Origin of the sequence: Enterococcus sp. C57 (assembly GCF_040887305.1) — a bacterium.
Lineage (GTDB): Bacteria > Bacillota > Bacilli > Lactobacillales > Enterococcaceae > Enterococcus_B > Enterococcus_B hirae.
The window spans coordinates 1-57,671 of the sequence record NZ_JBFOFP010000012.1; the positions used below are offsets into that span (position 1 = coordinate 1).

The window sequence follows — 57,671 nt, forward strand, 5'->3', positions numbered from 1 at the left end:
CTAAGAACAATTTAGACTATGGTTCCTTTAGTTCTTGGATAAAGGAACATAAAAAGGGGAATTTAACTCGTAAATCAATCTCTACTATCGAAGAATTGATCAGTAGGGAACGAAATGGGAGAAATCTGGATTGTACCGCTAAGGTTAAGGAAGCCTGTGTACTTTTATGGAGAGGTTGCTCAATGACTAAGACTGAATTAAGTAACAAATTGAACATCAATGATATGGTTGTAAGATCTTGGGAAGATAGGTACAACCGGGCACATGGAAATGAGCAGAAGAAAATAATAACAACTCTCTCAGAATTAGAAAATAGGGATTTAAAGTTCAGGTATTTGAGTTGTACGGAGAAAGTCAAAAAAGAATGTATTCTTTTATTAAATGATACAAAAAATACCAAGGGACGAATATGTCAAAAGTATCATTTGAACGTTAAAACATTTTATAATTGGTACAATAAATATAAACCACTACTTAATGGTGCAGAAAAAGATTCAAAAGAACGCCAAACTTTTTCAACGAATGTCGAAAATGCTAAAATTACAGCAGCAGACAATAATGCGAGGTTAGCCAATGAGCAAAATAAGAGTCCAAATTTATTCTTGGGTAATCAAAAGATCCAATAAAATTCTAATAAGTTAATTATAGGTAAAGTGGAATGAACGTTAAATATAATTGAAATAAATTAAACAATTACTTTGAAAAAAAACAATAGTTGGATCTTGATCGAACATTTTTTTCTAAAAAGGAGAAAGAATAAACTATTTGCTAGAAAATTTGATATTAAAATAGATAAATAATTAGAAAAGGAGATTACTATGGAAAATGAATGGACGGAACAACGATACATAACAAAGAATGTAATAGGTTCCAATGGAAATGGGCAACAGTCATATGGTGAGCTAGGACAAGATAATCATCTGGTTAATGAGTCCAGTCCGGAGGAGGAGCTAGTAAGTCACATAATCAACCAAGGTCCTCCAACTATTCAAGAATTAGAAGCGGCGTATACTCTTTTTTCTAATCTTGAACCAAAGGAGCAAAGGATAGGGCAAATAGAGGAACAAGGAATAAAAGATGTCAATATGTTTGATTCAGGAAATAAGCGAGTGCACCCTAGATCAGACGAAAACGTGGGATATCCAAAAAGGCTAAAAGGCGCAAATAACCATTTATTTAATGAGCTAGACACCATAAATGATTCACAATTCCCACCTCAAACGACAAGAGAATCGGTCAATAAGCCCAGTCCAGAAGAAGACCTAGTACGCTACGTGTTCGAACTGGGTCCTCTGACTCGTCAAGAATTAGAATTAGCCGATACTCTTTTTTCTAATCATGAAACAAAAGAGCAAAGGATAGCCGAGGAGAGGAAAGGACAAACAGAGGGACAAGAAATAGAAACTGGAAATATGTTTGATCTGGAAAATAATCGAATGAACTCTGTAGTGGGTCAAAATTCGGAATCTTCGATTGATGAAGAAAAACATCTCCAGAATCCGCATAGCGTACATAATGACAGGGACACAAGTGACTTTACACAAAAGAACATACAAGACAAGAGTACGAAAAATTCAGAAAGCACCCCAGTGAATCAGAATCAGGAAACGGTGCTTGACAAAGAAAGACATCCAAAAAGAGCTACTGCTCATTTATCTGAGGGTCTACATAGTATACAGCACTTAGAAAGTCAAACAACCAAACAAACCGATAAGCAGCCTATTCCTCAAACGGGGCATACTCTTTCTATTCTTCCACAAAATGTCACTAAGAATGATTATTTAAAATATATTCAACTATATCGATCCATTCAATCAGTTATCACAAGAGAGACATTTTGTAACCTATTGAAATTGTCAAATGATAAATTTCAAAAGTTGCTTAAAGATGAAGATGTTGTTCCCGATCAGTCAACAAATGGTGAATCAGAATATCTAGAGAATAATAGGAATACGTACTCGAAAGACTATAAATTAGAAATGGTCCTGTTGTATCTCAATTCTCAACATCCTTACGAATCTCTAGCGCAATTTTGTGGGGAGAAAGAAATATACCCTGCTCTCTTTAAATCATGGCTAAGAGATTATAAAAATGAGAAGTTAACTCGCAAAACAATATCGACTATCGAAGAGTTGATGGGTAGAGAACAAACTGGAGAAAATCTGGATTGTACTGATGAAGTGAAGGTAGCCTGTGTACTTTTAAGTAGAGTTTGCTCAATGAAGAAGAGAGAATTATGTAACAAATTGAATATCAGTGATGGGGGGTTAAGACATTGGGAATCTAAATACAACCGGACACATAGAAATGAGCAGAGGAAAAAAATAACAACTCTCCAAGAATTAGAAAATAGGGATCTAAATTTAGGGAAACTGAATTGTACTGAGGAAGTCAAAAGAAAATGTGTTCTTTTATTAAATAAAAAAACCAAGGAGGGAATATGTAAAAAGTATCATTTGAACATTCAAACATTTTATGGTTGGTGCATTAAATATAAACAACTACTTAATGGTACAGAAAAAGATTCAAAAGAACGCCAAACTTTTTCAACGAATGTCGAAAATGCTAAAATTACAGCAAAAGAAAATAATGAGTCAATAGTACATCAACAAGATACGAGTCAACATTTATTTTTTGTCGGAAGGACGTAATCAAATTCTAGCAAGTTAAACATAAGTAAAAGCGTATAAACCTTGGTAATAAGTAAAACAAATAAAAAATTATTCGGAAAAAGACCAAGGATTTGATTTTGGTCGAACATTTTTTTCTAAAAAGAAGAAAAAGTAAACTATTTGTTAGAACATTCGATGTTAAAATAGATAAATAATAAATGAATAAAATAGGAAATGATTATGGAAAAGAAGTCAAGTTCCTTAGATTGCATTATATGAACGTTTGTAAGTCCCTGATAGTATTTTAGCGGCTGGAAAAAAGCTATGGTTAAGTTGTTATTAAACAGAATCTCACAAAAACGGTAAACTTGTTTTATAAATATTGAATATAACAAAGATTTAGCAGCAAAAATAATAAATGGAGCTCTATTGTCAACGGGAATGACTTAATTTTATTTTTTGGAAAAAATCTATATACAATGAATCAAGTCAGATACGTTAGAAAGAAAGGTCGGGAATGATGAGTAAAAGAGAAGAAGGGGTTTATGTTGACCCTCATACAAAAGATGTCAGGTGCCATTCTCAATGGGACGATATTAGAAAAATCATCAACAAGAATCAAATGAACTATTTCAATCATCTATCAAAACTCTTTGAAAAAAAGCCGTTAATTTATTTTGAAATTGAAAAAAAAATGATGGATAAACAGGATATTAAAGGTATCTCTTTATTGGTTTTGTTAAAAAGGGAAGGAAAAGGTCTGGCATCCAGCGAATTATTTTATCCACCATTGAAAAATATTCGAGAGATTATGATAAAAGGATTGATGAAGGAATGTAGACAACAGGCATTCATTCAATTGAATGAAAAATACCAACAAAATGGGCATAGAATTGTTGAAATCACAGACCCATACTTTATATCATCTGACAATAAAGAAGAAAAACGTGATCTAGTGGGGATAAGAGAACATCTGAAGAAGGAGTTCGCAAAATATCCTAAAGAAGAACAAAGTGTAAAAATAGAGGAGAATCGAGATAATCGCTTTTAGCTCTTTGTCCAGCCGGATAAGGTTAGTTAATAAATATCAAAATTAGGCTTTTTACAACTAATGTTGGTAAAGAGAAATCTTAGAATAATTAGGACAGAAAGAAGAAAAATTCCTTTTTGTCCTTTTTATTAGCTATAGATTGTTAGGTCTAGTGTATTTAAGGTATCTTTGATAAGTTGAGTATAAGACAGCTTGAATCCTTTTATGACTTGGTCAGTCAAATTCATTCTAAATGGTTTCGAGGTGTCTTTTCTTATTTTTACCTTTTTTTCTGAAAAATAAAAAAGCAATTGGATCGACACATTTCGATATCAATTATTTGATTTTTTAGCGGAAGTAGTTATTTACTAACTTAATGTTAAATTACTCTAAAGGAGAGTGCCCCTATGAAAAATGAAACGATTAAAATTCCTCAAGAGGGCTGTCATGTAGGTGATGAGAATGAGGAAATAAAAGGTTCGAATGATTTAAACGAGGCAGTGGAAGTGTCAGACAATACAGTTCACACAAAAAGAAAACAAATGTTTGATGAGCAGGAATCAGTTAATCTTCAAGGATGGGACGAATTATATAATCCGCTGTTAAATGGCAATTATACGATAGAGCAAGCAGTGAAAGTGTTAGGTGATATATATGAACCAAAAAGAATACGAATATCTGATGAGGCGAAATCAAATGAACATCAAGAACAATCTGATCCTCATAATCGAAATATAAGTGACTTTACAGAAAAGGAAATACAAGATAAGCGTACGAAAAGTTCCAAAAACATCCCAGTGGCTCAGGCAATCAAACAAATTGATAAGCAGCCTATTTCTCAAACGGCGCACTCTCTTGAGCTTGCTCTACCAAAAAAAGTCAATAAAACATATCCTAAAGTGGATTACGTTCAACTATATCAATCCATTCAATCAGTTATCACAAGAGAGACATTTTGTGACATATTGGAATTATCAATTGATACATTTCAAAAGTTGCTTGAATATGAAGAGGTTGTCCCCGATCAGTCAGCCAATAGTGAATCAGAACATATAGATAAAAAAGAGAAGTTAACTCATAAAATAATATCGACTATCGAAGAGTTGAGGAGTAGGGAAAAAGCTGAGGAGAATCTGAATTGTACTAATAAGGTTAAGGAAGCTTGTGTACTCTTATGGAGAAGTGAACGATTAACACAGAAAGAATTGTGTGACAAATTGAACATTTCTGATGGGAATTTAAGAAGATGGAATTATAGATACGATCAGGCGCTTGGAAATAAAAACACAATAACAACTCTCGAAGATTTAAAAAATAGGGAGCTAGGGCCAGGGAATTTGTCTTGTCCAGCTGAAGTTAAAGCAGCGTGCGTTCGTTTACTTAAGAATAAAGAAATGACTAAAAAGCAAATATGTGAATATTATCATTTGGTTCCGAAAACGTTGCATAATTGGAATAAAAATTATGATCTATTACTAAAAGAAATAGAAAGAAAATCACACGGACTTCAAACTTTTTCAACGAGTGTTGGAAATGCTAAAATTACGGCTACAGAAAGTAATATAAGGATAGAACATAAACAAGATACGAGTCCAAATTTAATTTTTGGCGGAAGGACGTAATAAAATTCTAACAGGATAATCATTAGTAAAATCGAATAAACCTTAGAAAAAAAGAAAACAAAAAATTATTCAGAAAAAGACCAAGAATTTGATTTTGATCGAACATTTTTTTCTAAAAAGAAAAAAAGTGAATTATTTGTTAGAACATTCGATGTTAAAATAGAGAAACAATAAATGTATTAAAAAGGAATTGATTATGGAAAATAAGTGAAATGCCTGAGAGTGGATGTATAGACGTTTGTACATAAGTGGTAGTGTTTCTGATAATTGAATAAAATGATCTGAGCAAGTGCTGTTGAACAGAATCTTACAAAAACAGTAAACTTATTTATTAACGGAACATACTAAAGATACAGCAGCCAAAATAATGAATGGAGATTTATTGCCAATAATAATGACTTGAATTTATTCGTTAGAAAAAGATTCAATAAAAATGAATCAAGTCAAATATAATAAAAAGAAAGGTCGGAAATGATGAGTCAAAGAGAAGATGGCACTCAGGTACCTCCTAATATAGACGATATCAATCGTCTTCCACAACGGAACGATATTATGAAAATTATCAAAAAGAATCAAATGAACTATTTCAACCATCTATCAGCTCTCTTTGAAAAAAATCCGTTAGCGTATTTTGAAATTGAAAAGACCATTATGGATAAATACGAAATTAAAGGTATTTCTTTATTGCTTTTGTTAAAGCGAGAAGGAAAAGGGCTTGCTTTCAGCGAATTATTTTATCCGCCATTGAAAAATATTCGAGATTTTATGATCGCAAGATTAATGAAGGAATGTAGACAACAGGCGTTCATTCAATTGAATGAGAAATACCATCAAAATGGGCATAAAAATGCTGAAATTACTGGTCAATATATTAGTCAAACACTTTGTGATAAAGAAGAAAAACATGATTTAATGGCAATAAGAGAACGTTTGCAGAAGGGTTTCGTAGCATCTCATACAGAAGAACAACGTGTAAAAACAGAAGAGAAATCGAGATAATTATAGCTCTTAGTTCTTTATCAAATCTAATAAGATTTCTAATAAACATCAAAATTAGTAACTTCAACTAGTTTTGATGTTTTTTGCTTCACATTAAAGTATGTTCTTTCATCATTTCTTGTAGTAACTAGGAAAAAGTAGCGTTTTCTCAATCATAGTTAGTTGGTATCTCTTTGTGGTAACAATAAGCTGAAATTCATGGGGAAAGTAAATGATCCACGACTTCATTTGCTGTTGAATAGTGCTATAAAAAATTCCGCATAATAACCTACAACACTCCATTATACTAAAAATTTTTCATATACAGTGTTGTAATATGAACATAATTTTCAAAAAAAAAAATAAAAGGGTCCTCCTTGTAATCGATTTCATGATAAGCTTTTTTTATAAAAAAGTTAATGAACTTATCTAGCTTAATTGGCAATAATTTTAGACTACGGTGATAGAATATGAAAATTGGAGAAAAAAGAGAAAATATCAAAACAATTTGCACACGCACTTATCTAGTTTGAATGATAAGATCTCGGTTACAACACAGAAAATTCAAATCAATCAGATGAGCGATGCTCTACAAACCACAAATAAAAAATGATATAAAAGTAAAAAGTATTGAGAGGGAAGTTAGAGAGTTATGTAAAAAAAGAAATGGGGTAAAAAGATGAAGTTTACTCAAATACAAAAAATTCATGTAAATCCAAATGTTGGCAATGTGAATCGACATAATGACTATCGAACAATCCAACGTATATTTGAGAAAAGTGCATACAATTATTATGTTCATTTAACAGATTTATTTGAGAGAGAACCATTGAGGTATGCTGAAATTGAAAATATTATATATGAAAAATATAAAATCGAAGGTCCTTCTTTATTAGATGCGCTAAAAAGAGAAGGAAAAGGGTTCCAACGCAGTGAATTATTATGTGCAAATGAAGGTTTTAGAAAAAGTGTCATCAGTGCGTTGTTTATAGAATGCCAAAAAGAATCTAGAATGGAAATTATTGCCAATTATTATAAAAATGGGAATGATATTGTAGAAACGACATTCCCTGATTTTAGTCGTCTAATAGGCGAAAATAATCGCAGAGAAAAAGAAGCATTCGAACAAAGAGAAAAAAAAAGAATAGAAGTAAAGCGATTGAACGCGATACATAAAGGTTTATCTCATAATAAGAAAATAAATGTAATTGATACTCGGAGCATCTCTCAGTCTATACTTAATGTAGAACTAAATAGATAGCAATTATTAATATTTTGTAGGAGGTAGTCAACAGATGAATAAAGAAGATAATAAACTAACAAAATCTTTTTTACTTAGGACAGACAAAGATCTTCAAACTTTTGCACATTCAAATAAGATTAGTACCAAAAGTATGAAACAAATATTAGAAGAAAAGCTAAAATTTCCATGGGAAAAATTAAACGATTATTTACCAGAGCTATTAGAAAAATCAAGCTATCATTGTATCGTTGAAAAAATTTTGAGTGAACATTCAGAGTTTGGTAAAGTTGTTCCTCTCAGTGAAGAGGCCAATAGGGAAATAAGCATTATTATGAATAAAATAGGAATTTCTGAACAATCTCAGTTCAGTGAAATTTTACCCAAAGCAATTTTAGAAAATCCAATAAGTTTGGAGAGTTTTTCTGAAAATTTAGAAAAATATGTTTCTTCGTCTGAATTTACGATGTATATTAATGCAGCAGAGATTCCAAGTACTATATCATCAGAAGAGATACTTAGCGATAATATAATAAATTTTGAACTAAACAAAACGATTCAAAAATACAATGAACTAGCTGTTAATGGAGGAAATATCATTACTAAACGAGATGTTAAAAGCACCTTACTTCATTATTTAAGTAGAAAGGATAATGAATCATATAGGCCTAAGGTCGATACAGAAGTACTTATTGAAGTTGTTGTCAAAGCATTGCCACATTGTCATTATATTAAAAATTCGTCTTTATCCTCTCAAAATTGGTTCTATAAGATTTTTTTAGAAAATGAAGGGAATTCTAAATTTGCTGAGCTACAGAAGGGGATGTTTAAATTAATTTCAAAAGATGAAACATACACTGCCACTAAAATAAATGAACAATATCGGATAAATCATAGTTTTGCTAATGAAGCGTCTATGAGCTCGTTAAACATACCTGAACATGAAGGACGTTAGTTTCATATGAAATCCCTTAGGAAAAGTAAAAATGTTAGATCTTTTCCTCTTATCTTAATAAATAAACCTACGTCACCGACAGAATTTATTTTCTCTATTTTGTTAGTGACGGTTCTTTGTATGAATGTGTGAATTTTTATAGACTATTACTTATTTTTCTTAGCTAGCGATATAAAATAGTTATTCAACTATAAATTAATTATGTAAACTATAAAATCGAAACTATTTGGTTATGTACTTATTCTTATGATACACTGATTTTGACTATAGGAAATAGGAGAATGAAGTATGCAAGATTATCAATACCCGCTTGATTTAGATTGGACCACCGAAGAAATGGTCATTGTGATGAAGATGTGGGAGGATTTAGAGTTAGCGAATGAAAAGGGCATCGATAATGCTCGGTTTTTAAAATCATACAAACAATTCAAAACAGTTATTCCATCTATTGGAGAAGAAAAAAAATTAGGAAAAGAATTTGAAAAAGTATCAGGTTATTCATTGTATCGAACAGTTCAAGCAGCAAAAAAGAATCAGAAAAAAATCCTAAAAATGAATGGGTGAGAACATGAATAAACAAGAACTGATCCATCAGATCAAAATTTGGCTTAAAGAAGCAGCTGAGAAAATTCGTGCGGTACAAATCAAGACGCTTAAAGTTGATCAAAAAACCAATCGAAAAGATCTGGTTACCAATATGGATCGTGAAGTCCAAGCTTTTTTGATTGAAAAGATTCAGGCGTATAATCCAGAAGCAAAGATTCTCGCAGAAGAAGAAGGTTACAGTGAGTTAGAAAGCTTTGAAGGGCAAGTATTTGTTATTGATCCAATTGATGGAACCATGAACTTCGTACTTGAACAAGAGAATTTTTGTATTATGTTAGGCGTTTATCAAGATGGTGTTGGACAACTTGGTTTTATTTATGACGTGATGAAAGAAGCGCTGTATTGGGGTGGAAAAGATTTAGGTGTTTATATGAATGACCATCCGTTAACTAAGCCAGAAGACCTTCGTTTAAAAGATGGACTTATTGGTTTGAACGGTTATCTTTTTAGTCATAACCGGTGGAATGTTCGAACGATTGGTGAACAAAGTATGGGTGTTCGTATTTATGGATGTGCAGGACTAGAAATGATTGCACTTTTAAAAGGGAAACATATTGGTTATATTGCAAATTTGAGCCCGTGGGACTATGGCGCAGGGAATGTTTTACTCGCTGAATTTGGAATGAAATATAGCGGTATCTCAGGAGAAAAGCTAAAATTTCGAGGAAGAGAATATTATATTGCGGCTACACCTCAAGCCTATGATGAAATTCGGGCACTTATTGCTGCGGCTGATTCGCTAAATAAGTAAAAAAACCGCATAATTAAGAAAAATATGGCTAAAATATTAATTTTCTCGAAAAAATGAAAACATTTTACTATATTTCATGAAAAAAGTTTGCTATAATAAACAGTCGAGTAAAATTGCACTGTCATAAAGAACCTAGAAGGAGTTAGTTACATTGAACTATAGAAATGATATCCGTAACGTAGCGATCATCGCCCACGTTGACCACGGAAAAACCACATTGGTTGATGAATTATTGAAACAATCAGATACATTAGACGCACACACACAATTACAAGAACGTGCGATGGATTCAAATGCTTTAGAAAAAGAACGTGGAATCACGATTTTAGCAAAAAATACCGCAGTTGATTATAAAGGGATTCGTGTCAATATCATGGATACACCTGGGCATGCGGACTTTGGTGGCGAAGTTGAACGAATCATGAAAATGGTTGACGGCGTTGTCTTAGTAGTTGATGCTTATGAAGGAACGATGCCACAAACTCGTTTTGTTTTGAAAAAAGCGCTAGAACAACATATTACACCGATCGTAGTTGTGAATAAAATTGATAAACCTTCTGCACGACCTGAGTTTGTTGTTGATGAAGTATTAGAATTATTTATTGAACTAGGTGCAGATGATGATCAATTAGATTTCCCAGTTATCTATGCTTCAGCATTAAACGGAACATCTAGCTTGTCTGATGATCCAGCTGATCAAGAACCAACAATGGCACCGATCTTTGATACAATTGTTGAAAAAATCCCTGCGCCAGTAGACAATAGCGATGAACCATTACAATTCCAAGTATCATTGCTTGATTATAACGACTATGTTGGACGTATCGGGATTGGTCGTGTCTTCCGTGGAACGATCAAAGTAGGGGACCAAGTTGCCTTACTAAAATTAGACGGTTCAGTTAAAAAATTCCGTGTAACTAAATTATTTGGGTTCTTCGGCTTGAAACGTTTAGAAATTGACGAAGCAAAAGCTGGAGATCTAATTGCCGTATCAGGAATGGAAGATATTTTCGTTGGGGAAACAGTGACACCTGTGGACCACCAAGATGCTCTGCCAATTCTACACATTGACGAACCAACACTGCAAATGACTTTCTTAGTGAATAATTCACCATTTGCCGGCCGTGAAGGAAAATATGTCACTGCTCGTAAAATTGAAGAACGCTTGATGGCTGAGTTGCAAACGGATGTTTCATTACGTGTTGAACCAACAAATTCTCCAGATGCTTGGACTGTTTCTGGTCGTGGAGAACTTCATTTGTCAATCTTGATCGAAAACATGCGTCGTGAAGGTTATGAACTACAAGTATCGCGTCCTGAAGTTATCGAAAAAGAAATTGATGGCGTGAAATGTGAACCTTTTGAACGTGTTCAAATCGATACACCTGAAGAATATATGGGTAGCGTAATCGAATCATTAAGCTTACGTAAAGGTGAAATGCAAGACATGATCCATACTGGTAATGGACAAATCCGTCTAACATTTTTAACACCAGCTCGTGGCTTGATCGGTTATTCAACTGAATTTCTTTCAATGACTCGCGGCTACGGCATCATGAACCACACATTTGATCAATACCTACCAATGTTACCAGGTCAAATCGGTGGACGACACCAAGGTGCGTTAGTATCGATTGATACTGGAAAAGCAACAACTTATTCAATCATGAGTATCGAAGAACGTGGAACTGTTTTTGTTGAACCAGGTACAGAAGTTTATGAAGGTATGATCATTGGTGAAAATAGTCGTGACAATGACTTGACTGTTAACATCACGAAGGCAAAACAAATGACTAACGTTCGTTCTGCTACCAAGGACCAAACATCTGTTATCAAAAAACCAAAACAATTGACGTTAGAAGAATCGTTAGAATTCTTGAATGACGATGAATATTGTGAAGTAACACCGGAAAGTATCCGTTTAAGAAAACAAATCTTAAACAAAAATGCACGTGAAAAAGCTTCTAAAAAGAAAAAATAATCATTTGTTCACCTTGTTGATACAGTGATGTTTAGCTTTGAGAAATAAACCGAAGAAGTCCAAAAATAGGAGTAACTATTTTCGGGCATCTTCGGTTTATTTTTGTTCAGACGACTGGTAAATCAGCATTAATGTAGATGAAAAGAAAAATACTGTCGGCAAATTTTGCTTCTCAATTTTTTAGAACGTATTCAATTGTTTGAAATTAAAAGGAGAGAATTGTTTTTCCTTTTTCTAAAATTTTTATCTGTGGAGAAGTTAATAAAAACTATAAGAAAAATTCAATAAGTACGCTAAAAGTTTATTAAAAGTCTTTTTAAAATCTTTGATTACCTCGTTTTTTGTTTCACAAAAAGCGAAAGTTTCACAAAAAGCATGTTGTACTTGATTGCTTGGAGAAGTAAAATATAATTGACGTATTATAGTTATAGAGGGGCGATAGAAGGGTCAATAATAAAAGGTTGCTCTAGGCTTTTTATAAATAAAAAACAACTAAACCGTGGACGAGCGGCAGTTTTTTGACATAAAGCTGAATTTCGTAAATCATGGGGAGCTGTTTCGAGATTATCATCCTTAATGCTCCTGCGATTACTCGTCGCAGTTTTTACTTGGTGAGCGCTCAGGTCAAAGCGCTCTTTTCACAACCTCTTATTCACGGTGTTCAAGCATCAGCTCCTTGAAATAAGCCTGAATTTTTCAAAACATGAGAAGCTGTTTTAAAAAATTCTTTCTTATTGTCATCGGAGCTTCCCGATGCTTTCACAACCTCTAATTCACGGTGTTCAAGAAGCAACTCCTCAGCAATAAGCGATGATTTTCTAAAATATAAGAAGCTATTTTAAAAAATCCTCTCTTATTCGCTCGGAGCTGATCGCTTCTTTCACAACCTCTTATTCACGGTGTTCAAAGAGCTGACCCTCGGCGATAAGTCAAAAAATCTCAAAACATGGGGTACTGTTTCAAGATTTTCATCCTTAATGCTCCTGCGATTACTCGTCGCAGTTTTTACCTGGTGAGCGCTCAGGTCAAAGCGCTCTTTTCACAACCTCTTAAATCAACTAAAAAGTAGGGATAAAATGAATGATATATTAAAACAATACTTTGGTTATGAAGTATTTCGCCCTGGACAAAAAGAAATTATCCAAAAGGTCCTTGATCATGAAGACGTCCTAGGGATCATGCCTACAGGAAGTGGGAAGTCCATTTGTTATCAATTGCCAGCATTGATGCTGGATGGCTTGACTGTAGTCATTTCTCCTTTGATCTCTCTGATGAAAGATCAAGTAGATGCTGCCAATCAGTTAGGCATTTCAGCGACATTTATCAATAGTTCATTGGATAGTTATGAGACTGCTTCTCGGTTTCGATTACTCGAACAGCAACAAATCCAATTATTATATGTTGCGCCAGAACGGTTTATCATGCCAGATTTTATCCAATCAATGAAACGTTGGCACGTGCAACTGATAGCGATTGATGAAGCGCATTGTATCTCACAATGGGGACATGATTTTCGTCCAAGCTATCTTCATATGGCAGAAACATTAAACACGTTTAATCAACGACCGATCATTGTGGCATTGACTGCTACTGCAACAAAGCAAGTAGCAGAAGATATTAAAAGACTTTTAAAGATACCAATGGATAATCATATTCAAACGGGTTTTGCACGAGAAAATCTACGTTTACAAGTAGTAAAAGATCAAAAAAAAGAGCAGTACTTAATTGAGTATCTACGTATAAATAAAAAGCAATCAGGGATCATTTATGCCGCTACCCGCAAAGAAGTTGATCGAATCTATCATTTGTTAAAGAAATTTGATTTCAGTGTTGGCAGATATCATGGTGGGATGAGTGAAAGCCAACGAACAGAAATCCAAGAAGACTTTTTATATGACCGTACAGAATTATTAGTTGCAACGAATGCTTTTGGCATGGGGATCAATAAGAGTAACATCCGCTTCGTCATTCACTATCAGATTCCTGGTTCTTTAGAAGCTTACTATCAGGAGGCGGGACGAGCAGGTCGTGATGGGCTCTTAAGTGAGGCTGTCTTGTTGTTTGCTCCCCAAGATATACAGGTCCAAAAATTTTTTATCCAACAATCCCAACGAGAAGAGTCACAAAAACAAAAAGAATACGAAAAATTAAAAGCAATGACGGAATACGTCTACATCGAATCCTGTCTGCAACAATATATTCTTACTTATTTTGGCGAAAAAAGTATCCCATGTGGAAGATGTGGTAACTGTTTAGATGAACGTGAACTAGTCGATGTAACGACTGAAACACAGATGGTGTTGTCTTGCTTGAAACGCATGGGTGAAAATTATGGGAAACAATTGTTGATGAAGGTATTAGCTGGTTCGAAAGAACAAAAAGTCAAGATGCTAGGTTTTCAAGCGTTATCAACTTACGGCTTATTAAAAAAATGGGCACAAAAAGATATTCTTCAGTTGATCGAGTATCTTATTTCTGGTGGTTATCTGTATTCAATGAACGGTGAATACCCCACGTTGAAAGTAACGGAACTAGGAATCGAAGTGTTAAAAGGGAAACAAAAAGTATTTAAAAAAGAAGCTGAAAAAGTCCAACAACTTTCTGATGAAGAAGCTGACACCTTATTTGAAACGCTAAGAGAGTTACGAACTGACTTAGCTTCTGAAGCAGGCGTGCCGCCTTATGTGGTTTTTTCAGATGCGACTTTAAAAGAAATGAGTCGACAACGTCCAAAAGATCGACTTTCTTTATTGCAGATAAAAGGGGTAGGACAAAGCAAGTTAGACAAATACGGGGACGCTTTTTTAGCACTGATACTTTCTAGTTAAGTAGTGTATCGTTTGTAAAATTAGTGCATCTATTGCTTTTGCTCATGATAGGCTAGCAAATAGTAAAAAAAGAAGAAAATCCCTGAGCGAAAACTGGGATTTTTCCCCGTTAGAATTTTAAGTATGTTATAATAAATAAACTTAGAATGGGGGTAGGCTTAGATGGATTCTCTATCAAATGAATTTGCAGTTCAAGTGCTTAAAGATGAATCAGAACGAATCAAACGCTTGATCAAAAATCAAAAAAATAGCCTGTGTATCTCACAATGTAAGGCATTTGAAGAAGTAGTAGATACGCAAATGTATGGCTTCTCACAACAAGTCGGATTTGCCGTTCGTGTAGGCATCATCGATAAAACGGAAGGACAATTGTTGCTGAGTGAGCTAGAGCGTGAACTGAACCGATTATATAGTGAGGTTTACCAAGAAAATTACGATAAAAAAGAAATTGGCAAGGAGGAGTAAACTTGCCTAAGAAAGTAAAAAAAAGGCATTTATTAAACTATAGTATTTTGATTCCTTACTTGATTCTATGTATTTTAGGTTTAATCATGGTCTATAGTTCATCATCTTATTTATTGCTAGAAAATGGAAGCAGTCCTTCCGCCTCTTTTTTAAACCAAAGTTTGTTTTGGGGCGTTAGCTTAGTAGCTATTGGACTTTTATATAAAATGAAAACATCCGTATTAAAAAATCAACGACTGATTATGGCAGCTATTGCTGTACTGACGATCTTGCTGTTGATCGTTTTATTCTTCGGGAAAGAAATCAATGGAGCGAAAGGATGGCTTCAAATCGCTGGATTCTCTCTCCAGCCAGCTGAATACTTAAAGATCATTGTGATTTGGTACTTAGCATTAACGTTATCTAAAAGACAAAGAAGCGTTCAAAAAGATTTTGTTTCTACTGTTAAAAGACCGTTACTGTTAGTGTTGGCACTAACAGCGCTAGTTGCTATTTTACCCGATTTTGGTAATGCAACTGTCATTTTTTTAATTATCTTAGTCTTACTTTTGGCTAGTGGTATCAACTACGTTTATACGTTGATCGTTGGGGTCGGTGGGGTTGGCTTGAGTGCTTTAGCAATCTGGTTGATCAATATCACCCACGGGAAAATATTTCCCGGACGTTTACAATATATCTATAACCGATTTGCCATTTATCAAAATCCTTTTTCTGATGAGTTGAACAAAGGTCATCAATTAGCTAATGGTTATTATGCGATGTTCAATGGAGGGCTTTTTGGTCGAGGTCTTGGAAATAGTATCCAGAAAAAAGGTTTTTTAAATGAAGCGCAGACGGACTTTATTTATGCCATTGTGGTAGAAGAGTTAGGCGTGATCATGGGGATCTTGATTCTTGCTTTACTGTTTTTCATGATTGTTCGGATCTTTTTGGTGGGGATTCGCTCAAAAGATCCATTTAATTCTCTATTATGTATTGGGATTGGTGCCATGTTCATGATCCAAATATTTATCAATTTGGGAGGGATAACCGGCGTTATTCCGTTAACTGGGATCACTTTCCCATTTTTGAGTCAGGGAGGATCTAGTTTATTGATGTTATCCATTTGTGTTGGCTTCGTCTTGAATATCAGTGCAGATGAAAAACGAAAAAGTTTAGGTTTATACTAAAAAGATGTAGGAGTGGTTTGATGGAAAAAGTTTTAGTTGCTAACAGAGGAGAAATTGCTGTACGAGTGTTTCGAGCATGTACAGAATTAGGAATTAAAACTGTAGGTATCTACGCAAAAGAAGATGAGTATTCCGTGCACCGGTTTAAAGCAGATGAAGCATATCTAGTTGGCGAAGGGAAAAAACCGATTGATGCTTACTTAGATATTGAAGGGATTATTGCCATTGCGAAAGCCTGTGGAGCGGATGCGATCCATCCAGGCTATGGGTTGTTATCTGAAAATCTAAGTTTTGCAAAACGATGCAAGGAAGAAGGCATCACTTTTGTAGGACCTGACTTACATCATTTGGATATCTTTGGTGACAAGATCAAAGCAAAAGCAGCAGCTATCGCAGCTGGAATTGCTTCGATTCCTGGGACTGATGGACCGATTGAAAAGGTCGAAGATGCTTTGTCTTTTGCTGAAACGTACGGTTATCCGATCATGATTAAAGCCGCTCTAGGTGGTGGGGGACGAGGAATGCGTGTCGCCCATGATGAAAAAAGCGCTCGAGAAGGCTATGATCGTGCGAAAAGTGAAGCAAAAGCGGCTTTTGGCAGCGATGAAGTGTATGTTGAAAAATATATTGCAAATCCTAAACACATCGAAGTCCAAATTTTGGGCGATAAACATGGAAATGTGATCCATTTATTTGAAAGAGACTGCTCTGTACAAAGACGTCACCAAAAGGTAGTAGAGGTAGCACCTTGTGTCTCCATGTCGACTGAACAACGCGAACGCATCTGTCAAGCAGCCGTTCAATTAATGAAACACGTTGGTTATGTCAATGCTGGGACGGTTGAATTTTTAGTTGAAGGAAATGACTTTTATTTTATCGAAGTCAACCCTCGAGTCCAAGTGGAACATACGATTACAGAGATGATTACCGATGTGGACATCGTGACTACTCAATTATTGATTGCCCAAGGGAAAGATTTACACAGTGAAATTGGTCTGCCGCAACAAGCAGATATCAAACTAAATGGTTCTGCGATTCAATGTCGGATCACTACAGAAGACCCGTTGAATCATTTTCTTCCTGATACAGGGAAAATCGATACTTACCGTTCACCTGGTGGTTTCGGAGTGCGTTTAGATGTCGGTAATGCTTATGCAGGATATGTGGTTACCCCATACTTTGATTCACTTTTAGTCAAAGTTTGTACACATGCAGCAGATTTTGATACGGCAATCCAAAAAATGGAACGTTGCTTAAAAGAATTTCGGATTCGTGGAGTCAAAACCAACATTCCATTTATGTTGAATGTGATTTCCCATCCTGAATTTCAATCAGGAAACGCTAAAACGACATTTATCGATAATACAAAAGAATTGTTTGAGTTCCCTCGTTTACGCGACCGTGGAAATAAAACAATGAAATACATCGGTGAAATTACCGTGAATGGCTTCCCGGGAATCAAAAATGGTGAAAAACCATTTTATGAATCTCCTCGGGTACCGAAAGATTTGATTAAACGCCCAGATTATCTGACAGCAAAAAATGTTTTAGATTCTGATGGTTCGGATGCGTTAGTCCAATGGATCAAATCGCAAGAAAACTTGTTATTGACTGATACGACATTTAGAGATGCTCATCAAAGTTTATTAGCTACTCGTGTTCGTACGAAAGACTTTAAAGAAATTGCTCAATTGACCGGTGAAGGATTACCTGAACTATTCTCAAGTGAGATGTGGGGAGGAGCAACCTTTGACGTCGCTTATCGCTTCTTGAATGAAGATCCTTGGCAAAGATTAAGAAAGATCCGAGCGTTGATGCCAAATACGCTGTTACAAATGTTGTTCAGAGGTTCAAATGCAGTCGGTTATTCCAATTATCCGGATAACGTCTTAGTAGAATTTGTGAAAGAAGCAGCGGCTCAAGGAATTGATGTGTTTCGAATCTTTGACAGTTTGAACTGGGTACCGCAAATGGAAAAAAGTATCCAAGCGGTTCGAGACACAGGTAAGATTGCAGAAGCTGCGATCTGCTATACCGGAGATATCAATGATCCTAGTCGTGCAAAATATAATGTCCAATATTACAAGGACATGGCGAAAGAACTAGAACAACTTGGGGCGCATATCATTGCGATCAAAGATATGGCTGGCTTGCTGAAACCACAAGCTGCTTATCGCTTGATCAGTGAATTAAAAGAGACTACTGATCTGCCAATCCACCTTCATACACATGATACGAGTGGAAATGGAATCATTACCTATTCTGCAGCTTCGAAGGCTGGGGTAGATATCGTTGATGTGGCGATGAGTGCGATGAGTGGGAATACAAGTCAACCAAGTATGAGCAGTTTGTATTATGCTTTGGTCAACGGTCCACGGTTGCCAGAGATCAATATTCAAAATGCACAACAATTGAATCATTACTGGGAAGATGTCCGTATGTATTACAAACCATTTGAGAACGGTTTGAATGCGCCAGAAACAGAAGTATATATGCATGAAATGCCTGGTGGACAATACTCTAATCTTCAACAACAAGCCAAAGCAGTTGGTTTAGGAAATAAATGGGATGACATCAAACAGATGTATCATACAGTGAACCTGATGTTTGGTGATATCGTGAAAGTTACCCCTTCATCAAAAGTTGTAGGAGACATGGCTTTGTTCATGGTTCAAAATGATTTAACGGAGGAAGATATCTATGAAAAAGGTGAAACATTGAGTTTCCCAGAGTCTGTGATTACTTTCTTCCAAGGAGAGCTAGGACAACCGGTTGGAGGATTCCCGGAAAAATTACAAAAGATCATCCTTAAAGGACGAGAAGCGATTACTGAACGTCCTGGAGCTTTAGCTAAACCAGTTGATTTCCAACAAGTCAAAGCAGAATTAGCTGAAAAAATCGGCTATGAACCTAAACAAGAAGAAGTGCTGAGCTATTTGATGTATCCGCAAGTCTTTCTAGATTATCAAGCGGCCTATAATCAATTTGGTGATGTGACATTACTTGATACACCAACATTCTTCCAAGGGATTCGCTTAGGAGAAACGGTGAATGTTCAAATTGAAAAAGGCAAGATTTTGATTATTCGCTTGGATGAAATCGGCGAACCAGATATTGAAGGAAATCGTGTCTTATTCTTTAACTTGAATGGTCAACGTCGTGAAATTACAGTGAACGACCATTCGATCATCAGTACTGTACAAACACGTGTGAAAGCTGAACCAACAAATCGTGAACATATCGGAGCAACGATGTCTGGTTCTGTATTAGATGTATTAGTCAAAAAAGGCGATCATGTCAAAAAAGGCGATACATTGATGATCACGGAAGCAATGAAAATGGAAACGGCAATTGAAGCTCGTTTTGATGGTGAAATTGCGCATGTCTATGTAACAGATGGCGATGCGATCGCTTCTGGTGATTTATTGATTGAAGTAACTGAAAAATAAAGGTGGGAAAAAGATGAAACGGCTAGGGTTATTTGGTGCGATATTGTTATCAGTGATCATTGCATTTTACATGCAGCCGGTGTTGTTTCCTCCTAAACTTGAAGTAAAAAAAAGCTCAGAGCAAATCACTCAAAATCAAATGACTACGTGGAAATACCAGAAGTTGGAAACATCTGGCTTTTCCACGTATGTTGGTCAATCAGTTGATGAATTAGAGCAACGTTTTGGCGATCCCTATGAACGCTTGACGAGTGGGTTTGGTTTTGAAACAAGATATTACCATGATCAAATCAATCACTTATCCTTTGAAGCGAATATCACAAAAGATAAAGTTTCCACGATTAAAGTATTAAATACGGACAACTCAACGATTGCTCCTTTTTACTTAGGGATGACAATGCAAGATCTAACTGAGATTACCACGATTTATACGAACTTCAATTTTCAATACAATGGAACAGATGTCGGGATCGAATTGATGGAAGAAGATATGAATTATCGACCGTTGATTGCGTTTGATAATGATACGTTTGCTATTTTATTCTTCGACCAAAGTAGTAATGGACTGTTTTCGATCGTTTATTTGGATAAAGCTAGTTTGTTGAAACTTCATCCCTATCAAGTATTTGGTTCAGACTTACCGCAATATAAAATAGACGATCAAGTAGATTGGGCTGAAATCAATCAAGCAAAAGAAGGTCATAGTGTTCGATTGTTGAATCAGTTAAGGCAATTGGATCGCTTACCACTTTATAAGCAGACGACCGGTTTTTCTACTCAAACGAAACTGCTTTTAAGTGATTACCTTAATAGACCAGAAGATATTTTGACGAAAGAACGATTAGCAGAATGGCAACAAATAGCGGGTAGTACAAACGCAACTGCTAAGTTTTCATTGACTACTGATGAAATTGATTCGTTAGTCGCAAAAAGAAAGCTTCCCCAATCGACCGGTGTCTTTACCCATCCAGTGATTGATCCAACGTTTACATTTTTATTTTTGTATAGTGATCCGTATTATCACGACCGCTTTTTAGTTAACACTTCCGATCTATTAGGAATTGCTTTTTCAAAAGAAAATATGTTAGTCTTAATGCAAGAAGAAGTTAAGGAGAGTACCGATAGCAGTGATAATCAATGAGGAATTATTTGCCTTAGAAGATCAATGTCAGAGCTTATCCGATTGTATCAAAAAAAGCGAGACGATGAAAAAATATTTAAAAGCTAAAAAAGTGATGGAACAATCAGCGGATGTCAATTTATTGATTAATGATTTCTCAATAAAAAAAGAACAGTTTGAAAAAGTTGTTCCTTATCAAAAATATTCACCAGAGTTTCGAGAGAAGCAAAGAGCTGTTCGGTTAGCCAAACGCCAACTTGATTTGCATGAAAAAGTAGCGGATTTTCGTTGTATGGAAACACAATTGCAAGATCTATTGGATAAAATTAGCCAACAGTTAGCAGAAACGGTATCGTTGACGATTAAAATTGATGCGGGAAATCCTTTTTTTGAACAAAAAGGGCGTAGTGGATGTGGAGGTAACTGTCATGAATGATGAAAAAAATGAATTTCAACTAACGAAACGACGTGGGTTGATTGTCTGGGTATACAGTTTGAAACAATTAAAAAATTTGAAGAAATTTGGATTGCTTCATTACGTTTCACGTAAAATGAAATATGTCGTATTGTATTTGAATGAAGACACATTTGAGCAAACTGCAGAACGAATCAACAAACTTCATTTTGTTCGCAAAGTTGAACGCTCTTATCGTCCAGACGTCGAAATGAACTTTGCTGATAAGATTGGTACGAAGCAACCAGTCAAAGAAGAAGGTTTTGAGATTGAGGAGATCAACACTAAAATCCGTTTAGCAGACCACGTCTTTTAAACCTGTTTTGTGTAAATCATTCATCTCTTAAATAAAAAAGATAAAAATAACTTGAGAAAGCATGAAATTAATGGCGATCCAAGTTTTTTTATCTTTTTTTTTGGTATACTAGTAACAGCACGATTTTTAAAAGGAGTGAGTCAATGCGAGTCATATCAGGAACATATGGTGGACGACGCTTAAAGAGTTTAGCAGGGGCTAATACACGTCCCACCACAGATAAAGTGAAAGAATCGATCTTCAATATGATCGGTCCTTACTTCGACGGAGAAACAGTCTTAGACCTATTTTCTGGTAGTGGCGGGTTAGCTATCGAAGCAGTTTCTCGTGGCTGTGGGCATGCCTTTTGTGTAGACAAAAATTACCAAGCGCTAAAAATAATCCAAGAAAACATTAAAGTAACGAAAGAGCCAGAAAAATTCACCACGTTAAAACTTGATGCGGACAAAGCCATCGAAAAGCTGGCAAATGATCAGCAAAAATTTGATTATTTATTTCTTGACCCACCATATGCCAAACAAAAAATTCTTGACCAAATAATCAAAATGACGGAGCTGGACCTTTTTAATGATTCGGCAGTTATTGTATGTGAAACTGATAAAACAGTGGAATTATCAGAAAAGATTGCTGATTTTACGCAAATCAGAAAACAAACGTATGGTATTTCAACTGTGACTATCTACAGAAAAGAGGAAGACCTATGAAAAAAGCCTTGTTTCCAGGCAGCTTTGATCCGTTCACGAATGGGCATTTAGATATGGTCGAACGAGCAGCAAAAATGTTTGATGAGGTCATCATTGGGGTATTTGTGAATACGTCAAAAAAACATCTATTTACCGTTGATGAAAAAGTTACATTGATTACTCAAGCTGTTCGTCATCTTCCGAATGTTAAAGTGTACCACCAGGAAAATCAATTAACAGTCGAGATTGCGAATGAATTAGCTGTTCAAACCATCATTCGTGGTATCCGTAGTGTAAAGGATTTTGAATATGAACGGGATATTGCTCAAATGAACCATCATTTAAATCAAGAAATCGAGACGGTCTTTTTATTGGCTAAACAAGAATATAGTCACGTTAGTTCTAGTTTATTAAAAGAAGTCTTACACTTTGGGGGAGATGTCAGTGACTATCTTCCACCAGTAATCAACGAAGCGTTAGCTGGAAAGCGTGAAAATGATGGACTTTAAAAGATGGTTAAAGACGATTCTTGTCATTTTTTTAGGGATATTTATTATTGGGTTCGTGGTAATTCCACTTCCTTTTTATGTGGAAGCACCAGGAGCAACCATCAATTTGAAAGAGCTGATTACCGTCAATGGGAAAAAGGACAAAGATTCAGGTTCCTTTTCATTAACTTCAGTGGGCATCCGTCGAGCAACTGGTTTTACAGCGGTCAAAGCCAAGCTAGCACCGTTTGAAGATTTGATTAGCGCTGAGGAGTTGACTGGCGGGGCGACTAGCGAAGAATACAATCAAATCCAACAATATTATATGGAGTCTTCCCAAAATGCAGCGATTGAGCAAGCACTAAAATTGGCAGGGCGCTCTTACCAGATGGAATTTAAAGGTGTCTATGTCATGAGTGTCGAGAAGAATTCCAATTTCTATGGAAAATTAGCAGTTGGTGATACAGTCACAAAAGTTGATGGACAAACCTTTAAAAGTGCAGAAGCATTTATGAAGTATGTCAAAAGTAAAAAAGTCGGCGATACGGTCACGATCACCTATCTCCGAGATGGCAAAGAAAACGAAACTTCAGGTAAATTGATCGAACTGCCAACGGATAATAAAGCAGGGATTGGGATTACTTTAACCGATCATACGAGTATCAAGTCGGATACAGATGTAATGATTAATTCAGGATCAATCGGAGGGCCGTCTGCTGGTTTGATGTTTACCCTGGAAATCTATGAACAATTGACCGGTAAAAATCTTCGTCAAGGGAAAGAAATTGCTGGTACTGGAACGATCAATAGCGACGGTGAAGTTGGGCGAATTGGTGGTATTGATAAAAAAGTGGCTAGTGCAGACAAAGCTGGCGTTGAAATATTCTTTGCACCGGATGATCCAATCTCAGATGAAATCAAGAAGAAACATCCAGAAATCAAAACCAATTACGAAGAAGCCAAAGCTGCTGCGAAAGAATTGAACTCTTCAATGAAAATTGTACCAGTGAAAACCGTACAAGATGCCCTTGATTATTTAGAAAAGATGAACTAAAGATTCATTATAAATCGTTTTGTTTAAACAACATTTTTTTATCGTTGTTCATGAAACGGTTTTTGAACGAATAAATAGACAGACAAAATTTCCTTTAAGATTGATGTTTTCAATGACTCAGCCTTAACGGAAAGCTTGTCTGTCTCTTTTTATAGAGAAACTAAAATGAATAGAAACTAGCCATGAGGGGATTTATGTGTATGAGGTAAGCTTTTTTATTCGTTTGATCAGTAAAATAAAAGTTATTTTTAACTGCGTCAGTTGATAAAGAGTTTAAACTTATTATGGAAAAATTTTCGGTGAAATGAAAAAATAGGAAATAAAGTGAAGATGTATGATATAATCGAAGGACAGAAAAATGAATACAGTAAGATGATCAGATCGTTCTAAGTCAGTGTTTTTTTACTGATTCCCTAGTAAAAACTACGTTGGCACACAGCTTTTAATTTTTACATTTATCCGATTCATTGGGTATTCTGAAAATAGAGGAAAGAGCTGGAGAATTTTATTCTTGAAATCTATTTAAAACCAACTACCACTTTTATTTTGTGATCAAGTCCTGTTTGTTTTTCTAAATTTACTTGGAGAGGATTAATGATGAGAAAAAAAGCGATTGTAATTATAATGATTCAAATGGTGATTTATGTTAGCTCAATCATAGGTGCGTTTATGAATAGAGGAGTTATTACAAATTGGCCTTCTTTACTTTTGTTATTCGGAATATGTATCGGTAATTTTGTGCCAATCGAGTATCGGACTAGTTTCAATTCTACTGATCCTGGGATTATTCTAAAAAATCATACAAGACGGTTAGAAAACATCATTTACATGATCATCACATGTCTCGTAATCGTACTAGTTATCTATCTGGATATGGTATAACGACTAGTTTAGACAATGGAATATTTTGTCCGTAAAAAAATATCTTATAAAATCTATGTAAACTAGCTCACGATTATTCATGAGGAAAAGCGAGTCTTTGACTTATTTAGGAGATTTGAACACTTGGAAAGTTGATGTAGTTGAGGCAGTGCTCTTTGGCATAGTGAGAATAATTGTACATAGCCGCTAGAGAGACAGTGGCAAAGATATCGGATTTAGGATTACTTAGGTAAGTCGGGTACATGCTCAAAAAAATCAAGGAAGAGCTTCGCTAAGAGTGTGAACTTGAAATTATTTTTAAAAAACGAATAGAAAAATAGATAAACATCAAAGTCAGTAAAAGTGATTTTGATGGTTTTTGCTAGGTAATGAAAAGAGAAATATAGACCCTATGTCAACGCCTATTCCTGAAATGTTTAAAGGTATGAAAGATTCATTCTTCATAAAATAATTGTCCCAAAAGTAGGTTTATTTTCATGTAGAAAAATGGTTTGACGTATTTAATCATGAAGAGAAAAACTTCTTCAGAATTTAAAGAAAGGAAACCAATCGGAAAATTGTCACAATGAGCGAAGAATGGAAAAACAAACGAAAGCGTTTCTATAGTTCCAACTTTTCTTCACCAAAATTTGTGATCGGAGGGATCTTTGGCATCATAGGGGTCATCATCCTTGGTGGAATGATGGTTCATTTTTTCAGTCAATCAAGTAAAAAGGATCAACTATTTTTGACAAACCAATCGATTGAAGCTCCGGAAAAGAACAGTTCTGAAACGAAACCAATTGATGAAACGGTGAGTACATCGACTAGGTCAGTGATTTATGTCGATGTGAAAGGAGCGGTGAAACAACCTGGAATGTACGCTTTTGTGGCAGAAGATCGGGTATTTGATGTTATTCAAAAAGCAGGTGGGCTGACGGAATCAGCTGACGAGAAACAGATCAACTTTGCAGCAAAAATAACGGATCAACAAATGCTGTACGTTCCTGAAGTAGGCGAAGAAATTCCAGAAAGCTCAAATGCTAGTCTAGCGACGGTAGATTCAGCGGACACAAACCCAGATCGAGTGCATCTTAATACCGCTGATCTTTCGCAATTGCAACAAATACCGGGGATCGGTGAAAAAAAAGCCCGAGAAATTATTCAGTATAGACAAGACAACGGGGCGTTCAAAAGTATTGACGAGCTTCAAGAAATAGACGGAATTGGTCAGAAGACAGTTGAAAAAATCAAAAACTTCGTTACAATTACTATAGAATAAACGATAGAGGTGGCTAATATGAGCAATGAACGGATTCCTTGGGACCAATATTTTATGGCTCAAGCAGTATTATTATCATTGAGAAGTACTTGTACACGATTAGAAGTCGGCGCAACTTTAGTAAGAGAAAAACGGATCATTGCTGGAGGCTACAATGGCGCTGTTAGTGGGGATGTTCATTGCATTGATGAAGGGTGTTATATCGTCGATGGTCATTGCTTGCGAACGATCCATGCGGAAATGAATGCTTTATTACAATGTGCAAAACTAGGCATACCTACGGAGGGCGCAGAGATTTACGTGACTCATTTCCCTTGTTTAGCTTGTACAAAAGCCTTATTACAAGCAGGAATCAAAAAGATCAACTATTTACATGATTATCGAAATGATCCGTATGCACAATCATTGATCGAACAATTAGGCGCAACTGTTCATCAAGTATCATTGGATTCTACTCACTTTTCTAAACTCCAAAAAGAATTATCAGGAGAACATGTTTAGTAGATTTTGTGATCAAACACAGAATCGATTCATTTTTCCAGCGATTTCTTCGATTTTTATTTGTTTGTTTTATTATACAGACAGATGGCATTATCGTTTGATTTTCGCTGGATTTTTTTTGTTTTTTTTACGGAAAGAAAATAAACAAATTATTGGTTTAAGTCTCATTTGTAGTACGCTGGTTTTATTTTCTTGCTGGCTTAAAGAAACAAAACCAATCGATGATCAAAGGACGTTGGAACGTATCATGGTCGCCTCAGACACAGTGAAAATGAATGGAGATTTAGTGACTTTTATTGGGCACACAACGGACAAGCAAAAGATTTCTTGCAGCTATTATGCCAAATCTGAACAAGAAAGAAATTCTTTTCTTGTTCTTAGACATGAAGCGATTGAATTAATTGTAGTCGGGGATTACCAAGAAACTTCCAAACAAAGGAATCCTTATGGGTTTGATCAAAAAAAGTATGACCAAATACATCGGATCAAAGGACGATTTCAGATACGCCAGATCAAAGAACATTTGAATCGTAATGCTTGGCAGAATATGCTGAGCAGAACACGAGGAAGGTTTATTACGTTTATTCAAGAACACTTTAGTCACAAGGTGAGTGTCTATATGAATGCTTTGATCTTTGGCTATAAAGATAGTCAGTTTTTAGCATCAGAAGACACATATAAAGAAACTGGCTTACTTCATTTATTCAGTTTGTCAGGCATGCACATCCAAACTTACTTAGGTTGGCTCTATTATCTGTTTCGCAGAGGAGGGATGACATTAACTGCTAGTTATCTCCCACTAGTTGGGGGGACTTTGGGGTATTTTAGCTTATCTGGGGGCTCTGTGTCAGTGAAAAGAGCGGGGCTGTCATTCTTATTGAAATTAGGACTAAAACTCCTCAATGTCAAATTTTCTTCTTTCGATCATTATTCGATTATTTTATGGATACTTTTGCTGATCGAGCCGCTTTGTCTTTTCCAAGTAGAGGGCCAGCTAAGTTTAGGAATGAGCTTCTTCTTTCTTTTGTTGTCTCGCCCAACCACTAAGTTTCAAAAGTTTACTACTATCGTGTTATTTAGTATCGGCATCATGCCACTGACAGCTTGGCATTTTTATGAGTGGCCACTATTAGGGAGTATGTTGACTCTTCTTTTTGCTCCTGTTTTTAAGAAAGTATTTCTTCCTTGTTTGACGTTTTTATTTGTTTTTGGCAGGGTATTACCTCTAAGTGTTAGCGAGTTGCTTAATTCTTTTTTAGTCCATTTCGAGAGCTTACTAGATTCGTTGAGATTTGCCAATCTAGTGATTGGGCGACCGAATGGCTGGTTGTTAATATTTAGTTTAGGCTTTCTTTTATGGCTTATAGAGAAAAAGCAACATGAACCATTTCAATGCGTGACAGCTGCACTCCTTGTGCCCATTATTCTCATTTTTGGTCGTTTTCTTCAATTCGGAAGTAGTATCACTTTCAACGACGTAGGGCAAGGAGACAGTATTCTTTTTAAAGCGCCGTTTTTAAAAGAAATCGTTATGATTGATACTGGTGGAAAATTGGGTTTTCAAAAAGAAGCTTGGCAAGAGCGAAGGGTTAGACCACCTGCAGAGTTCAATCTTGTCCCATTTTTAAAAGGAAATGGCATCCGACACATCAATAAACTGATATTGACGCATGACGATATCGATCATGTGGGAGAAATTACGACATTAGCAAAACATTTCAAGATCGATACGATTTATATTGGTTGGGGAGCTGGCAAAAGTACCTGGCTCCATACGCAGTTGCAGAAATTGGAAAAAGCAGGAACTACTATTTGTGAAGTCAGGCAGGGTGATTGGATCAAAGGTTATTTTGATTTTTTTGTGTTGTCTCCGATTACCCAGGGGAAGGGGGAGAATGAAGATTCAATTGGCTTGTCAGTGACTCATCAATCCTGTCGTTTTCTCTTTTTAGGTGATTTAGATCAGCATGCAGAAGAAAAGATCGGAAACGCTTATCCAGATTTAAAAGCGGATGTGATCAAATTAGGACATCATGGCAGCCGCACATCTAGTCATCCACAGTTCATTTCGCAATTAGAAGCAACCTATGGTGTTTTATCCTGTGGCGTGAATAATTTATTTGGTCATCCTCATGAAGACGTACTAGCGACGTTAAAGCAGAATAAAGTCACTCCTTTGCGTACCGACCGTCAAGGCGCAATTACTTTTAAATGGCATCCCTTTTGGTATCCAAACGGAAAGATCCACACAATGATAGACTAGCAATTCCCAGCTACTCATGGTAGGATAAATTTGAAAGTGGTGAACGAAATGAGTATTCAAGCAGATTTACAAAAAATCCGTAAAGAAAAGCTTGCGCCTTGTTATTTGATTCTAGGTACTGAAAAATATTTACAGGATCAGGTAAGAGCAGAAATCCAGAAAAAAATTCAAATCGATAGTCAAGATGACTTGAATTTCTTAAGTTTTGATATGGGGAATGCTAGTATTGATGAGGTGGTTGCTGAGGCAGAGACTTTGCCATTTTTTGGTGATCAACGCCTAGTATTTGTAGAAAATCCCTACTTTTTAACAGCTGAAAAAGTGAATAATGGGATTGAACAAAATACGGATCTACTGATTGATTATTTAAAAGAACCTTTAGAATCAACAGTTTTAGTGTTTTTTGCTCCCTATGAGAAATTAGATGAGCGAAAAAAAGTAACGAAACAATTAAAAAAAGCTGCTGTGACCATCAATGTTCAGCAATTGAATGAAAAAGAAGTACGTCAGTATTTATTGAATACACTGGAAAATGCACCGTTTCAAATGGACCGTAAAGCGATTGATCTGTTTTTAAGGTTAACGGATCTCGATCTATCAAAAATGATGAGGGAATTGAATAAATTACTATTGTATGGGCAACAACAAGAACTGATCACTGTTAAAGAAGTGGAACAGTTAGTCCCTAAAACCTTGGAACATAATCTTTTTGATATGACACAATATATTCTTTCCGGGAAAACAGAACAAGCGCTGCGGTTGTTTGAAGACTTAATTACCCAAGGAGAAGAAACCATTAAGATCAATGCCATCTTGCTTTCACAAATACGTTTGTTTTTACAGACCAAGTTTTTGATGAAAATCGGTTATCAGCAGGCTAATATTGCTGAGACTTTAAAGATACATCCTTACCGTGTAAAATTGGCGATGCAAGAGGTACGTAAATTTGATGAAAAGATCCTAAGGCGTTTATTTGACGATCTGGTTGAAATGGATTACCAAATCAAAAGTGGTAAAATCGAAAAAGAATTAAGCTTTCAATTATTTGTCTTACGAACAGGTCAGCTTTTGAAGAGTTAAAAAGAAGAGAAAAACAATCGAAATAAATCCAAAAAGAACGCTTGAAACGATGATGTTTTGAGCGTTTTTTAGACATCAATTGTTTTAGAGTAGGAAGTGCTGAGTCAGCCGCAGCTGGTTTACTAATAAAAAGAATGGAAAGAAACCCAACAGAAGGGTGATCGAATAGACTGTTTGAGACAAAATAAAAAAACCGGCCGTAGCCGATTTCCTTATTTAGCGATTTTTTTGCTTAAACGAGATTTGTCGCGGTTAGCTTTGTTTTTATGAATTAGACCTTTTGTTTCAGCCATATCAATAGCTTTAACAGCTTCTTTATATAACGCATCTACGTTTTCAGCACCTGAAGCTACAGCATCTTCAAATTTTTTGATTGCAGTACGCATAGCGCTTGTTTGAGATGAATTTTTAACGTTCGCATTTTCGCTTGTACGAACACGTTTGATTGCAGATTCAATGTTTGGCATTAGTTTCACCTCCGATAAATTAAGTTCTTACGCGTGTTACCGCATAATTCAACATTCATTATTATACCTAAATGAAGTAATCTTTGCAATATGAACATGACAAGTTTTTTTCCTTAACACTAAAAGAAACTTAATTCTAGGCTCTACTAGCATTGAAAGAGAAGGAAAATGGGCAAATAAAAAACGCTATTGTGGGAGACAATAGCGTTCAACCAAAGCAGATAAATTTATCTTTTTAAACAAAATTTGAATGGGACTGTTTGGTACTCGAACATTATATAACAAAGCGAACCGTTTGCAAAGCTTTTTTTGAAAAGGGATACGTTCCTTGTAGACTAAGCAATCATAACGATACCATTCTTTAGTTATTTTATAACCGTTAACCGTTGGTGTAGCTAAATTTATTCCGGAGTCCCAATAATTTTAATGTATTCATCAATATTTTTGATCATCATTTTTTTGATGACTAATTGATTGCGGCGGTTCCATTTTCCACTGACTTCTAATACATATTTATTTAAAGGGAGCCGAAGAATATATTTTGCCAAGTAACGATCTTTCAACAGACCGTTAATGACACGATCTTCCAGTTGAAGATTTAAGCCAGTCAACATCATAGGTTGTTCTTGTAAGACATACGTATCAATTAAAAGACCTTCAAAGGTTTCCATGAGCGTTTTCCTTTCTATATATAAAGCATAATAGCGAATGATTAAAAATATAAGTGATGCTATCTTGTGTTCTAGTATAACAAAAAATGAAAGGAGGAGCCAAAAAGAAATGAGGATTATTTAATAATATTTTAGGAAACATAAAAGGGAGGAAGTGGTGTATGGGTAAGGAGAAGAGGTAGGAACATTAAAAACATACTTGATGAAACCCACGCAACTTTTATCAAGTAGATTCCATAAGTAAAGATAAATGGAAAAACAATAAACCCGATAGATAAAGTTTTTTCACTTCATCTATCGGGTTTACTTTTTTCACGATCAATTAAAGTAGGTATTGAACACATTTTGGATCAGATCTGGAAATAAAAGATAAGCTATTCCTAAAATCAATACGATCGCTAATAAAAACCAACCAACCGTGCCGATAAAGTATTTTAATTTTTCTAACATGTGATCACCTCGGAATAAGTATATCACGAACGATTCGATTCAGAGGACTCAAAACACTTTAACTGTGATCGATTTTTTCATTTACTTAAAGAAAATAATTGCAAGAGACAATAGGTAATACCAGAAGCAATGACTGGACCAGCAGCGATCCCTTTTAAGAAAACGACTCCGAGAATTGTTCCAAAAACCAATGCAACAGTAATCTGCGGGTCTGAAGCAATCAAACCGACTCCTTTGGAAGAAAGGACGGCTACTAGACCACCACAAAACACAGCAATCCAACCGATTGGTGATTTAAAGGCATCCAGTAAATCTTTTAAACCAATCTCGCCAGTAGCGATTGGAACTAAAATAGCAGCTGTGATGATGGTGACTCCTAGATTAATTCCTTTGCCTTGAAGCCAAGTAAGAAACACTTTCGATGTCGGTATCAATTTGACTAGTAATATAAAACCTGTAGCGATGATCAAGCTTTGATTTTTAGCAAGCAGGGCAACAAGCATGATCAATCCAAGAAAAATCCAACTTTCCATAAAAAAAGAACCTCACTTTCCTGCCATCAATCATATCATTTTTTCAACGGTTACAAAAGTGAGGTTCATCAGAGTGGAAAAACTAGATAGAGTGGTGATTCGGCTGTAAGGGACAGCCAGTGCAACGTGATTTTTTGGAAGTATCTTCAGGTAAGGGTTTCAATAAACGTAACCCATTTAAGATAACCAAGATCGTGCTTCCTTCATGACCAATCACGCCAAGAGGTAAATTTAAAAATTGCAGAAAGTTAGAAAGGATCAGTAAACAAATCACTGTAAGAGAAAAAATAATATTTTGCTTAATGATTTTCTTCATTCTTAGTGAAAGACGGTGGGCATAACTTAATTTTTGCAAGTCATTTTTTACCAAGACAATATCAGCGATTTCCATAGCGACATCCGTTCCTTGTCCCATGGCAACTCCTAGTGAAGCAGTTGCAAGAGCTGGGGCATCATTGACACCATCACCAACCATTGCTGTGACAGCATACTTTTCTTTTTGCTGTTGTGCATAGTGTGTTTTATCCGATGGTGTGCAGTTAGCCAGTAAGTGTTGAACACCAATTTTCTCTGCAATAGCTGCAGCAGTCCCTTGGTTATCTCCAGTGACCATGCTGGTATCAATTTGCTGGTTATTGAAATAGTCAATGACTTGTTGGGCATTTTCTTTCGGCACATCTAATAAGCCGATGAGTGCTATCAATTGATCATCTTTGGTTAAAACAATCACTGTCTTTCCCTGTTGTTCGAGTAAACGAATTTTATCAAGAAGTTCTTTTTCAGCTATCGACGTTTTTTCTGGTTCCCATTTACCTACAATCCACTGAGCTTCTTGGTAAACTGTTCGTAAACCAAACCCCGTGATTTCTTCGATTGGTAATTTTTGGATGTCTTTTGGTATAGCAATGTCAAAATGTGTTACGATTGCTTGAGCTAAGGGGTGCGTTGTTTTTTGTTCCATTGAAACTAAGATTTGTTGCGCCAGATTCTGATCTTTTACAAAATAGCTATCAGTTACTATCGGTTTACCTTTCGTTAAAGTTCCGGTTTTATCAAAGGCAATTGCTTTTAAATCAGCTAATTGTTCTAAATGGAGTCCACCTTTGATCAGCACACCGTTGCGGGCAGCGTTAGAAAGGGCTGCTAGTGTTGCAGGTGTCGCAGAGGCAACCAACGCACAAGGAGAGGCGACAACCAATAAAACCATTCCCCGATAAAAACTTTCTTGAAAACTCCAGCCAAAAATGAAATATGAAACAAGAATCATTAATGGAACAACGACTAACACACCTTTAACGTAGGTATTTTCAATACGAGAGATAAAAGAAGCGGTCTTTGTAGGGGTGCTTTGTGCTTTTTCAACCAGCTGGATGATTTTAGCAAAAACGGTCTCATCACTTTTTTTAGTCACCTGTAGGATCAAAGGATTCCCTCGATTGATCGTTCCTGCAAATAACTCATCATGAGGAACTTTTTCAACTGGTACAGATTCACCACTCAATGTTGCTTCATCAACCGTTGCTTGTTGACTTTCTAAATAGCCGTCAATTGGGATCGTTCCACCTTTTGGGACAAATACCCGATCATCGATCTTAAGATCAGTTACAGCTATTTCTTCTAATTCTTCGTTTGCAGTTAAACGTTGTGCTTTTCGTGGCTGTAGATTCATTAAAGCGGTAATTTCTTGCTGACTTTTACTGGTCGTATATTCTTCGAGAGCGCCACTTAAACAGAAAATAAACGTAAGCATCGCACCTTCTAAAAAATCACCGATCAAACAAGCGCCAATTGCTGCCAAGGCCATCAATAAGTCAACATTCAATGTGTTTTCCTGCCAGAGTTCGGTCAACCCTTCACGAGTCTGCTTGAAACCGCCGAATGAGATGGCGCCTAAATAAAAGATGATACTTAGAAAAGGCACAAAAGATTGAGTAGCCAAACCTAAAATTATAAGTAATAAACAACCGATTGTCGGGATAAATGTCTGTATTAAACGAGTCATATTTGTTTCCTCCTTTACAAAATCAATATACCACACGAAAATTCTAATTGATAATAAAAATCGCTAAATGAGAACGATAATAGTTATCATTTAGAATAACGCGTTTTTGGAAAGGGGATAATTAGAATAAATATAAAAAAACACCGTAATCATACGGTGCTTTGACTTCGTTTTATTCAGTTACATTGCGATAAACCAGTAACCAATCAAAATGATCCCTAAAATGATACGATACCAACCAAAAATTGTAAAGTCGTTTTTCTTCAAATAACTTAACAAGAATTTGATGGCTAAAACGGAGACAATAAATGATACGAGGGTTCCAACGAGTAAAATAATCGTTTCTTCCATTTTAAAGGAGTTTCCTTCAGCTAGATACTTCACGATTTTTAAACCACTGGCACCAAACATCACTGGGATACCAAGGAAAAATGAAAATTCTGTTGCTACAAATCGAGAAGCACCAATCAAAATGGCTCCGAGGATCGTAGCTCCTGAACGAGAAGTTCCAGGAACTAACGCTAATACTTGGAATAATCCAACCAGTAACGCCGCTTGATAAGTAAAATCGTTTAAGGTTGTCCAACGTGGTGTTTTTGTCTTGTTTCTTTTTTCCACAACAATGAATGCAATCCCATAAACGATTAAGACGATCGCAACTGGTAGAAATTTATGAAAATGTTCTTCTAACCAATCATCTAAAGGTAATCCAATAATAATTGCTGGAATACAAGCGACTACGACTTTGAACCATAATGTCCAAGTATCTTTTTTCTCAATAGTGGTTTTGCTTGGAGAAAAGGGATTTAATTTATGAAAATATAAAACGACGACTGCTAAAATAGCACCTAATTGAATAACGACGTTGAACATCGACATAAACTGTGTGCTAGCGTCTAGCTTGATGAACTGATCTGCTAGGATCAAGTGACCAGTACTACTGATCGGCAACCACTCGGTAATCCCTTCGATAATTCCTAAGATAGCTGCTTTGATGATATTTGCAAAAAACATACGGACCTTCCTTCCCAAATAAAATACAGTATTAAGTATACCGTTCTTTCTAATGAAAACCAAATGCTTTCTTGATGTTAAGAAAAACTTGATAAATAGCAAGAGGGTATAAGAAAGCGAGTACTCAAGTGAGTACTCGCAAACCAGTGTTTGATAACAGAATGATTATAAGAAAGAATCCCGCGAGTGTTTTTTTCCCTGCTCTATATAACTAATATCGTTGATTCCTTCAATTGAAAAATTGCCTTTTTCATACGTCACTTTTGTCACGCTGCCATTTAATAAGCCTGCTCGAACAGGTTGATGTACGTCAATTAGGCTGAGTAAAAAGCCAATTGTCAACCCATGAGAAACAACTAGGACGTTGCCACCACCATTTTTTTCGCAATGGTGCGCAATGTCTTCAAATCCTGACCATACACGATTTTTTAAAGTATCGTAGGTCTCAGCCCAGCCAGCGGTATCCAGGTTATAAATAGCATTAGCAATTTGTTCAAAAGTTACGTCCGTCGTGAACATCTCATCATAAGTTTTGAAGTTTAATACTCGGGGGATAACACCCCACATTTCCATGTCATACCCACCTTCTAAAGAGCCAAAACACCATTCACGAATTCTTTGATCGATAAAATAAGGGATATCTTTTCCTTTGGCATGTTCACTGAGGATGATACGTGCCGTTTCAATAGCACGACCACTATCGCTAGAATAAGCAAAAGAAAAATCAACGTCTTTCAATCCTTTTCCAAGATAGTGGATTCCTTCTTGGCCTTGTTTGGTGAGTGGTGTGTCACACCAACCTTGGACACGTTCAATCGTATTGAACATCGTTTTTCCGTGTCTGACGATGTAAAGAGTGGTTTTAGTCATATTTACAGCCTCCAATCGATTTGTTAGTTAAGCATTAAAGAAAGGGTTGGTTCTTTTTTCATGTTCAATGGTCGTAGCATCTCCATGCCCAGGATAAACGGCAAATTCATCTGGCAACACAAACAGCTGGGTTTGAATACTGTGTAGCAGCTGCTCCAGATTCCCAGTATATAGATCGGTTCGACCGATACTGCCTTTAAATAGTGCATCACCTGATACGACAAAATCATCAAAGATAAAGCTGACACTTCCAATCGAATGACCAGGTGTAGGGACGACCCGAAATGTCATATTCCCTAGACGATAGGTTTTCATTTCAAATTCATATTCAGCAGGTGAAACAATGATATTCGCAATGTCATCATGTCTTCCCAAACCAGAAAGATTCAATATCGGATCGCCTAACCAACTTTGTTCTAATGGACTAACATATACAGGGATCTGATAAAACTGACGAAGTTCTTCGACGGCTCCGATATGGTCATAGTGGGTATGTGTTAGTAAAATCGCTACGGGTTGTTGTTGCGTTTTTTCGATTTGCGTTTTGATTTTTGCTGCATCTTCACCAGGATCAATAATCAGTAAAGCTTCATCGTTATAAACCAAATAACAATTTTCTTCGATCATCCCAGTTTTGATTTGTTCAATATGCATAAAGAGTTCCTCCTGATCGCTTACTTAATTCTAGTATAACTCAATTGATAAGATGAAACAAAAGACCCTACTTGAGGAATGGTCCACGCTGAATCTAAATCGAATTGAATGAATAATAAATGAATTAATTGAATTAATTTATTATAGTAGAGCTGAGTCATGTTTTTTTGTAGCCGAGTTTTCTTGCTTCCTAAATGAACCACTTATTTCAATGACAAGATGTAAAATAAAAGTATTGAGAGATTTTAAACAAGAGGACAGAAAATTCTCACTTCTTTTTAATAAGTTGGTGTTAGAGTGAGCTCATCCAAAAATCCTAATTCTATATCCTATTCGAGCTTGCGACAATGATGTCCAACTCTGAAAAACAAAGGGAAGCATCCGAAAATGCAAAAAGCTATTTTCGGATGTTTTACTTTACTTTCAAGTGAACGATGATGAATGTAAAGGGAGAGAGATATCTGAATAATGTAAACAAATCTATAGCTTTGTAAACATACTTATGAAAGGAAAAAGTGAGTAAATAGCTGTAATACTTTCATCTGTTGAGGCGTATAAATCGGCAAATTGATAAGCTTGATTTTAGTATTTTGCGATTCTTTTCTTTTTCAGGTAGACTTATAGTCAAAGGAGTGGGAGTGGTGAAGCAATCAAAAATATCGGTACGTAACCTTGTTGAATTTATCTTAAGGCGTGGCAGTATCGACAATCGTAAAAAAAGTAACCATACCGCACTGGAAGGTGCCAAGATCCATCGGAAGCTTCAAAAAGATGCTGGAGAAGACTATGAAAAAGAAGTCTTTTTAAAGACGACTGTCCACTTCGAGGAATACCAGCTAATCATAGAAGGGCGAGCAGATGGCGTGTTCCAAAAAGAAGGCATCTATTATATTGATGAAATAAAAACTTCGGAACCGAGGTATGAAGACTTAGAAAAAGAACAAATTGAATTATTTTTCCATCAAGCAAGAACCTATGCTTATATTTATTGTCATGAACATGATTTAAAAGAAATCAATTTGCAACTAACTTATTATCAAACTACTGAAGGAATTATTACCCGAAAAGTTGAGCATCAAACTATCGAACAATTAAATGAGTTTTTTAAAAAACTTACAGATGACTATAAAGAATGGCTGATTTTTCAAGAGAATTGGCGTACCGTTCGAAATGCTTCTTTGATGGCTTTGAAATTCCCCTATGACAACTACCGTAAAGGTCAAAGAGAGTTAGCAGTCGCTGCCTATAAAACGATTCGTACAAAACAAAAATTATTCGTCGAAGCACCGACAGGAACTGGAAAAACAGTTTCTACACTGTTCCCCGCCTTGAAAGCAATAGGAGAAGAAGAGGGAGAACGCATTTTTTATTTAACGGCTAAAACAATCACGAGACAAGTGGCTGAAGATGCTTTGGAGGCGTTAAAAGATGTGGGTGCTGAGACCAAAAGTGTGACTTTGACAGCCAAAGATAAGATTTGTTTTTTAGACGAAACAACATGTAATCCAGATCAATGTCCATATGCCAACGGTTATTACAACCGGATCAATGAAGGATTATGGGATTTATTGAATCATGAAAATCAAATCACCAGAGAAGTTATTGAAACTTATGCGAAGAAACATACGTTATGTCCTTTTGAGTTGTCGCTAGATGTGAGTTTATGGTGTGATGTGATTATTGGGGATTATAATTATTTGTTTGATCCGACTGTTTATTTACGACGTTTTTTTGAAGGCGAAAAAAATGAGGATCATCTTTTTCTGATTGATGAAGCCCATAATTTGGTCAGTCGTTCCCGAGAGATGTACTCCGCAAAACTTTCATATCGAAGCGCTAGAAACGTCTATGCACTCATTCCAAAAGAATTTAAAAAGTTAAGACGACGTTTTAATAAGTTACTTAAAGCGTTCGATCAGATCCAGGAAATTTCAAATGAAGATGGGTGGACCTACCACCATCAAAAAGCACCCGCGGACACATTGGTTAATGCTGGTTATCAATTGAGTGAGCACATCCAAGAGTGGTTGGCAGAGTATCCTGAACATGCCATTCAAGAGACGTTACTCCCCTTTTATTTTGACTTACTTCACTTTTTGAAAATCAGTGAATTTTACGATGATCATTATGAAACAACTGTAGAGAAAACTTATCAAGATTTCATCATCAAAGCATTTTGCATCGATCCTAGTGATTTTTTAGAACAATCGTTAGCTAAGGGGAGAAGTAGTATCTTATTTTCCGCTAGTTTTTCGCCATTGTCTTATTACCAAGAAACGCTAGGAGGAAAAGAGAGCTTAGCTTATCGCTTGCCAAGTCCTTTTCCAGAAGAAAACCAAAAAGTGCTGATCACAAATTATTTAGAAACAACCTATCGTAAACGAGAAGAGAACATGCCTCGATTAATTGAAACGATCCAACATTTTACAAAAGAAAAGATCGGAAATTACTTGATATTTTTCCCCTCTTACCAATATTTGGATCAGGCAGTGACAGCCTTTCAAGAAAAACATCCAGATGTTAAGGTGCTGATTCAAGATACCATGATGAGTGAAACTGAGAGAGAAACATTTTTGAAGCAGTTTCAAATTGATCCAGACGAAACCTTACTAGCTTTTTGTGTGTTAGGCGGAATCTTTTCAGAAGGGATCGATTTAAAAGGAACCCGATTAATTGGCAGTATGATCGTTGGCGTTGGATTACCACAAATGAACCATGAGCAGGAGTTGATCAAAGAATATTATGACGAAAAAGATCAGCTGGGATTTGCTTATGCGTACCAATTACCTGGTATGAATAAAGTCTTACAAGCAGCGGGGCGTGTCATTAGAGATGCCAGTGATCAGGGAATCGTTTTGTTAGCAGATCAGCGTTTTACTCGGTTGGATTATCGCCAATTATTTCCAAGACATTGGCAGTCAGCGACCACTGTCAGAAACCTTTCTGAACTCACAAAAGAAATCACCGATTTTTGGCACAAAAGTAAATCATTAGAGATGTGAAATTACTCTAGCGCTAGTAGTTTAAAATTAAAAACACCTGAATCAACCACAAACGACTGGTAGATTCAGGTGTCTTATCTGTTCAAGCGCGTATTTGATCAATTGTTTCATTGTCTGACAAGTAAAGCTATCTGTTAACGATAGTTAGTAAACTGAAGTTCGATTGGCAGATCTAATTTTCGCAATAACGCAATCACCGCTTGAAGGTCATCACGGTTTTTTCCAGTTACACGAATTTGATCTTCTTGAATCTGGGTTTTTACTTTAATCTTTGAATTTTTGATCTCAGTTGTGATTTTCTTGGCATTTTCCCGATCAATGCCATTGATAAGTTCAGCGGATTGGCGTGCTTTTCCTCCAAGGGCATGCTCTGATTCAGAGAAATGGATATTTTTGATTGGAACATTTCGTTTGTTTAATTTACTGAACAAGACATCTTTGATTTGTTCGATCTTGAAATCATCGTCACTGAGAATGGTTAATTTATTGTTATCAAATTTGATATCAATAGTCGAATCTTTAAAATCAAAACGGTTGGTTAATTCTTTTATTGTTTGCTGGATCGCATTTCTGACTTCCTCGATTGTGACCTCTGAAACAATGTCAAAACTTGCATCTTTTGCCATAGTGATCCTCCTGATTTGTTTTTATTTTATTGTATCATAGTCAAATGATTGTGTTGAAGCTTTACTAAAATTATTCTCATTTATGATTCAAGTATTTTAATTTAATTCATAACCTGTTATTCTTACAATTGGAATAACTTTGAAAGGAAGAGGTGCTTGTGAGTAAGATTATGACAGTGTATCAAAGAAATGAAATATTAAAAAAGATTGTGGTTATCTTAGTCACCGGATTGACCGCAGCGGTTGCCTTAAATTATTTTTTGATTCCAGCAAACGTCTTTTCCGCAGGGATGAATGGGATTGCCCAAATCATTGCCTCGTTATTATCTGACTGGCTCCACGTAAAAGTGGACACAGGTGCCTTTATCTTTATTTTGAATATCCCTGTCTTTATTCTAGGGTTCTTGAAAGTAGGCAGACGAGCAACGATTTTAAGTTTTGTCAATGTAGTAGCCGTATCGGTAGCAACTACCTTACTTCCCACTGGGCAGGTGACGGACAATATTTTAATGAATGCCTTAGTCGGCGGTGTTTTGTTAGGTGTTGGTGTAGGGATCTCACTTAAAATGGGGTTTACAACTGGAGGAATGGATATTATTTCTTTAGTCCTTTCACAAACTACGGGGAAAACCGTTGGAAATTATATGCTGATGTTAAATGGTTTGATCGTGGTGATTGCGGGCTTTCTTTTTAACTGGGAGAGTGCGCTCTATACGATTATCTCTATCTATGCCATGACCCAAGTGATTGATGCGATTCATACGAGTCATCAAAAAGTGACCGCCATGATTGTGACGGTTAAACCAGATGAAGTGACCGCAGCGATCGCTCAAAATATGGTTCGAGGAATGACCCTCTTGCCATCAATCGGTGGCTATTCTAAAAAAGAAGGTAAAACGATCATGATGGTGATCACTCGTTATGAAATGTATGATTTAGATCAAATCGTCCATGAAATCGACGAAGATGCTTTTATCAATATTTTACCAACGCATTCGGTATTTGGCCGTTTTGCTAATGAAAGCGAACAAAATCTTTACCGTTCTACGGGTGTCTTTCCCGAAATAAAGAAAACTCCTTCAAAAACTAAAAAACAATAATTGATTTAAATAAGTCAGAAGAATTTTCTGTTTTCAACCTGCTAAATGAGAATAGAACCTCTCGATTCTCATTTACAAATGAGCAAAAAAAGAGTATGATAAATGAAAATTGCATGAAGGAGTGCTGCAAGATGAGCGAAGCAAACCAAAAATGGTCTGCAGAAGAAGTCAACGAAATCAAGGAACGAATCTTAGCTGCCTTAGAAATGGTCATCGACCCTGAACTAGGGATCGATATCGTCAACCTAGGCTTGATCTATGAAATCGAATTTGATCCAGAAAACGGAGAAACAGTCATTAAAATGACCTTAACAACCATGGGTTGCCCGTTAGCTGATATCCTAACTGAATCAATCCACGACGCCTTAAAAGAAGTGCCAGAAGTAACTAAGGCAGAAGTCAAACTAGTTTGGTATCCAGCCTGGACGACCGATAAGATGAGTCGCTATGCACGAATTGCACTTGGTATCAGATAATTTTGACACGGGTTTCATATTCAACGAGTAAACAACTTTTAAACTCCTTTATCAACTTTTAGAAAAAGTTGGTGAGGGAGTTTTTGTTTTGTAAAAATTGATGCTTGATGAAGTAAAATTGTCAAAATATGAATAAATGATAACGACTTTTATCCCTCTCTCTTTTTCTACTCAAATCGTATCACAAATTTTTTATAAATTAAGTTGTGTTTTATTTTTAACAATGTTAAACTTTGTTTAATTATATTTATATTTTGTTGGGAGGTTAATGAATGGAATGGTTTTTTAATTTAGAACCTGAGGAACAAGTATTTATTAAGAAATTTTTGTTGGCATCAGGTTCCTTAAAGCAGTTAGCAAAAGAGTATGAAGTTAGTTACCCAACAGTAAGAATAAGGTTAGATAGATTAATTGAAAAAATAAAACTTTTTGATGGAAAGCAAGAAGATTCTTTTGAAGTATCAATGATGCAACTCGTGATTAACGAAAAAATAAGTTTAGACGTAGCAAAAGAAATTATAAAAAAACATAGGGAGAGTATAGATGAATAATATAATACAACTTCTATTTATTGCTGGTGTGATTGGGTTTCAAACCTTAAGTGGTTATATAGGGAATAAATATATGGGAGCGATCTTACCAGTGATTTTCAGTGGTTTAGTTGTTTTTATCGTTTTGACAGGTCATTTAAATCTAACATTTAGAAATATATTAATGCCTATTGTTGGTTTGATTACATTGATCTGTATTTATGAAGGCGGAAAAGAATCAAAGAAAAAAAAGACAATAAAAGAAATGGAAAAAATGAAAGCAAAGGATATCTTGAATCAATAATGAGTTATTGGCTGATACACTAACTTAAACTCTTTTAACAGCTTTTAGTAAAAGCTGATAGAAGAGTTTTTTTCTATGTAAAATATTCAGATAGCTGATGTACTAAAAGGTTGTTCAGTATAGGAAAATAATTGCGAAAGAGGTCGTTGAAACTCAAAAAAATTATAGCTTCCAAATTATCTAACAATCTAAGCAAACGCATAAGACAAGTTTTTTAGTAAGCGTTTTCTAGTCCTGGTTTTCATGATATACTGTTTTTAAGTCAATCAAAAGGAGAATGAACATGAGAAAACAACGAGGTAGCTACTCGATATAGTGGAATGGATAGACCTATATCGAGTATGCTTTATCCAATCGACTATATCGCCGTCAACGATTATAAAATCATAATGACTGGAGCGATAAAAGATGATGGACCAATTAAAAAAAGAGTGGCTTAAAAGTGAGGAACAACAGAAAAATTTTACTGGCTGGGATTTTTCCTATTTAGATGGGAAATGGTCGTGTGAAGAGCCTCCGTGGGATTACCGAGAGCTTGTTTTAAATTATTTAACTCCAACTATGTCTCTATTAGATATGGGAACAGGTGGAGGTGAATTGTTACAAACATTTAACCATCCTTATGAACAGACAGCAGTAACGGAAGGGTATCCGCCTAATTACCAGCTATTATTACAAACACTTGACCCTCAAGGTGTAACAGTAAAATTTGTGGGGGAAGAGGACGTATTGGATTTTCCAGATGATTCATTTGATTTAGTGATCAATTCTCATGAATCTTTTGCAGTAGCTGAAGTGAAGCGTGTCTTGAAACCAGATGGGTTATTTATTTCTCAACAAGTAGGAGATTTCAACGGGTTGAATTTGGCTTCTCGTTTGATGCCAGAAGTAAGGAAAGAATGTTTTGATTTTCATCTTTCCTTAGTGAAAGCAGAACTAGAACAGCACCATTTTGATCTTTTGTTTTGTGACGAAGCCTATTTGAATCAACAATTCTTTGATATGGATAGTTTGATCTTTTATGTACGGACGATTGAATGGGAATACCCAGGATTTACAGTTGAGAAAAATTTCAAAGAGTTATTGGGACTTTATGAAGAGTTGAAACGACATGGTACGATTTATAATTTGCAGCATCGTTTTGCTTTTGTTGCTCGTAACACAAAATAATGTACACATAAAAGTTACTACAAATCATTTTGAAATCCCTTGTGGTGAGCAGGTGATTTAGCAAAAAAGAGTGGGGTGTCATATGCGACCAAAATCAAAAGATGAATTGCTTGAAAAAGCAAACAGCCAATTCGATGATTTATGGAAATTAATTAACGGTATGAGTGAGGAAGATCGCAAGCAATCCTTTCAATTTAGTGAAGAGTTTTTGGCGAAAAAAAAGGAAGCACATTGGCGACGAGACAAAGACTTAAAAGATGTATTGATCCATTTATACGAATGGCATCAACTATTGTTACGATGGCTTGAAAGCAACTTTAACGGGGAAGAAAGAAATTTCTTGCCTGAACCGTATAATTGGCGAACCTACGGGAAGATGAATGAAGAGTTTGTAGAAAAGCATCAAACAACTTCTTTAGTGGAAGCTGAAAACGATCTGAAAAAAAGCCATGAGCAAGTAATGAAAAAATTAGATGCATTGAGTGATGAAGAGTTATTCCAGAAAAAGCAATTTGCATGGGTGGGGAATACCACATTAGGTAGTTATTTCATTTCTGCAACTTCCAGTCACTACGAATGGGCAATCAAGAAGTTAAAACAATCTCAAAAAAATAAATGAATAGAATCAATAAAAAAGCGAAGATCCTAAAGAGGGACCTTCGCTTTTTAAACAAGCTATTTTATATTAGTACCAACCGTTTGCTTCCCAGAAAGATTTAGCTGCTTCCCATGAGCCGTAACGAGAAGATACGTATTGTTCAGCAACTCGTTCTTGGTTTGCTGCTGAATAGTCACCATTTAAGTAAGAAGAATCTAATTGGTAACGTCCGATGTAACGACCGTTTGTTGCTGTATAAGAACCGCTAGATTCTTTTTGAGCGATCCATTCTTTCGCTGAGCTTGTGTTTGTTGTCGCTGGTGTTGCTTGTGCCGCTGTTTGCGTTGCTTGAGCAACTGGTTGAGCAGGTGCTGCTTGTTGAACTGGTTCTTGCTTCACTGGTTGTTCAGCCACTGTTTTTGTTTGAGCAGGCGCTTGGTAAGCTGTTTGTGTTGTTGCTGCTTGTTCGCCTGTTGGGATTGTTAATTGTTGACCTGAATAAATCAAGTTGATGTTTGAGATTGAATTTTTTTCTGCAATAGTTTGGATCAAGGAGTTATCACCAACGTATTTTTGAGAAATCGTTGATAGCGTATCACCTGATTGAACGGTATAAGCTTCGTCCGCATGTGCAGATGTTCCCATAAAGAATAGTGCGCCGGCAGTCAAAGTTGTTCCTAATAGTAATGTTTTAAGTGATTTCATGTAAGATCTCCTTCATAAATTTAAAAATAGTTTTGTTGTGTCCAACGAGGAATACTTTACCATGGGAAAATATTTCATAGGTAAAAGCTCTATGACACTTTGTAACAAAGATACGTTTTTTGTAACAAACAGATTATCATAAAATGTGAAAAACAATGAGAAAACCGTCATAAACGTTTAAAATAAACCACTAACAAGGACAATTGATGAGAAAAATAAACACTAGAAACAAGTAAAAAAAAGCTACATTTTTTGAAAATAAATACGAAATAATTGAAAACAGCGTAATTTTTTTTAAATTTAGCATGTGATGTTACAATAATAGAAACAAGGAGGCGATAACATGAGTAAGAGATATCAAAAAATAATGGTAGCTGTCGATGGGTCTAAGCAATCAGAACAAGCTTTTTTGGAAGCGCTAGATTTAGCGAAAGATAATGAAGCCGAATTATTTATCGTTTCGATCATCAATAAAGTAGAGTTGACACATAGCGCCTACGCATTTTCAAAAATCTATGCAGAAGAAAAACAGAAGATAGAAGTCGAAATGTTAAAAAAGATCCATGATGCGAAAGAATATGGGATCAATGACATCCATGCTATTGTTGAAACGGGTGACCCACGTAACTTGATTGGGACGGTGTTTCCACAACAAGAAGCGATCGATTTGATTGTCATGGGGGCTACTGGTAAAGGAGCAATCCAACAAGCTTTAGTCGGCTCTACAGCATCTTATGTTGTTACTCATGCGCCCTGCAGTGTGTTAGTGGTCAAATAAGGAGGGGAAAGAATGGTACGTCCACAAGAGGTTACAGCTCCTAAAGAAAAAATAGAAATCCTCAAAATTTTAGAAGATGGTACGCAGACGAAAAAAGGTTATTCTGTTGCTTTAGTGAAATGGTCAGGCAAAACAGCGATTGCCTTACGCTGGGATGGTGATAGTCTGCAAGAGAAAGGATTTCCTGTCACTGTAAATGGGTACCATCCAGCTTGGTTCGTTTTGCCAGATCGATTAACAGATCTTTATAGTAGAGACTATCGGGAGTACCAAGAGTCGATCCGGTTTATCACGTCAAGTGATCAAAAAGAATAGCTTTTGTGCTGCGGAAGAAAGTTCATTGTGTGAAAGAATCGTAAACATTCAACATTGAGACAACCTTTTATATCAACAGGTTCCTAATAACTGAAGTAGGTGAAAAGATGAGTGCTGGTGATGTATTGAATGAAGTCAAGCAACTATGTAAAGAAAAGAAGTACGAAGAAGCAAAAATTTTGATTGAATCAAATAAAGAATTGCTAGAGGACAAATTTTCTGTTGCCCAACAGTTTATTGATTTAAAACAAGCATCAATCCTTGAACGGTTCAAATCTTTCTTTGGTGTAAATGAATGATCAAAAATGAGTGTGAAAAAGTGGTTGCTCACTTTTTTCACACTCATTTTTTGTTCGTTTATTCACAATCTATACACACACTAATCTTGTTTATTTAATAAATAAAATATCCAAAGTATCAGTATAATGACTGAAATAACTAAACTAATGACATGTCTAATTAAGACAGAAGGGATTTCCCAATGGCGGAAAGAAAAGATTTGATAAGTAAAATAGATGCTTGGAAGAGAAACAAGTAAAACAGATAGTTTCTTTTTTGTCCAATTTATGTAATAGAAAAGAATACTTAGCATGATGAAAAATGGAATGTAAAAAACAAGCTGACCAATCGCAATCACGAGAGTGCCTCCCAGAATAATAATGATATCTGATACAAAATAACATTTTGTATCAAATGATGCAAGTATTTCTTTAATTGATAACCAAGAAGGACATACAAAGGTTTTTGATTAACAAGAAGTTTCTTGCTATAATTGATCCGAAAGAAAGGATGAAATTTTCATGGATCAAGTAATGTTAGAAGTCGATTTACATTTAGTAAACAATATACGTGTGATTTACTATGTGGTCAGTAATAGTGTAGAAAAAAGAGTACTGATGAATAAAATCAATGGTATTCTGACGAAAAAAGGTGTACACCAATTCAGCAGTAGCGAAGACAATTATTATAGTATACCTGTTGAAAAAGTTTTATATACAACGGTAAATGTCAGAACAGACCTAGATACAAAAGTAGATCATGAACCAATTTTTACTACGTATTGATTGTGACGGAGGAGAACAATGAATCCATACGAAGCACTTATCCAAGAATTGATTGACGGAAAAATTGAAAAAATTGAGGTCAAAAGAGAAGAGGTCATGCTTTTTCGTGAAGCGTGGCTAAAATTAGAGAATCGTAAATATGTCGTAGGTAAGGCATTATTGAACGGGAATGTAGTTTATCATTATGATCCAACTAGGCTGTATTAATTACAAGAAATTAATCATATGGCAAAATTGTTGCTCATGATTTTATTATTAAAAAAAACGCTTGAAATGGTTTTAGCCGTTTTGAGCGTTTTTTAATATTGAGCATTATTTAGAACAAGGGTGAGCAAAAGCTTTTGTGCCAAAGTAGGAGAAAAATCTCCAACTAGAGGCGGATGAAGCCGTTTATTTTTATGGATATAATGAAATAAAAATAGGAGGTAGAAAAATGAAAGTAGTAAAAGTAGTTATTGGAACGGTATTATTTGCAGGAGTCGCATTAGTGGGCTTGAAGTTTTATACGCAAAACGCCCACGATGAGATGGCAGGTGTGGTAGACCAGTTAAATCCGTTGGTAACAAAAGGAGAGGTATACGTCAAGACGAAAAAACCAGATGAAGTCAATTCATATGGAACAGCGACTTATATCCAAAAAGCTGCCGATCAAAAGGGACATGAACGAACGATTGAATTTACAGGTTTATCTATTTTAAAAGAAGGACATTATTTAAAGATTATTAATAAGGGCGCTCACGTCGAGTCATATGAAGAAGTTGACAAAAAAGAAGTACCTAAAAAAGCATTAGCTATCATTGGATAATTATAATTTTATTATGTAAACTTAAAGAAGATATAAAAAAACCAATCAGAAAACTGAGTTTCTGATTGGTTTTTTTATTGGGATGGTAGGGTTCGAACCTGCAATTGCTTGATTCAGAGTCAAGTGCCTTACCAGTTTGGCTACATCCCAATCGAACAATTTGATCATAGCACGACACAAAGAAAATGCAAGAGATTACTCTTTATCCAGCTTTTTTTTGACAGTGATCATTCGTCTTTCTAACTTCTTGATTAAACCAGATGGAAGTGGGATCAAATTGGCAATTGATAATGTATTAGAAAGTAACTGAAATTCTTTTAGTGGAGCATCGATGATTCGATAGATCGTTGCCAAACGTTCGATGTATTCAAAATGTGTATAGTTTGTTTGTGAGATTAAAAATTTCAATAAATCAATCGCTTTTGCATAATCTTTCTCAGAATAATAGGCTAATGCTTGACGATAAAGTTTGATCTGTAACTCATTGAGTGAAACTGGGCTATAGCGATCCGTCCATTCCTTGACGGAAACTTTGGTTGGTGTATGACCATTTACATCACGAACGAAAATAATCGGAATTTCATTAGGATCTATTTTTTTATGAATTTTTTCCATTTCCTTCAATCCTTTCCATCATATTTAGCTAGAGTATAATGTATTTTTTATAAAAATACTAGCTTTTCTCTAAAGTCAACATTTGACCACCCATTGAGGTGAAAATTGCCTCAAAATCTTTGATTGCTACGGGTCTATTTTTTTCTCCATAAGGATCATTTACATAAATATTGTCATTGTCATAACCAGTAACTACACAGGCATGGTTTAATGGTGTCACTTTTACTTGTCCATTGTTTGTTTGCCAAGTAACGAAATCAGTATCAGTAGGCACTTGGAAATCTAAAGTAACGGAGGCCCATACAGGCTTTCCTTGTTGTAAAGCTTTCTTAATGTCATTGATTGTTGCATCGGTTTTTGGAAGAGTATGATAATCTGTTTTTACGATTGTCTGCGCCAACGAAGCAATAGGCGGGACATAGACACCCATTGCCCAATCTCCACCGCTGATATCCCCAACAAATCCTTCATTAGGATCGCCATGTGTACCATCAGCATTAAAAACAGGAACGTAATTCAATTGTTGAGCTAACTGATTTTTAGAAGTCTCGTAACCATAATAAGAAAGCAGCATGGACAGTGAAGTAACTTCACAGCCATTTCCTAACGCTGGCTCGGTGAATTGGCTTTCCAAGGGGACATCAAGTAAAACTTGTTTTTTAGCATAACTACTTACTTTTTCAGTATCCTTTCCAACATTGTGTGAATGGTGAAAATAAGTGGTGGCAGAAAAAATAACGAATAATAGGACTGCCAAGAATAATATTTTTTTACCAATGAATCTTTTCATAATAATTCCCCTTTTTTCTGATATTTACATATTATAATGCTTTTTTTTAAAAATAAAATAAAAAATTTGACATGTTGTTTTCCAAATTTAAAATAAAAAGACAAAAGTCCTGAAAAATCACAGGATCAATAGCCGAATAATTTTTTTTAAATTGAAAAAAATGTTTCGATTTATTGATAGTTTTTAATTGTGAAAACGAAAACAGTACGCTATAATGCCAGTAAGGTCGAAATAAATCGCAGGTCAAATAACAAATGTTTTTAGATGATGTTTATTTGAAAGAGCAATTACTGTTTGAAAAAAACAGTTACCTTATAAAAGAGCTTGGTAGTTTAGGAGGATTTTGATGACGGAAGAAATGATTAATTTAGGAGAGCAATATTCATGTAAACCGATTGGGTTTACAAAAGCAGTTATCGGAGAAGTTGTTTCAAAAATGACGAATTGTGCCGTAGTCAAAGTTGCTCAATGCGCAATGGAAGATCAAGAGTTATTAGAAGAAAAAGCAAGTATGGTTGTTGCAAAATACGAAACATTTGAATAAGAAGAAATGATTTTGGACGTACAGTAACGAAATCGGTACTGTATGTCCTTTTGCTTGTAATTTTTATTTCTTTTTCGAGTATTTGGAAAGAGAAAAGAGGTGTAGTTAGATGATTAGTATATTTACTTTACTGTTATTTTTATTTGTCTTTGTTATGTGTTTGTTTTTATGGTTGGTACGTCGAGAAATCGTCTATCGAACGGTTAGAAATCGCTGGGTTTACTTAGTCGTGCCTTTTCTGGCAATCTTAGTTCTTTGGTTTACGCTGATTAGTCAACCAACTGCAGATGAATTGGCTAAAGGGGTCTTGTCAGCGCTAATTTTCATCAGCTTTTTACTAGATAGTCGTGGTATAACAGAAGATGGGCTTGTTCTAAATAGCTTTGATAAAAAAGGTGTTCCTTTTTCTGAGATCAATAAAATCGTTTTGTATCAACCGGAAGGATCTTCCATCATAAAAATGAATTTCTTTCGTAACGGTTGGCGTGGACCCATGCTGAAATTTTCTGTATCAATGGAAGAGTTGGTCACTTTTTTAGCACAGCATTTAAATGATGATGCCGAAATTGATATTATGATTGATTCTGATCAAGAGTAAGTTACTTTAGAATAAGAACAAAGAACGATAGTGAGCGATATATGGGATGAACCTATTTCGGAGTCGCATATATAATAAGAGACTGAGGCAAGTATTAGCTCGGTCTCTTTTTTCTTTGCCTTGCAGACGCTAGATTACACAGCATTTCAAAATGATTCTTCGTATGAGAAAGAGTTTGTTTATTTATTTTTGAATCGTTGCGATCATTTTTATAATAACATTAAAAAAATTGTTTCACTAATTTGATATATATTAGCTCTATTATAATGAAAGGACTTTTAATTTTAATGAAGAGGATGAAACTCAATTTTTTCAAAATTATATTCTCACTATTCATTTTTTCGATCTCTGTTTTAAAAATAAATAGTGAACTTTCTACCATTAGGTTAAGCAAAGTGTTACAAACAATTAGTAATGAATCTATCTTAAAAATTTTCAGTTTGTTTTTAGTAGGTGCTTTAGGCATTTTCATTCTTTGTCTCTACGACTTTGCATTGATCCGAAAACTGAAGACGATGAAAATTTCTAAAATAAAACTATTAAAAATCAGCTGGATTGCCAATTCATTCAATGCAGTTTTGGGATTTGGTGGAATTTTTGGTGCCAGCGTACGTTATAATTTCTATAAAAACTATATTGACCAAAGCAGAGTAAACCAACTAAAAAAAGCGATTTCGCTATTATTGATCTCATCTATTTCTGGTGTGGGCGTATTATCTGCAATGGTGCTGCTAAATGTTTTTCCAGAAAGTCATTTATTAGAGGGAAATGATACGATCAAGATTGGTTTAATTGTCAGTGCTTGTTTGTTGCCTCTATATATCGGCTACATTAGTATAAAACCGCCACTTCCAGCTGCGAGATGGTTAGGTTTACAATTCACGATCGTATCAACGATTGATTATCTCACTTCTGGTATTGTGATGTACGTCGCGTTTCGTTTTCTTAACTTGCAGGTTCAATTCGTTGATATGGAAAGTATTTTTATTTTAGCAACGATTGCTGGAATTATTAGTATGGTACCAGGTGGTTTTGGTGCGTTTGATGTCATTTTCCTTTTAGGCGCTACACAGGAGCTGCAGATAGATAAAGAAGCAGTATTGATGGCGCTGATTCTGTATCGTTTAGCGTATTACTTCATTCCACTATTGTTTGGTTTATTGTTCAGTGTTAGTGAAGTTCAAATGCTGATTAGTCAAAAAATCAGCAATAATCAATTTACGATTCTTACGAAGGAATTTACGACAGTAGTATTTTCGATTACGCAAGCACAGATGAAGCAAATTGGAAGAACGCTTAGCACAGCCATTTTTCTATTTTGTTCATTAACATTTTTATTTGATTCATGCATTTTATTTTTTGAATATGCATATATGGGAATGAAGTCGGCTTTTTTTATTGCGCCAATTTACGTATGTCTGAGCATTTTATTACTGACAGATGTTGTAGGGATTTATAAAGGGGCGATCGATACTTGGGAAATGTTGCGTTTCAAACTGATGTTATTAGCACTTTGTCAGTTTTATCTTTTTTGGGAAGACCAAAGTTTGACAGCCCTCTTATTAACAACGGTATTATTTGTAGATACTCTATTTTATAGGAGATGGTTAGAGGTCGAAGTCATCAAACAAAGTGTTTTAGAAAAATTGATTTGGACTTTAGCGTGTCTCTATGTATTTGATAGTCTAACTGAAATTTTTCCGATATTGCCTAGACAATCATTCTTTATTCTGAGTGGAACGACACTATTATTGCTTTTACTTTCTGGGCTTTGGTCAGTTATACACCGAAGAAGAAAAAGGAAATCATTAAAGCTTGATTTAAAGCTATTAGATGATGCTGAATATCGAAATTTCTTAGAACAAAATGGTGGAAATCACTTAGCTCATTTAGGTTTTTTAAAGGAAAACCGAGTTGCGTGGTGGGAAGATGTTGCAGTGATTTATCAAGAAAATAACCATTATCTCTTTATTTTAGGTGATCCAGTTGGTAAACAAGAAGCCATTTTTCCTTTTTTGAAAACTTTGGTGTCTAAAGCGAATCAATTAGGCAAACGAATTGTTTTTTATCAAGCTTCCACACAGTACCTTAGTTTTTATAATGATCTAAATTGCGAATTTTTCAAGTTAGGAGAAGAAGCAGTCATTGATTTATCTGAGTTTTCACTATCAGGGAAGAAGAAGAGAGGGTTTAGAGCAACATTAAACCAAATGGAAAAACTAGGGTATACGTTTGAAATCATCGAACCGACAATTGTTTCAGAGTCATCAGAAAGAGTGGGCTCAATTTCTTCGGAATTTTCACCAACATCACAGTTATCCCATGATCGTGAACTGTTGTCAGAATTGAAAGAAGTATCTGATCAATGGTTAAGGTCAAAAAATGAGATGACTTTTTCTGTCGGACGATTTGAGAAGGAATATTTAAATTGTGCAGCAGTTGGTATTATAAGAAATCAAGAACAAAAAATTGTTGGCTTTGTTTCCATGATGCCAACTTATACTAATGAGACCATTTCAGTCGACTTGATCCGTTGGTCTATCAGTGAAGAAGTGGCAATGATGGATGCTCTTTATTTATATTCCATCCTATGGGCTAAGGAACAAGGTTATCAAAAATTCAATTTAGGAATGGCTCCGTTCTCTTCTACTCATAAAAACACAATTAATTTAGAGAATACGTTTATTTACAGCGTCTATAATAATACTCAGTATTTGTATTCATTCAAAGGGTTAAGGAAATACAAAGAAAAATACAAGCCTCAGTGGGCTGCAAAATATCTCGTTTACGAAAATAAAACCTGGGTGTTGAAAAACTTATATGCTTGTTATAAATTAATTCATTCAAAATAATAGAAAAAGATGATAGACGTAACAAAGCCATCAGGAAGAGGTTGAGACAAAAGTGTTTAGTATCAAGAAATAAGAAGGAACTTCCGAAAATTGACAAGAAACACAAAAACTCATTTTATTCGTTTTAGAGATACTAGAAGAGACTGAGGCAACTTTTGTCCCAGTCTCCATATTATCTAATTTTTTAAGATCATTAAAGGTATCTCTAAATTTTTTAGTGAAATTTGATAGAATTTATTAATAGGCAAGTCTAATAGAACGCATAAATAGACTATTTTAAGATTTTTATGTAATTAATGTAACAAGTCCTTCTGGTTAAAGGTAGGATAAAAGAAAATTGATAAAGAGCTCAGGGCGACCTTCGCCCCGAGCTCTTTATCTTTAGTAGTTTAATATAGACAGAAATGGTATCACAGAGTGAACATTAAACCATAAGCAGACACTTTTAAGGAGTTGAAAAGCTATTTTAAAAATGTGCACTTATTGTTCAAGTTAAAGCACGCTATTCACAACCATTAAAGTATTGGGCTAAAAGTTGGTTATTACATAGAGGTTTTAGTTAAATACACGGAAACGATCTTCGTCGTTCATATATTCTTTTTCTCCAGCTGGTGTTTCTGGTGAGCCAAACACTAATTGAGAACGTAGTTTCCAATTAGATGGGATGTTCCATTCTTTAGCGACAGCTTCGTCAATTACTGGATTGTAATGTTGCAAGTTAGCTCCTAAACCTTGTTCTGTTAAGGCTACCCATGTATTTGCTGTAGCAATCCCATTTGATTGTTCTGACCAATCTGGGAAGTTGTCAGCATATAATGTAAATTGTTCTTGGAGATTTTTGATGATATCTGTATCTTTAAAGAACAAGACTGTTCCATAGCCTTTTTTGAAGCCAGCTAATTTATTTTTCGTATTTGGAAAAGCTTCAGCAGGTGTCAATGGGCGAAGAGCTTCTTCGGTCATTTCCCATAATTTTTCGTGAGCATCTCCAAAAAGAATGACTGCTCGTGTTGATTGTGCATTAAATGCAGTTGGACTTTCTTTGATTGCTTCTTTGATCAAAGCTGTTAATTCTTCGTTTGATAGTGTTACGTTACGTCCTAAATCATAGATAGAACGACGGTTTTGCAAAGTTGTTGTAAATGTTGTCATGGTGAAATCTCCTTTAGTTGCGATCTGCATATTTTATGAGTACAAACGAAGTATATCACCTTACAAAAAGTAAGTGAAATAATATGCTCACAAAAAATAAGTAAATTTTTTAATGAATATTAAAATAATAGAGGTTATTTTAGTTAACGTTTCCATTGTTGTTAAACTAAGTAAAACTCGATCATTTTAAAATAGCAATATATAATTATTAAATATCTGTTTATTTTTTATTATCATTTTCCCATTAAATTTTATTCGTTTTTATAGAAAATAAGTATATATTTCTTAAATAAGTTTTTTAGTTAAATTTTTCAGTGAATATTTATAGTATTTTCTGAAAATTTAAAGAATTGGGGTATGGATTATGGAAAATCAACAAGACAAGGGCTTCTTCGGTCAGCCGAAGGGGTTGTCAACATTGTTCTTCACAGAGATGTGGGAACGATTTAGTTATTATGGTATGCGTGCGCTGTTGCTTTACTACATGTACGATACTGTAGCAAACGGTGGACTTGGATTACCTACCGCAACAGCATTAGCAATTATGTCAATTTATGGTTCACTGATTTATATGTCTAGTATCATCGGTGGTTGGGTTTCAGACCGGGTACTAGGTGCAAAAAGAACTGTTTTCTTCGGTGGAATATTTATTATGCTTGGACATATCGTCTTAGCATTGCCATTTGGTGTTTCCACTTTATTCGTCTCAATGGCTTTGATTATCTTTGGGACAGCCTTTTTGAAACCAAATGTTTCCGGAATGGTTGGACATCTTTATTCAAAAACTGATTTAAGACGAGATGCCGGCTTCTCTATTTTTTATATGGGGATCAACTTAGGTGCGATGCTAGCACCGATCATCGTAGGAACGATCGGACAAGAATACAACTACCATCTTGGCTTCTCATTAGCTGCAATCGGAATGTTCTTTGGACTGTTACAATACGTGATCCAAGGACGTAAAACGTTGGATGGTATAGGAACAGTTGCTCCTAACCCATTAACAGCAGCAGAGCGTAAAAAATTCATTCGTAACTTAGTCATTGCTTTAGTTGTGATTGTAGCAATCTTTGGTGGAGCACAAGTCACTGGACATTTAACCATTGATTTCTTTGTCAATTCAATTAGTGTTTTAGGTATTCTTTTACCGTTATACTATTTTGTTAAAATGTTAACAGCTAAAAATGTTACAGCAGAGGAAAAACCAAAAGTATGGGCGTATATCCCATTATTTTTAGCAGCGATCATTTTCTGGTCGTTACAAGAACAAGGATCTTCCATCTTGGCTCTGTTTGCACAAGAACGGACACAATCAACATTGTTCGGTATGAATATTCCAGCTAGTTGGTACCAATCATTGAATCCGATTTTCATCTTCGTCTTGACACCAGTATTTGTTACATTGTGGACAAGATTAGGAAAACGACAACCATCAACCGTAGTGAAATTCTCACTAGGATTATTATTTGCTGGGTTATCTTTCTTATTAATGATGTTACCAGGCATGCTTTATGGCACAGATAGTAAAGTAAGTCCAATGTGGTTGATCGGCAGCTTCTTCATTGTCGTAATTGCTGAATTATGTTTATCACCAGTTGGCTTGTCTGCGACAACAAAATTAGCACCTAAAGCTTTTGAATCACAAACCATTGCTATCTGGTTCTTGGCAGATGCTTCTTCACAAGCGATCAATGCACAAATCGCGCGTTTCTATACACCAGGTACTGAATCTGCTTATTTCGGAATTGTCGGTGTCGTAGCAATCGTTGGAGCAGTAGTATTATTTATGATCAAAGAACCAATCAAAAAATTGATGGGTTCCATTCATTAAACCAAATGAAGTTATAAAAGAAAGTATCAAAGTTAGTGGAAATAACTAACTTTGATGCTTTTTTTATATGGATAAGTATAAGAAATAAGTAAAGGATAGCGATTGATGGATGTGAATCGCAAGAAGTAGTCCTAAACTTTTTTTGAGAGGATTTGGTAAAATAATCTCTATAAGCGCAAACAATTAATTTCTAAAAAAAATAGGAGAAAGAACAAATGTTCAGTTGTTTTTGGTATAATGAATGAGGAATGAATCTAAGGAATAAGGAGAGGGAAAATGTCTTTACAATTTATTCTCGGGACAGCCCGAAAAGACCACCGTACAGCGTTGATTGATGAATCAGTCGAATGGTTAGCAAAAGATAGTACGCACCAGGTATTTTTCCTTGTACCTAACTATAATAAATTTGAACAAGAACAAGAAATCTTGACAGAGCTGCGTCAAAGAAGTGGCAAAACGTCATTTAGTACAACGAATGTCCAAGTCTTTAGTTTTTATCGTTTAGCGTGGTATTTGTTGCAGCAAACAACGTTATTGTCTGGTAATGAACTTTCAGAATCTGGTTCGGCAATGATCTTGCGACAGATCCTAGAAAAAAATGAAGAAAATTTAACGATTTTTCGGGGAGAAATCAATAAAAAAGGGTTTATTCGCCAGTTGCAAGAATTGCACAATGAATTACGTATTGGAAATATTTCACCTGAAGATCTTGTCTTTTCAGAACTTGCGGATACGGTAAAAGCTGAAAATCAACAGTTGAAAATGAAAGATCTTCAATTGATTTTTACAGCTTTTGAAGAAGAATTGGTCCAACGTGCGCTGCAATCTGAAGATGCTTTGACCATTTTGGCAAATTATTTACAAACGCAAGACATGTCTAAGGTGAAATTTATCGTTAGTGGTTTCACTCGAGTCAATGCGCAAGAATATCAATTGTTACAGGTCATGATGGAAAAGGGACAGCTAGTGATTGATTTGCTTCTTGATCGTCCTTATATCACGGATATGCCTGAAGTGTTGACATTGTTTCATGAAACAGGAAAGCTCTATTTCCAACTGATCAACAGTGCCAAAGAACGAAGAGTGCCGGTTTTAGTGGAAAAATTTGCCCCAGAACATGAAAGACCGCTTGCACTCATGCACTTGCAAAAAATGTGGGAAGAAACTTCTAGCAACAAAAAAAGCCAGCCGCTGAAGGTTGGGCAACAAGAGGCGTTGAGAATTTGGGAAGCAGAGAACGCCACCGAAGAAGTCAGACAACTAGCTGTGGAGATCCGTCGTTTGGTCAGCGAGGAAAATTATCGCTATCGTGACATTCAAGTGTTAACGAAAGATATGGCGTTTTATGGTAACTTGCTACAACCTGT

The 57,671-nt window shown here is 35.5% G+C and carries 57 protein-coding genes and 1 tRNA gene (1 of these 58 running past the window's edge); 43 read left to right on the top strand and 15 right to left on the bottom strand.

The features are described from left to right. From AB5M32_RS12665 to holA, 25 genes are all read left to right on the top strand, one after another. Positions 1-626 (top strand): hypothetical protein (locus AB5M32_RS12665; RefSeq protein ID WP_368024499.1); only part of this gene is annotated, 626 nt, incomplete at its 5' end. Positions 627-818: 192 nt separating this feature from the next. Further along, complete coding sequence (locus AB5M32_RS12670) at positions 819-2,651, top strand: hypothetical protein (protein WP_178286357.1); 1,833 nt, start codon at positions 819-821, stop codon at positions 2,649-2,651. Between the two features lie 478 nt (positions 2,652-3,129). Further along, positions 3,130-3,663: a hypothetical protein gene (locus tag AB5M32_RS12675; RefSeq protein WP_178286355.1), complete on the top strand. Its 534-nt coding sequence runs from the start codon at positions 3,130-3,132 to the stop codon at positions 3,661-3,663. 386 nt (positions 3,664-4,049) lie between these two features. Then, a complete protein-coding gene (locus AB5M32_RS12680) occupies positions 4,050-5,264 on the top strand; it encodes a hypothetical protein (RefSeq protein ID WP_368024500.1) in 1,215 nt (404 codons plus the stop codon). Positions 5,265-5,735: 471 nt separating this feature from the next. Further along, positions 5,736-6,263 carry a hypothetical protein gene (locus AB5M32_RS12685; RefSeq protein WP_207414337.1) on the top strand — a complete coding sequence of 176 codons (528 nt, stop codon included), beginning with the start codon at positions 5,736-5,738 and terminating at the stop codon, positions 6,261-6,263. A 658-nt stretch (positions 6,264-6,921) separates the two neighbouring features. Beyond that, complete coding sequence (locus AB5M32_RS12690; RefSeq protein ID WP_081129095.1) at positions 6,922-7,503, top strand: hypothetical protein; 582 nt, start codon at positions 6,922-6,924, stop codon at positions 7,501-7,503. A gap of 34 nt (positions 7,504-7,537) precedes the next feature. Beyond that, positions 7,538-8,437 carry a hypothetical protein gene (locus tag AB5M32_RS12695; RefSeq protein ID WP_368024501.1) on the top strand — a complete coding sequence of 300 codons (900 nt, stop codon included), beginning with the start codon at positions 7,538-7,540 and terminating at the stop codon, positions 8,435-8,437. Positions 8,438-8,725: 288 nt separating this feature from the next. Beyond that, the gene (locus tag AB5M32_RS12700; RefSeq protein ID WP_063627020.1) at positions 8,726-9,001 is read left to right on the top strand and encodes a UPF0223 family protein; all 276 of its coding nucleotides are present in this window, start codon (positions 8,726-8,728) and stop codon (positions 8,999-9,001) included. A 4-nt stretch (positions 9,002-9,005) separates the two neighbouring features. Continuing rightward, positions 9,006-9,794: an inositol monophosphatase family protein gene (locus AB5M32_RS12705; RefSeq protein ID WP_014834711.1), complete on the top strand. Its 789-nt coding sequence runs from the start codon at positions 9,006-9,008 to the stop codon at positions 9,792-9,794. Between the two features lie 151 nt (positions 9,795-9,945). Beyond that, positions 9,946-11,775, top strand: coding sequence for a translational GTPase TypA (typA, locus tag AB5M32_RS12710; RefSeq protein WP_010737451.1), 1,830 nt, complete (start codon positions 9,946-9,948; stop codon positions 11,773-11,775). A gap of 1,076 nt (positions 11,776-12,851) precedes the next feature. Next, positions 12,852-14,603, top strand: a complete 1,752-nt coding sequence (gene recQ, locus AB5M32_RS12715) for a DNA helicase RecQ (protein WP_081129092.1) — start codon at positions 12,852-12,854, stop codon at positions 14,601-14,603. Positions 14,604-14,765: 162 nt separating this feature from the next. Beyond that, positions 14,766-15,068, top strand: a complete 303-nt coding sequence (locus AB5M32_RS12720; protein WP_010719354.1) for a DUF1507 family protein — start codon at positions 14,766-14,768, stop codon at positions 15,066-15,068. A 2-nt stretch (positions 15,069-15,070) separates the two neighbouring features. Beyond that, on the top strand, positions 15,071-16,237 hold the full coding sequence (locus AB5M32_RS12725; RefSeq protein ID WP_178286349.1) for an FtsW/RodA/SpoVE family cell cycle protein: 1,167 nt from the start codon (positions 15,071-15,073) through the stop codon (positions 16,235-16,237). Positions 16,238-16,257: 20 nt separating this feature from the next. After that, positions 16,258-19,686, top strand: a complete 3,429-nt coding sequence (locus AB5M32_RS12730) for a pyruvate carboxylase (protein ID WP_010737454.1) — start codon at positions 16,258-16,260, stop codon at positions 19,684-19,686. Between the two features lie 13 nt (positions 19,687-19,699). After that, positions 19,700-20,827, top strand: a complete 1,128-nt coding sequence (locus AB5M32_RS12735; RefSeq protein WP_081129089.1) for a CAP-associated domain-containing protein — start codon at positions 19,700-19,702, stop codon at positions 20,825-20,827. Further along, positions 20,814-21,242 carry a YlbF family regulator gene (locus tag AB5M32_RS12740; RefSeq protein ID WP_368024502.1) on the top strand — a complete coding sequence of 143 codons (429 nt, stop codon included), beginning with the start codon at positions 20,814-20,816 and terminating at the stop codon, positions 21,240-21,242. The genes AB5M32_RS12735 and AB5M32_RS12740 overlap by 14 nt, the downstream gene beginning before the upstream one ends. Beyond that, a complete protein-coding gene (locus tag AB5M32_RS12745; RefSeq protein WP_010719349.1) occupies positions 21,235-21,576 on the top strand; it encodes a YlbG family protein in 342 nt (113 codons plus the stop codon). Before AB5M32_RS12740 ends, AB5M32_RS12745 begins: the two co-directional genes overlap by 8 nt. A 122-nt stretch (positions 21,577-21,698) precedes the next feature. Next, positions 21,699-22,280, top strand: a complete 582-nt coding sequence (rsmD, locus tag AB5M32_RS12750) for a 16S rRNA (guanine(966)-N(2))-methyltransferase RsmD (protein WP_368024505.1) — start codon at positions 21,699-21,701, stop codon at positions 22,278-22,280. After that, complete coding sequence (coaD, locus tag AB5M32_RS12755) at positions 22,277-22,768, top strand: pantetheine-phosphate adenylyltransferase (RefSeq protein WP_010719347.1); 492 nt, start codon at positions 22,277-22,279, stop codon at positions 22,766-22,768. Before rsmD ends, coaD begins: the two co-directional genes overlap by 4 nt. Continuing rightward, positions 22,758-23,801, top strand: a complete 1,044-nt coding sequence (locus AB5M32_RS12760) for a SepM family pheromone-processing serine protease (RefSeq protein WP_025480486.1) — start codon at positions 22,758-22,760, stop codon at positions 23,799-23,801. Before coaD ends, AB5M32_RS12760 begins: the two co-directional genes overlap by 11 nt. Before the next feature lie 594 nt (positions 23,802-24,395). Further along, entirely contained in the window at positions 24,396-24,683 is a 288-nt protein-coding gene (locus AB5M32_RS12765) for a hypothetical protein (RefSeq protein WP_010737459.1), read from the top strand. Between the two features lie 565 nt (positions 24,684-25,248). After that, positions 25,249-25,944, top strand: a complete 696-nt coding sequence (locus AB5M32_RS12770) for a helix-hairpin-helix domain-containing protein (RefSeq protein ID WP_178286345.1) — start codon at positions 25,249-25,251, stop codon at positions 25,942-25,944. Between the two features lie 18 nt (positions 25,945-25,962). Beyond that, positions 25,963-26,445: a ComE operon protein 2 gene (locus AB5M32_RS12775; RefSeq protein WP_010719343.1), complete on the top strand. Its 483-nt coding sequence runs from the start codon at positions 25,963-25,965 to the stop codon at positions 26,443-26,445. Further along, a complete protein-coding gene (locus AB5M32_RS12780) occupies positions 26,438-28,708 on the top strand; it encodes a DNA internalization-related competence protein ComEC/Rec2 (protein WP_178286343.1) in 2,271 nt (756 codons plus the stop codon). Before AB5M32_RS12775 ends, AB5M32_RS12780 begins: the two co-directional genes overlap by 8 nt. 36 nt (positions 28,709-28,744) lie before the next feature. Then, positions 28,745-29,788 carry a DNA polymerase III subunit delta gene (holA, locus tag AB5M32_RS12785; protein ID WP_034700673.1) on the top strand — a complete coding sequence of 348 codons (1,044 nt, stop codon included), beginning with the start codon at positions 28,745-28,747 and terminating at the stop codon, positions 29,786-29,788. Positions 29,789-30,000: 212 nt separating this feature from the next. Here holA and rpsT read toward each other — a convergent pair whose 3' ends face one another. The 8 genes from rpsT to AB5M32_RS12825 all read right to left on the bottom strand — a co-directional run bounded on the left by rpsT (position 30,001) and on the right by AB5M32_RS12825 (position 36,449). Then, positions 30,001-30,255, bottom strand: coding sequence for a 30S ribosomal protein S20 (gene rpsT / locus AB5M32_RS12790; RefSeq protein ID WP_010719340.1), 255 nt, complete (start codon positions 30,253-30,255; stop codon positions 30,001-30,003). A 401-nt stretch (positions 30,256-30,656) separates the two neighbouring features. Beyond that, positions 30,657-30,926, bottom strand: a complete 270-nt coding sequence (locus tag AB5M32_RS12795; protein ID WP_005878685.1) for a hypothetical protein — start codon at positions 30,924-30,926, stop codon at positions 30,657-30,659. A gap of 318 nt (positions 30,927-31,244) precedes the next feature. Continuing rightward, on the bottom strand, positions 31,245-31,376 hold the full coding sequence (locus AB5M32_RS12800; RefSeq protein WP_256736430.1) for a hypothetical protein: 132 nt from the start codon (positions 31,374-31,376) through the stop codon (positions 31,245-31,247). A gap of 77 nt (positions 31,377-31,453) precedes the next feature. Next, a complete protein-coding gene (locus AB5M32_RS12805) occupies positions 31,454-31,909 on the bottom strand; it encodes a DUF441 domain-containing protein (protein WP_010719338.1) in 456 nt (151 codons plus the stop codon). 82 nt (positions 31,910-31,991) lie between these two features. Further along, entirely contained in the window at positions 31,992-33,911 is a 1,920-nt protein-coding gene (locus AB5M32_RS12810; protein ID WP_178286341.1) for a heavy metal translocating P-type ATPase, read from the bottom strand. A 180-nt stretch (positions 33,912-34,091) separates the two neighbouring features. Then, the gene (locus AB5M32_RS12815; RefSeq protein ID WP_010737464.1) at positions 34,092-34,925 is read right to left on the bottom strand and encodes an undecaprenyl-diphosphate phosphatase; all 834 of its coding nucleotides are present in this window, start codon (positions 34,923-34,925) and stop codon (positions 34,092-34,094) included. A 165-nt stretch (positions 34,926-35,090) separates the two neighbouring features. Continuing rightward, the gene (locus tag AB5M32_RS12820) at positions 35,091-35,795 is read right to left on the bottom strand and encodes a histidine phosphatase family protein (protein WP_034700670.1); all 705 of its coding nucleotides are present in this window, start codon (positions 35,793-35,795) and stop codon (positions 35,091-35,093) included. 27 nt (positions 35,796-35,822) lie between these two features. Next, positions 35,823-36,449, bottom strand: coding sequence for an MBL fold metallo-hydrolase (locus AB5M32_RS12825; RefSeq protein ID WP_063627038.1), 627 nt, complete (start codon positions 36,447-36,449; stop codon positions 35,823-35,825). A gap of 638 nt (positions 36,450-37,087) precedes the next feature. Here AB5M32_RS12825 and AB5M32_RS12830 point away from each other — a divergent pair. Further along, on the top strand, positions 37,088-39,451 hold the full coding sequence (locus tag AB5M32_RS12830; RefSeq protein ID WP_094940571.1) for an ATP-dependent DNA helicase: 2,364 nt from the start codon (positions 37,088-37,090) through the stop codon (positions 39,449-39,451). Between the two features lie 134 nt (positions 39,452-39,585). Here the strand turns inward: AB5M32_RS12830 and AB5M32_RS12835 are convergent, their stop codons facing one another. Continuing rightward, positions 39,586-40,077, bottom strand: a complete 492-nt coding sequence (locus AB5M32_RS12835) for a YajQ family cyclic di-GMP-binding protein (protein WP_010719331.1) — start codon at positions 40,075-40,077, stop codon at positions 39,586-39,588. 152 nt (positions 40,078-40,229) lie between these two features. On the opposite strand from AB5M32_RS12835, the gene AB5M32_RS12840 reads away from it, so the two are divergent. The 6 genes from AB5M32_RS12840 to AB5M32_RS12865 all read left to right on the top strand — a co-directional run bounded on the left by AB5M32_RS12840 (position 40,230) and on the right by AB5M32_RS12865 (position 44,276). Further along, on the top strand, positions 40,230-41,177 hold the full coding sequence (locus AB5M32_RS12840; protein ID WP_174270241.1) for a YitT family protein: 948 nt from the start codon (positions 40,230-40,232) through the stop codon (positions 41,175-41,177). A 131-nt stretch (positions 41,178-41,308) separates the two neighbouring features. Further along, positions 41,309-41,653, top strand: coding sequence for a metal-sulfur cluster assembly factor (locus tag AB5M32_RS12845; protein WP_010719329.1), 345 nt, complete (start codon positions 41,309-41,311; stop codon positions 41,651-41,653). 272 nt (positions 41,654-41,925) lie between these two features. Next, positions 41,926-42,204, top strand: coding sequence for a DUF2089 family protein (locus tag AB5M32_RS12850; RefSeq protein ID WP_010737470.1), 279 nt, complete (start codon positions 41,926-41,928; stop codon positions 42,202-42,204). Next, positions 42,197-42,487, top strand: a complete 291-nt coding sequence (locus tag AB5M32_RS12855) for a hypothetical protein (protein ID WP_010719324.1) — start codon at positions 42,197-42,199, stop codon at positions 42,485-42,487. Before AB5M32_RS12850 ends, AB5M32_RS12855 begins: the two co-directional genes overlap by 8 nt. A gap of 408 nt (positions 42,488-42,895) precedes the next feature. Continuing rightward, on the top strand, positions 42,896-43,657 hold the full coding sequence (locus AB5M32_RS12860; protein ID WP_010719323.1) for a class I SAM-dependent methyltransferase: 762 nt from the start codon (positions 42,896-42,898) through the stop codon (positions 43,655-43,657). Between the two features lie 82 nt (positions 43,658-43,739). After that, positions 43,740-44,276: a ClbS/DfsB family four-helix bundle protein gene (locus AB5M32_RS12865; protein ID WP_178286339.1), complete on the top strand. Its 537-nt coding sequence runs from the start codon at positions 43,740-43,742 to the stop codon at positions 44,274-44,276. Between the two features lie 66 nt (positions 44,277-44,342). Here the strand turns inward: AB5M32_RS12865 and AB5M32_RS12870 are convergent, their stop codons facing one another. Next, positions 44,343-44,960: a LysM peptidoglycan-binding domain-containing protein gene (locus AB5M32_RS12870; protein WP_010737411.1), complete on the bottom strand. Its 618-nt coding sequence runs from the start codon at positions 44,958-44,960 to the stop codon at positions 44,343-44,345. Positions 44,961-45,303: 343 nt separating this feature from the next. Between AB5M32_RS12870 and AB5M32_RS12875 the strand changes: the two genes are divergently transcribed. The 3 genes from AB5M32_RS12875 (at position 45,304) to AB5M32_RS12885 (ending at position 46,352) form a co-directional block, all read left to right on the top strand. Continuing rightward, on the top strand, positions 45,304-45,738 hold the full coding sequence (locus tag AB5M32_RS12875) for a universal stress protein (RefSeq protein ID WP_010719320.1): 435 nt from the start codon (positions 45,304-45,306) through the stop codon (positions 45,736-45,738). Positions 45,739-45,750: 12 nt separating this feature from the next. After that, complete coding sequence (locus tag AB5M32_RS12880) at positions 45,751-46,053, top strand: hypothetical protein (RefSeq protein ID WP_010719319.1); 303 nt, start codon at positions 45,751-45,753, stop codon at positions 46,051-46,053. A gap of 107 nt (positions 46,054-46,160) precedes the next feature. After that, complete coding sequence (locus tag AB5M32_RS12885) at positions 46,161-46,352, top strand: hypothetical protein (protein ID WP_010719318.1); 192 nt, start codon at positions 46,161-46,163, stop codon at positions 46,350-46,352. An 80-nt stretch (positions 46,353-46,432) separates the two neighbouring features. On the opposite strand, the gene AB5M32_RS12890 is transcribed toward AB5M32_RS12885, so the two are convergent. Next, positions 46,433-46,690, bottom strand: a complete 258-nt coding sequence (locus tag AB5M32_RS12890) for a hypothetical protein (RefSeq protein ID WP_010719317.1) — start codon at positions 46,688-46,690, stop codon at positions 46,433-46,435. Positions 46,691-46,853: 163 nt separating this feature from the next. Here AB5M32_RS12890 and AB5M32_RS12895 point away from each other — a divergent pair, with 163 nt between their 5' ends. From AB5M32_RS12895 to AB5M32_RS12905, 3 genes are all read left to right on the top strand, one after another. Continuing rightward, complete coding sequence (locus tag AB5M32_RS12895) at positions 46,854-47,117, top strand: hypothetical protein (protein WP_010737474.1); 264 nt, start codon at positions 46,854-46,856, stop codon at positions 47,115-47,117. An 18-nt stretch (positions 47,118-47,135) separates the two neighbouring features. Further along, complete coding sequence (locus AB5M32_RS12900) at positions 47,136-47,324, top strand: hypothetical protein (protein ID WP_010719315.1); 189 nt, start codon at positions 47,136-47,138, stop codon at positions 47,322-47,324. Positions 47,325-47,550: 226 nt separating this feature from the next. Further along, entirely contained in the window at positions 47,551-47,922 is a 372-nt protein-coding gene (locus AB5M32_RS12905; RefSeq protein ID WP_178286337.1) for a YxeA family protein, read from the top strand. Positions 47,923-47,999: 77 nt separating this feature from the next. Here the strand turns inward: AB5M32_RS12905 and AB5M32_RS12910 are convergent. The 3 genes from AB5M32_RS12910 to AB5M32_RS12920 form a co-directional block, all read right to left on the bottom strand. Continuing rightward, positions 48,000-48,072: transfer RNA gene (locus AB5M32_RS12910), tRNA-Gln, on the bottom strand. 45 nt (positions 48,073-48,117) lie between these two features. Further along, complete coding sequence (locus AB5M32_RS12915) at positions 48,118-48,537, bottom strand: hypothetical protein (RefSeq protein WP_126344052.1); 420 nt, start codon at positions 48,535-48,537, stop codon at positions 48,118-48,120. A gap of 58 nt (positions 48,538-48,595) precedes the next feature. Continuing rightward, positions 48,596-49,327, bottom strand: a complete 732-nt coding sequence (locus tag AB5M32_RS12920; RefSeq protein WP_034700662.1) for a C39 family peptidase — start codon at positions 49,325-49,327, stop codon at positions 48,596-48,598. A gap of 346 nt (positions 49,328-49,673) precedes the next feature. On the opposite strand from AB5M32_RS12920, the gene AB5M32_RS12925 reads away from it, so the two are divergent. From AB5M32_RS12925 to AB5M32_RS12935, 3 genes are all read left to right on the top strand, one after another. Further along, on the top strand, positions 49,674-49,871 hold the full coding sequence (locus AB5M32_RS12925; RefSeq protein WP_010719311.1) for a hypothetical protein: 198 nt from the start codon (positions 49,674-49,676) through the stop codon (positions 49,869-49,871). A 109-nt stretch (positions 49,872-49,980) separates the two neighbouring features. Next, positions 49,981-50,469 carry a hypothetical protein gene (locus tag AB5M32_RS12930; protein WP_010719310.1) on the top strand — a complete coding sequence of 163 codons (489 nt, stop codon included), beginning with the start codon at positions 49,981-49,983 and terminating at the stop codon, positions 50,467-50,469. 395 nt (positions 50,470-50,864) lie between these two features. Next, positions 50,865-53,321, top strand: a complete 2,457-nt coding sequence (locus AB5M32_RS12935; protein WP_256736429.1) for a phosphatidylglycerol lysyltransferase domain-containing protein — start codon at positions 50,865-50,867, stop codon at positions 53,319-53,321. A gap of 555 nt (positions 53,322-53,876) precedes the next feature. Here AB5M32_RS12935 and AB5M32_RS12940 read toward each other — a convergent pair. Beyond that, positions 53,877-54,473, bottom strand: a complete 597-nt coding sequence (locus tag AB5M32_RS12940; RefSeq protein ID WP_178286333.1) for a nitroreductase family protein — start codon at positions 54,471-54,473, stop codon at positions 53,877-53,879. A gap of 364 nt (positions 54,474-54,837) precedes the next feature. On the opposite strand from AB5M32_RS12940, the gene AB5M32_RS12945 reads away from it, so the two are divergent. Continuing rightward, entirely contained in the window at positions 54,838-56,304 is a 1,467-nt protein-coding gene (locus AB5M32_RS12945) for a peptide MFS transporter (RefSeq protein ID WP_010719307.1), read from the top strand. 276 nt (positions 56,305-56,580) lie between these two features. After that, positions 56,581-57,671 carry the beginning of a PD-(D/E)XK nuclease family protein gene (locus AB5M32_RS12950; protein WP_178286331.1) on the top strand. 2,440 nt of this gene lie beyond the right edge of the window, so only the first 1,091 of its 3,531 coding nucleotides appear in the window; the start codon lies at positions 56,581-56,583; the stop codon falls past the right edge of the window.

Coding starts and splice junctions, on each gene's coding strand:
- AB5M32_RS12730 (WP_010737454.1), top strand. CDS start 16,258: ATGGAAAAAGTTTTAGTTGCTAACAGAGGAGAAATTGCTGTACGAGTG.
- AB5M32_RS12900 (WP_010719315.1), top strand. CDS start 47,136: ATGAATCCATACGAAGCACTTATCCAAGAATTGATTGACGGAAAAATT.
- AB5M32_RS12895 (WP_010737474.1), top strand. CDS start 46,854: ATGGATCAAGTAATGTTAGAAGTCGATTTACATTTAGTAAACAATATA.
- AB5M32_RS12880 (WP_010719319.1), top strand. CDS start 45,751: ATGGTACGTCCACAAGAGGTTACAGCTCCTAAAGAAAAAATAGAAATC.
- AB5M32_RS12675 (WP_178286355.1), top strand. CDS start 3,130: ATGATGAGTAAAAGAGAAGAAGGGGTTTATGTTGACCCTCATACAAAA.
- AB5M32_RS12865 (WP_178286339.1), top strand. CDS start 43,740: ATGCGACCAAAATCAAAAGATGAATTGCTTGAAAAAGCAAACAGCCAA.
- AB5M32_RS12745 (WP_010719349.1), top strand. CDS start 21,235: ATGAATGATGAAAAAAATGAATTTCAACTAACGAAACGACGTGGGTTG.
- AB5M32_RS12925 (WP_010719311.1), top strand. CDS start 49,674: ATGACGGAAGAAATGATTAATTTAGGAGAGCAATATTCATGTAAACCG.
- AB5M32_RS12680 (WP_368024500.1), top strand. CDS start 4,050: ATGAAAAATGAAACGATTAAAATTCCTCAAGAGGGCTGTCATGTAGGT.
- AB5M32_RS12690 (WP_081129095.1), top strand. CDS start 6,922: ATGAAGTTTACTCAAATACAAAAAATTCATGTAAATCCAAATGTTGGC.
- AB5M32_RS12775 (WP_010719343.1), top strand. CDS start 25,963: ATGAGCAATGAACGGATTCCTTGGGACCAATATTTTATGGCTCAAGCA.
- AB5M32_RS12770 (WP_178286345.1), top strand. CDS start 25,249: ATGAGCGAAGAATGGAAAAACAAACGAAAGCGTTTCTATAGTTCCAAC.
- AB5M32_RS12685 (WP_207414337.1), top strand. CDS start 5,736: ATGATGAGTCAAAGAGAAGATGGCACTCAGGTACCTCCTAATATAGAC.
- AB5M32_RS12795 (WP_005878685.1), bottom strand. CDS start 30,926: ATGGAAACCTTTGAAGGTCTTTTAATTGATACGTATGTCTTACAAGAA.
- AB5M32_RS12815 (WP_010737464.1), bottom strand. CDS start 34,925: ATGTTTTTTGCAAATATCATCAAAGCAGCTATCTTAGGAATTATCGAA.
- AB5M32_RS12875 (WP_010719320.1), top strand. CDS start 45,304: ATGAGTAAGAGATATCAAAAAATAATGGTAGCTGTCGATGGGTCTAAG.
- AB5M32_RS12820 (WP_034700670.1), bottom strand. CDS start 35,795: ATGACTAAAACCACTCTTTACATCGTCAGACACGGAAAAACGATGTTC.
- AB5M32_RS12695 (WP_368024501.1), top strand. CDS start 7,538: ATGAATAAAGAAGATAATAAACTAACAAAATCTTTTTTACTTAGGACA.
- AB5M32_RS12705 (WP_014834711.1), top strand. CDS start 9,006: ATGAATAAACAAGAACTGATCCATCAGATCAAAATTTGGCTTAAAGAA.
- AB5M32_RS12855 (WP_010719324.1), top strand. CDS start 42,197: ATGAATAATATAATACAACTTCTATTTATTGCTGGTGTGATTGGGTTT.
- AB5M32_RS12845 (WP_010719329.1), top strand. CDS start 41,309: ATGAGCGAAGCAAACCAAAAATGGTCTGCAGAAGAAGTCAACGAAATC.
- AB5M32_RS12720 (WP_010719354.1), top strand. CDS start 14,766: ATGGATTCTCTATCAAATGAATTTGCAGTTCAAGTGCTTAAAGATGAA.
- AB5M32_RS12885 (WP_010719318.1), top strand. CDS start 46,161: ATGAGTGCTGGTGATGTATTGAATGAAGTCAAGCAACTATGTAAAGAA.
- AB5M32_RS12860 (WP_010719323.1), top strand. CDS start 42,896: ATGATGGACCAATTAAAAAAAGAGTGGCTTAAAAGTGAGGAACAACAG.
- AB5M32_RS12825 (WP_063627038.1), bottom strand. CDS start 36,449: ATGCATATTGAACAAATCAAAACTGGGATGATCGAAGAAAATTGTTAT.
- AB5M32_RS12805 (WP_010719338.1), bottom strand. CDS start 31,909: ATGGAAAGTTGGATTTTTCTTGGATTGATCATGCTTGTTGCCCTGCTT.
- AB5M32_RS12780 (WP_178286343.1), top strand. CDS start 26,438: ATGTTTAGTAGATTTTGTGATCAAACACAGAATCGATTCATTTTTCCA.
- AB5M32_RS12905 (WP_178286337.1), top strand. CDS start 47,551: ATGAAAGTAGTAAAAGTAGTTATTGGAACGGTATTATTTGCAGGAGTC.
- AB5M32_RS12800 (WP_256736430.1), bottom strand. CDS start 31,376: ATGTTAGAAAAATTAAAATACTTTATCGGCACGGTTGGTTGGTTTTTA.
- AB5M32_RS12760 (WP_025480486.1), top strand. CDS start 22,758: ATGGACTTTAAAAGATGGTTAAAGACGATTCTTGTCATTTTTTTAGGG.
- AB5M32_RS12920 (WP_034700662.1), bottom strand. CDS start 49,327: ATGAAAAGATTCATTGGTAAAAAAATATTATTCTTGGCAGTCCTATTA.
- recQ (WP_081129092.1), top strand. CDS start 12,852: ATGAATGATATATTAAAACAATACTTTGGTTATGAAGTATTTCGCCCT.
- AB5M32_RS12870 (WP_010737411.1), bottom strand. CDS start 44,960: ATGAAATCACTTAAAACATTACTATTAGGAACAACTTTGACTGCCGGC.
- AB5M32_RS12930 (WP_010719310.1), top strand. CDS start 49,981: ATGATTAGTATATTTACTTTACTGTTATTTTTATTTGTCTTTGTTATG.
- AB5M32_RS12835 (WP_010719331.1), bottom strand. CDS start 40,077: ATGGCAAAAGATGCAAGTTTTGACATTGTTTCAGAGGTCACAATCGAG.
- rpsT (WP_010719340.1), bottom strand. CDS start 30,255: ATGCCAAACATTGAATCTGCAATCAAACGTGTTCGTACAAGCGAAAAT.
- AB5M32_RS12700 (WP_063627020.1), top strand. CDS start 8,726: ATGCAAGATTATCAATACCCGCTTGATTTAGATTGGACCACCGAAGAA.
- AB5M32_RS12765 (WP_010737459.1), top strand. CDS start 24,396: ATGATGAGAAAAAAAGCGATTGTAATTATAATGATTCAAATGGTGATT.
- AB5M32_RS12940 (WP_178286333.1), bottom strand. CDS start 54,473: ATGACAACATTTACAACAACTTTGCAAAACCGTCGTTCTATCTATGAT.
- AB5M32_RS12850 (WP_010737470.1), top strand. CDS start 41,926: ATGGAATGGTTTTTTAATTTAGAACCTGAGGAACAAGTATTTATTAAG.
- AB5M32_RS12810 (WP_178286341.1), bottom strand. CDS start 33,911: ATGACTCGTTTAATACAGACATTTATCCCGACAATCGGTTGTTTATTA.
- AB5M32_RS12670 (WP_178286357.1), top strand. CDS start 819: ATGGAAAATGAATGGACGGAACAACGATACATAACAAAGAATGTAATA.
- AB5M32_RS12735 (WP_081129089.1), top strand. CDS start 19,700: ATGAAACGGCTAGGGTTATTTGGTGCGATATTGTTATCAGTGATCATT.
- AB5M32_RS12945 (WP_010719307.1), top strand. CDS start 54,838: ATGGAAAATCAACAAGACAAGGGCTTCTTCGGTCAGCCGAAGGGGTTG.
- coaD (WP_010719347.1), top strand. CDS start 22,277: ATGAAAAAAGCCTTGTTTCCAGGCAGCTTTGATCCGTTCACGAATGGG.
- AB5M32_RS12915 (WP_126344052.1), bottom strand. CDS start 48,537: ATGGAAAAAATTCATAAAAAAATAGATCCTAATGAAATTCCGATTATT.